The sequence below is a fragment of the Spirillospora sp. CA-128828 genome, assembly GCF_050945415.1.
Classification (GTDB): Bacteria; Actinomycetota; Actinomycetes; order Streptosporangiales; family Streptosporangiaceae; genus Spirillospora.
Genome location: NZ_CP191986.1, coordinates 3232874 through 3290544, shown reverse-complemented (window position 1 = coordinate 3290544; position 57671 = coordinate 3232874). Strand labels below are relative to the sequence as shown.

53 protein-coding genes and 1 riboswitch (2 of these 54 running past the window's edge) are annotated in these 57671 nt (G+C 72.5%); of the genes, 18 read left to right on the top strand and 35 right to left on the bottom strand.

The window, feature by feature from the left end; genetic code table 11:
• The 5 genes from ACQPXG_RS16275 to ACQPXG_RS16255 form a co-directional block, all read right to left on the bottom strand.
• Positions 1-684, bottom strand: the beginning of a protein-coding gene (locus tag ACQPXG_RS16275) for an RsmB/NOP family class I SAM-dependent RNA methyltransferase (protein WP_433468522.1). Its footprint begins 723 nt before the window's first position; 684 of the gene's 1407 nt are visible here — the first part of the coding sequence; its start codon is at positions 682-684; the stop codon falls past the left edge of the window.
• Positions 684-1610 carry a methionyl-tRNA formyltransferase gene (fmt, locus tag ACQPXG_RS16270; RefSeq protein ID WP_433469978.1) on the bottom strand — a complete coding sequence of 309 codons (927 nt, stop codon included), beginning with the start codon at positions 1608-1610 and terminating at the stop codon, positions 684-686. The genes ACQPXG_RS16275 and fmt overlap by 1 nt, the downstream gene beginning before the upstream one ends.
• A gap of 59 nt (positions 1611-1669) precedes the next feature.
• Positions 1670-2215: a peptide deformylase gene (gene def, locus ACQPXG_RS16265; protein WP_433468521.1), complete on the bottom strand. Its 546-nt coding sequence runs from the start codon at positions 2213-2215 to the stop codon at positions 1670-1672.
• Positions 2216-2303: 88 nt separating this feature from the next.
• Complete coding sequence (locus ACQPXG_RS16260) at positions 2304-4112, bottom strand: hypothetical protein (protein ID WP_433468520.1); 1809 nt, start codon at positions 4110-4112, stop codon at positions 2304-2306.
• A gap of 16 nt (positions 4113-4128) precedes the next feature.
• The gene (locus tag ACQPXG_RS16255) at positions 4129-6198 is read right to left on the bottom strand and encodes a primosomal protein N' (protein ID WP_433468519.1); all 2070 of its coding nucleotides are present in this window, start codon (positions 6196-6198) and stop codon (positions 4129-4131) included.
• A gap of 138 nt (positions 6199-6336) precedes the next feature.
• On the opposite strand from ACQPXG_RS16255, the gene ACQPXG_RS16250 reads away from it, so the two are divergent.
• Positions 6337-8004, top strand: a complete 1668-nt coding sequence (locus ACQPXG_RS16250; RefSeq protein WP_433468518.1) for an MFS transporter — start codon at positions 6337-6339, stop codon at positions 8002-8004.
• A 77-nt stretch (positions 8005-8081) separates the two neighbouring features.
• Here ACQPXG_RS16250 and metK read toward each other — a convergent pair whose 3' ends face one another.
• The 13 genes from metK to pyrR all read right to left on the bottom strand — a co-directional run bounded on the left by metK (position 8082) and on the right by pyrR (position 22753).
• Positions 8082-9275: a methionine adenosyltransferase gene (gene metK / locus ACQPXG_RS16245; RefSeq protein WP_433468517.1), complete on the bottom strand. Its 1194-nt coding sequence runs from the start codon at positions 9273-9275 to the stop codon at positions 8082-8084.
• A 147-nt stretch (positions 9276-9422) separates the two neighbouring features.
• The gene (gene coaBC / locus ACQPXG_RS16240) at positions 9423-10640 is read right to left on the bottom strand and encodes a bifunctional phosphopantothenoylcysteine decarboxylase/phosphopantothenate--cysteine ligase CoaBC (protein ID WP_433468516.1); all 1218 of its coding nucleotides are present in this window, start codon (positions 10638-10640) and stop codon (positions 9423-9425) included.
• Positions 10641-10767: 127 nt separating this feature from the next.
• Complete coding sequence (rpoZ, locus tag ACQPXG_RS16235) at positions 10768-11022, bottom strand: DNA-directed RNA polymerase subunit omega (RefSeq protein WP_021597645.1); 255 nt, start codon at positions 11020-11022, stop codon at positions 10768-10770.
• A 26-nt stretch (positions 11023-11048) separates the two neighbouring features.
• Positions 11049-11636, bottom strand: a complete 588-nt coding sequence (gmk, locus tag ACQPXG_RS16230; RefSeq protein WP_433469977.1) for a guanylate kinase — start codon at positions 11634-11636, stop codon at positions 11049-11051.
• A gap of 94 nt (positions 11637-11730) precedes the next feature.
• A complete protein-coding gene (mihF, locus tag ACQPXG_RS16225; protein ID WP_026405770.1) occupies positions 11731-12057 on the bottom strand; it encodes an integration host factor, actinobacterial type in 327 nt (108 codons plus the stop codon).
• Positions 12058-12818: 761 nt separating this feature from the next.
• Positions 12819-13523, bottom strand: a complete 705-nt coding sequence (pyrF, locus tag ACQPXG_RS16220; RefSeq protein WP_433468515.1) for an orotidine-5'-phosphate decarboxylase — start codon at positions 13521-13523, stop codon at positions 12819-12821.
• A complete protein-coding gene (locus ACQPXG_RS16215) occupies positions 13520-14500 on the bottom strand; it encodes a dihydroorotate dehydrogenase (RefSeq protein ID WP_433468514.1) in 981 nt (326 codons plus the stop codon). The genes pyrF and ACQPXG_RS16215 overlap by 4 nt, the downstream gene beginning before the upstream one ends.
• On the bottom strand, positions 14497-15384 hold the full coding sequence (locus ACQPXG_RS16210; RefSeq protein WP_433468513.1) for a dihydroorotate dehydrogenase electron transfer subunit: 888 nt from the start codon (positions 15382-15384) through the stop codon (positions 14497-14499). Before ACQPXG_RS16210 ends, ACQPXG_RS16215 begins: the two co-directional genes overlap by 4 nt.
• Before the next feature lie 74 nt (positions 15385-15458).
• A complete protein-coding gene (gene carB / locus ACQPXG_RS16205) occupies positions 15459-18824 on the bottom strand; it encodes a carbamoyl-phosphate synthase large subunit (protein WP_433468512.1) in 3366 nt (1121 codons plus the stop codon).
• Entirely contained in the window at positions 18824-19942 is a 1119-nt protein-coding gene (gene carA / locus ACQPXG_RS16200) for a glutamine-hydrolyzing carbamoyl-phosphate synthase small subunit (protein ID WP_433468511.1), read from the bottom strand. Before carA ends, carB begins: the two co-directional genes overlap by 1 nt.
• The gene (locus tag ACQPXG_RS16195) at positions 19939-21225 is read right to left on the bottom strand and encodes a dihydroorotase (RefSeq protein WP_433468510.1); all 1287 of its coding nucleotides are present in this window, start codon (positions 21223-21225) and stop codon (positions 19939-19941) included. Before ACQPXG_RS16195 ends, carA begins: the two co-directional genes overlap by 4 nt.
• Entirely contained in the window at positions 21222-22163 is a 942-nt protein-coding gene (locus tag ACQPXG_RS16190; RefSeq protein WP_433468509.1) for an aspartate carbamoyltransferase catalytic subunit, read from the bottom strand. Before ACQPXG_RS16190 ends, ACQPXG_RS16195 begins: the two co-directional genes overlap by 4 nt.
• Entirely contained in the window at positions 22160-22753 is a 594-nt protein-coding gene (pyrR, locus tag ACQPXG_RS16185; protein WP_433468508.1) for a bifunctional pyr operon transcriptional regulator/uracil phosphoribosyltransferase PyrR, read from the bottom strand. Before pyrR ends, ACQPXG_RS16190 begins: the two co-directional genes overlap by 4 nt.
• 403 nt (positions 22754-23156) lie before the next feature.
• Between pyrR and bldD the strand changes: the two genes are divergently transcribed.
• Complete coding sequence (bldD, locus tag ACQPXG_RS16180; protein ID WP_021597992.1) at positions 23157-23651, top strand: transcriptional regulator BldD; 495 nt, start codon at positions 23157-23159, stop codon at positions 23649-23651.
• A gap of 165 nt (positions 23652-23816) precedes the next feature.
• Here the strand turns inward: bldD and ACQPXG_RS16175 are convergent, their stop codons facing one another.
• The 4 genes from ACQPXG_RS16175 to ACQPXG_RS16160 all read right to left on the bottom strand — a co-directional run bounded on the left by ACQPXG_RS16175 (position 23817) and on the right by ACQPXG_RS16160 (position 28447).
• On the bottom strand, positions 23817-25229 hold the full coding sequence (locus ACQPXG_RS16175; protein WP_433468507.1) for an MFS transporter: 1413 nt from the start codon (positions 25227-25229) through the stop codon (positions 23817-23819).
• A 111-nt stretch (positions 25230-25340) separates the two neighbouring features.
• On the bottom strand, positions 25341-26528 hold the full coding sequence (locus ACQPXG_RS16170; RefSeq protein ID WP_433468506.1) for a CoA transferase: 1188 nt from the start codon (positions 26526-26528) through the stop codon (positions 25341-25343).
• Between the two features lie 363 nt (positions 26529-26891).
• Positions 26892-27395 (bottom strand): SAV_6107 family HEPN domain-containing protein, encoded by a 504-nt coding sequence (locus ACQPXG_RS16165; RefSeq protein WP_433468505.1) that lies wholly within the window; start codon positions 27393-27395, stop codon positions 26892-26894.
• Between the two features lie 269 nt (positions 27396-27664).
• The gene (locus tag ACQPXG_RS16160; protein ID WP_433468504.1) at positions 27665-28447 is read right to left on the bottom strand and encodes a L,D-transpeptidase family protein; all 783 of its coding nucleotides are present in this window, start codon (positions 28445-28447) and stop codon (positions 27665-27667) included.
• A 23-nt stretch (positions 28448-28470) separates the two neighbouring features.
• Between ACQPXG_RS16160 and ACQPXG_RS16155 the strand changes: the two genes are divergently transcribed.
• The 3 genes from ACQPXG_RS16155 (at position 28471) to ACQPXG_RS16145 (ending at position 29964) form a co-directional block, all read left to right on the top strand.
• The gene (locus ACQPXG_RS16155; protein ID WP_433468503.1) at positions 28471-28935 is read left to right on the top strand and encodes a YbaK/EbsC family protein; all 465 of its coding nucleotides are present in this window, start codon (positions 28471-28473) and stop codon (positions 28933-28935) included.
• The gene (locus tag ACQPXG_RS16150) at positions 28935-29285 is read left to right on the top strand and encodes an arsenate reductase family protein (RefSeq protein WP_433468502.1); all 351 of its coding nucleotides are present in this window, start codon (positions 28935-28937) and stop codon (positions 29283-29285) included. Before ACQPXG_RS16155 ends, ACQPXG_RS16150 begins: the two co-directional genes overlap by 1 nt.
• Positions 29286-29361: 76 nt before the next feature.
• A complete protein-coding gene (locus ACQPXG_RS16145; RefSeq protein WP_433468501.1) occupies positions 29362-29964 on the top strand; it encodes a GNAT family N-acetyltransferase in 603 nt (200 codons plus the stop codon).
• Here ACQPXG_RS16145 and metF read toward each other — a convergent pair.
• Positions 29901-30836, bottom strand: a complete 936-nt coding sequence (gene metF, locus ACQPXG_RS16140) for a methylenetetrahydrofolate reductase [NAD(P)H] (RefSeq protein WP_433468500.1) — start codon at positions 30834-30836, stop codon at positions 29901-29903. The two genes, ACQPXG_RS16145 and metF, sit on opposite strands and share 64 nt — an antisense overlap.
• Before the next feature lie 148 nt (positions 30837-30984).
• Between metF and ACQPXG_RS16135 the strand changes: the two genes are divergently transcribed.
• The 4 genes from ACQPXG_RS16135 (at position 30985) to ACQPXG_RS16120 (ending at position 36079) form a co-directional block, all read left to right on the top strand.
• On the top strand, positions 30985-32037 hold the full coding sequence (locus tag ACQPXG_RS16135) for a polyprenyl synthetase family protein (protein WP_433468499.1): 1053 nt from the start codon (positions 30985-30987) through the stop codon (positions 32035-32037).
• Between the two features lie 77 nt (positions 32038-32114).
• Positions 32115-32657, top strand: a complete 543-nt coding sequence (locus ACQPXG_RS16130; RefSeq protein ID WP_433468498.1) for a carboxymuconolactone decarboxylase family protein — start codon at positions 32115-32117, stop codon at positions 32655-32657.
• A complete protein-coding gene (locus ACQPXG_RS16125) occupies positions 32657-34798 on the top strand; it encodes a beta-glucosidase family protein (protein WP_433468497.1) in 2142 nt (713 codons plus the stop codon). The genes ACQPXG_RS16130 and ACQPXG_RS16125 overlap by 1 nt, the downstream gene beginning before the upstream one ends.
• Positions 34799-34891: 93 nt before the next feature.
• A complete protein-coding gene (locus ACQPXG_RS16120; RefSeq protein WP_433468496.1) occupies positions 34892-36079 on the top strand; it encodes a serine/threonine-protein kinase in 1188 nt (395 codons plus the stop codon).
• Positions 36080-36086: 7 nt separating this feature from the next.
• Here the strand turns inward: ACQPXG_RS16120 and ACQPXG_RS16115 are convergent, their stop codons facing one another.
• The 4 genes from ACQPXG_RS16115 to ACQPXG_RS16100 all read right to left on the bottom strand — a co-directional run bounded on the left by ACQPXG_RS16115 (position 36087) and on the right by ACQPXG_RS16100 (position 38782).
• Complete coding sequence (locus tag ACQPXG_RS16115) at positions 36087-36245, bottom strand: hypothetical protein (RefSeq protein WP_433468495.1); 159 nt, start codon at positions 36243-36245, stop codon at positions 36087-36089.
• A 64-nt stretch (positions 36246-36309) separates the two neighbouring features.
• The gene (gene thiE / locus ACQPXG_RS16110) at positions 36310-36993 is read right to left on the bottom strand and encodes a thiamine phosphate synthase (protein WP_433468494.1); all 684 of its coding nucleotides are present in this window, start codon (positions 36991-36993) and stop codon (positions 36310-36312) included.
• Positions 36994-37113: 120 nt separating this feature from the next.
• Positions 37114-37488, bottom strand: a complete 375-nt coding sequence (locus ACQPXG_RS16105) for an Rv2175c family DNA-binding protein (protein ID WP_433468493.1) — start codon at positions 37486-37488, stop codon at positions 37114-37116.
• A 76-nt stretch (positions 37489-37564) separates the two neighbouring features.
• Entirely contained in the window at positions 37565-38782 is a 1218-nt protein-coding gene (locus ACQPXG_RS16100; protein WP_433468492.1) for an NAD(P)/FAD-dependent oxidoreductase, read from the bottom strand.
• A 95-nt stretch (positions 38783-38877) separates the two neighbouring features.
• Positions 38878-38991: riboswitch (TPP riboswitch) on the top strand.
• Here ACQPXG_RS16100 and thiO point away from each other — a divergent pair.
• The 6 genes from thiO to ACQPXG_RS16070 all read left to right on the top strand — a co-directional run bounded on the left by thiO (position 38981) and on the right by ACQPXG_RS16070 (position 45020).
• A complete protein-coding gene (gene thiO, locus ACQPXG_RS16095) occupies positions 38981-40108 on the top strand; it encodes a glycine oxidase ThiO (protein WP_433468491.1) in 1128 nt (375 codons plus the stop codon). Its footprint overlaps the riboswitch before it by 11 nt.
• A complete protein-coding gene (thiS, locus tag ACQPXG_RS16090; protein ID WP_433468490.1) occupies positions 40105-40305 on the top strand; it encodes a sulfur carrier protein ThiS in 201 nt (66 codons plus the stop codon). Before thiO ends, thiS begins: the two co-directional genes overlap by 4 nt.
• A 1-nt stretch (position 40306) precedes the next feature.
• Positions 40307-41077 (top strand): thiazole synthase, encoded by a 771-nt coding sequence (locus ACQPXG_RS16085; protein ID WP_433468489.1) that lies wholly within the window; start codon positions 40307-40309, stop codon positions 41075-41077.
• Between the two features lie 146 nt (positions 41078-41223).
• A complete protein-coding gene (locus ACQPXG_RS16080) occupies positions 41224-42192 on the top strand; it encodes a DMT family transporter (RefSeq protein ID WP_433468488.1) in 969 nt (322 codons plus the stop codon).
• 36 nt (positions 42193-42228) lie between these two features.
• Complete coding sequence (pknB, locus tag ACQPXG_RS16075) at positions 42229-44151, top strand: Stk1 family PASTA domain-containing Ser/Thr kinase (RefSeq protein WP_433468487.1); 1923 nt, start codon at positions 42229-42231, stop codon at positions 44149-44151.
• Between the two features lie 20 nt (positions 44152-44171).
• Positions 44172-45020, top strand: coding sequence for a deoxyribonuclease IV (locus ACQPXG_RS16070; protein WP_433468486.1), 849 nt, complete (start codon positions 44172-44174; stop codon positions 45018-45020).
• Positions 45021-46109: 1089 nt separating this feature from the next.
• Here ACQPXG_RS16070 and ACQPXG_RS16065 read toward each other — a convergent pair.
• From ACQPXG_RS16065 to ACQPXG_RS16045, 5 genes are all read right to left on the bottom strand, one after another.
• On the bottom strand, positions 46110-47816 hold the full coding sequence (locus tag ACQPXG_RS16065; protein ID WP_433468485.1) for a sodium:solute symporter family transporter: 1707 nt from the start codon (positions 47814-47816) through the stop codon (positions 46110-46112).
• Positions 47813-48256, bottom strand: coding sequence for a hypothetical protein (locus tag ACQPXG_RS16060; RefSeq protein ID WP_433468484.1), 444 nt, complete (start codon positions 48254-48256; stop codon positions 47813-47815). The genes ACQPXG_RS16065 and ACQPXG_RS16060 overlap by 4 nt, the downstream gene beginning before the upstream one ends.
• Complete coding sequence (locus tag ACQPXG_RS16055) at positions 48246-49043, bottom strand: LytR/AlgR family response regulator transcription factor (RefSeq protein WP_433468483.1); 798 nt, start codon at positions 49041-49043, stop codon at positions 48246-48248. The genes ACQPXG_RS16060 and ACQPXG_RS16055 overlap by 11 nt, the downstream gene beginning before the upstream one ends.
• A gap of 76 nt (positions 49044-49119) precedes the next feature.
• Entirely contained in the window at positions 49120-50442 is a 1323-nt protein-coding gene (locus tag ACQPXG_RS16050) for a sensor histidine kinase (protein WP_433468482.1), read from the bottom strand.
• 111 nt (positions 50443-50553) lie between these two features.
• Positions 50554-51177 (bottom strand): sulfite oxidase-like oxidoreductase, encoded by a 624-nt coding sequence (locus ACQPXG_RS16045; protein WP_433468481.1) that lies wholly within the window; start codon positions 51175-51177, stop codon positions 50554-50556.
• Positions 51178-51434: 257 nt separating this feature from the next.
• On the opposite strand from ACQPXG_RS16045, the gene aroF reads away from it, so the two are divergent.
• The 3 genes from aroF to ACQPXG_RS16030 all read left to right on the top strand — a co-directional run bounded on the left by aroF (position 51435) and on the right by ACQPXG_RS16030 (position 54606).
• Positions 51435-52481: a 3-deoxy-7-phosphoheptulonate synthase gene (gene aroF, locus ACQPXG_RS16040; protein ID WP_433468480.1), complete on the top strand. Its 1047-nt coding sequence runs from the start codon at positions 51435-51437 to the stop codon at positions 52479-52481.
• A gap of 219 nt (positions 52482-52700) precedes the next feature.
• A complete protein-coding gene (locus ACQPXG_RS16035) occupies positions 52701-53663 on the top strand; it encodes a DMT family transporter (protein ID WP_433468479.1) in 963 nt (320 codons plus the stop codon).
• 40 nt (positions 53664-53703) lie between these two features.
• Positions 53704-54606 carry a DUF5954 family protein gene (locus ACQPXG_RS16030; RefSeq protein ID WP_433468478.1) on the top strand — a complete coding sequence of 301 codons (903 nt, stop codon included), beginning with the start codon at positions 53704-53706 and terminating at the stop codon, positions 54604-54606.
• A gap of 133 nt (positions 54607-54739) precedes the next feature.
• Here the strand turns inward: ACQPXG_RS16030 and thiI are convergent, their stop codons facing one another.
• The 3 genes from thiI to ACQPXG_RS16015 all read right to left on the bottom strand — a co-directional run.
• Positions 54740-55972, bottom strand: a complete 1233-nt coding sequence (thiI, locus tag ACQPXG_RS16025) for a tRNA uracil 4-sulfurtransferase ThiI (protein ID WP_433468477.1) — start codon at positions 55970-55972, stop codon at positions 54740-54742.
• A 104-nt stretch (positions 55973-56076) separates the two neighbouring features.
• A complete protein-coding gene (locus tag ACQPXG_RS16020) occupies positions 56077-57102 on the bottom strand; it encodes a 6-phosphofructokinase (RefSeq protein ID WP_433468476.1) in 1026 nt (341 codons plus the stop codon).
• A gap of 169 nt (positions 57103-57271) precedes the next feature.
• Positions 57272-57671, bottom strand: partial view of a hypothetical protein gene (locus tag ACQPXG_RS16015; protein ID WP_433468475.1) — the 3' portion only. The gene runs 50 nt beyond the window's last position; only the last 400 of its 450 coding nucleotides appear in the window; its start codon lies off the right edge, out of view; its stop codon occupies positions 57272-57274.

The window sequence follows — 57671 nt, the reverse complement described above, 5'->3', positions numbered from 1 at the left end:
GGGCTCCGCGCCCGCGTCGTAAAGCTCTTGGAGCGTGGCCCGGCCAGGACGGGCGACCAAGGTCACGCGTGGACGCGCGTTGTCGGCCGCGAGGAGTTCGCCGATCTCGTCCGGCCCGACGGCGTCCCGCAGGGCGGACACGATCCACTTCGGATGGCTGTGGGCCACCGACAGACGCGTCGTCGTGTCGGCGTCGGCTGGTGCCACGATCTCCAGCCAGGCGTCCATGTCGCGCGTCGCGACCTTGCGGAGCACCGCGTTGGCGAACTTGGCCTGGCCGGGGCCGGAGACCGAACGGGCCAGCTCCACGGTCGTCCCCACGGCGGCGTGGGGCGGGATGCGGGTGGAGAGGATCTGGTGAGCGCCGAGGCGCAGCACGTCCAGGAGCGGCGCGTCGATGCGGCGCAGTTCGCGGTCGCTGCACAGCGCGAGCACCGCGTCGTAGGTCCCCCTGCCGCGCAGGGTCCCGTAGGTGAGCTCGGTGGCGAGGGCGGCGTCGCGTCCGGTCAGGCCCCGGTCGCGCAGACGCGCGGGCAGGAGAAGGTTCGCGTAGGCGTCGCGCGTCTCCACCGCCCGGATCACGTCGAACGCCGTGCGGCGGACGAGGTCCTGAGGACGGCCCGTGTTCCGGGGGCCGCCCGGCCTGCGGTTCTGGGTACGTCGGCGGTTACGGGCAGGCGGCATCAGTGCAGCGCGTCCTTACCGATGAGGTTGACGCCGCGGATCCAGTCGGCGGCGGCCATGCGGCGCTTGCCCTGCGGCTGTACCCCGCCCAGCGCGACGGGGTGCGTGGCGGTACCCACCAGCACCTCGTTCTTTCCTGTGCGGATCTCGCCGGGCGACAGCTTGTCCGCGTCGGGCACCGGGCGCACGGGGCCCAGCTTGACCCGCGTCTCGCGGAAGTTCGTCCACGCGCCGGGTGCCGGTGTGCAAGCACGGATGAGGCGGTCGATGTGCAGAGCGGGACTCCCCCAGTCGACGTGGCCGTCCTCGGGCGCCAGCTTCGCCGCGTGGGACACGCCCTCGGTCGGCTGCGGGCGGGGGTCCAGGACACCCGCCTCGATGCCGTTCATGGTGTCCAGCAGGAGGCTCGCTCCGGCGACGGCCAGCCGGCCCAGCAGGTCGCCTGAGGTGTCGTCCGGCCGGATGGGCTCGGTGAGAACGCCGTAGACGGGGCCGGTGTCCAGGCCCTCCTCGATCTGGAACGTGGCCGCGCCGGTCACGTCGTCGCCGTGCAGGATCGCGCGCTGCACGGGCGCGGCGCCGCGCCAGGCGGGCAGCAAAGAGAAGTGCAGGTTCACCCAGCCGTGCCCGGGGATGTCCAAGGCCTCGCGGGGCAGCAGCGCGCCGTAGGCGACGACGGGGCAGCAGTCGGGGGCGATCTCCCGGAGCCGGTCCAGGAACTCGGGGTCGCGGGCCTTGGCGGGCTTCAGCACCTCGACGCCCGCCTCGGCGGCGAGCGCGCCGACCGGGCTGGGGCTCAGATGCCGTCCACGGCCCGAGCGCCCGTCGGGGCGGGTCACGACCGCCGCGACCTCGTGCGAGGACCCCAGGAGCGCCGTCAGGGCCGGGAGCGCGGTCTCCGGAGTACCGGCGAAGACTAGACGCACCTGCATCGCCCCCCGCCGCCCGCGTTCCCAGGTCGTGCCGCCGGACCGACGAGCCGCATCTAGATCGCCTTCCCGAGGGTGCGGTGCGGCGACTCCTTGACGACGGGGGCCGGGTCGCCGAACCACTCGGCCTCCCGGATCGCCTTCATCGCGGCCTTGCGCTGCTCCGGGTCCATCCGGTCGATGAAGATGATCCCGTCGAGGTGGTCGGTCTCGTGCTGGACGCACCGGGCCAGCAGGTGGGTGCCCTCCAGCGTGATCGGCTCACCGTGCATGTTGAAGCCCTTCGCCACCACCCCGATGGAGCGCGGTGTGGGGAACGCCATGCCGGGCAGGGACAGGCAGCCCTCGTCGTCGGTCTCCTGCTCGTCCGACAGGTCGAGGGTCGGGTTCACCACGTGGCCGAGGCGGTCGTCCACGTAGTAGGTGAACACGCGCAGGCCCACGCCGAGCTGCGGCGCGGCGAGACCCGCGCCAGGGGCGTCGATCATCGTGTCGGTGAGATCCTTGACGAGCTGGCGCAGCTCCTTGTCGAAGTCCTTCACCGGCTCTGCCGGCGTGCGCAGCACGGGGTCGCCGAAGAGGCGGATGGGCTTGACGGCCAACGAGGACTCCGTTTCCTGCGAGATTCGCTGAGAAGTGGGACGCACCGTCCAGTCTACGGAGGCGGTTCCCTGAACAATCACGCCGTGTTCACACTTCCCGGTGCGCTCCTTCGTGCGCCGAGCGTGCCTTGTAAGCGGCGGTCCGGGCGGCCTTCGCGGTCGCCCGGTCGGGATGGTGGGCGCCCAGAGCCTCCAGGACGTCGGCCACACCCGGGTGGTGGGTGCGCCACAACTCCTCGACCATGGCCTTCATCTCCGCCTCCGGCGGCGCGTCGACGAGGGCGGCCTCGACCGCCTCCTCGGGCTCGGCCGTCTCCAGCATCCCGGCGACCGTGTCGACGAACACCCAGAGGTACTCCTCGCGGCCCAGCTCCCGCCCGGACGGGTCACCGGCGGCGTTCAGCCACATCGCGGCATAGGGCGACACGAGCGGATGCTCCCGGGCGGCCCGGACCACACCGGCCGCCTCCGGGCCGATGCGGTGCAGGACGGCGGCGGCGAGATTGCGGGCGCCCGGGCCGGCGGTCCGCATGACGTCCAGCAGGTCGGCGGCCGCGTCCTTGGGGTCGTGGGAGGCCAGCCAGCCGTCGATCTCCTCGTCGGCGGCGCCGGGCCGGTACCAGGTGAGCCCCGCGATCAGCGCGGACGCGCGCGCGCCGGCCAGCTCGCCGATGACCGGGGCGGTGAACCCGTCCGCGAGGAGCAGTTCCCTGACCGCCCACACGCCGAGCGGTGTCAGCGCACGTCCCGTACCGGACGACTCGACGATGCCCCAGCCTTCCAGGGTCGCCAACTCCAGGGACAACGCGTCCGGTACAAGGGCGGACATGGTGTCGGCGTCGGTGAGCTCGTACGCCTCCTCGACATGACCGAGGAGCGCCTCCGCCAAAGCCTCCGGCTCGGTCGGGTCCTCCTGCTCGTACAGGTGGATGAGGACGCCGGTCATCTCGTTCTGGACGAGTTCCACCGCGTCCAAGCCGTCCGCATAGTCGTGCCCGGGCACCACCATCGCCTCGAACAACGGAAGCCAGGCGGCGAGCAGCGCGGCGTCGTCATCGGACTTGAGTCCTGGCAGAGCAGGACCTGAGGACGCTTTGCCGTGCTCGGCCGTGATGACGTTCGCCTCTACGGCGCCCCACCACAGCCGCTCCAGCTCACCCTCGTCCTCCATCTGCCCATGGCGCCGCGGAGCCTCCAGGCCGAGCGCGGCACGGGCGGCCTCGGCGTCGTCATCGGTCAGCGTGTCGTGCTCGGCGAGTGGCCGCTCGCCCGTCCAGCCGGCCAGGGCCAGCACCGCGGCGGTCAGCCGGGAGCCGCGCGCCGCCTCCGCCAGTTCGGCGGCCGGAGCCAGCCGGACGGGCGGGACGACCAGCTCCGCGGCCTGGCGCAGGTACTCCTCGGTGCGCGCGTAGCGCTCCTCCTCGGGCCGCGCCTCGAAGTCGCGCACCCAGGCGTCGACGGCGTCCTGGTCGTCAAGGGAGACCCCGTCGGCCCGCATCAGCCCGGCGATGACCTCGGCGGCCGCCTGCCGCTCCTCGCCGTCGAGTGCGGCGACGACCTCGGCGAACTCGGGCGCCGTCCGGTCGATCTCCGCCTCCAGGGCCCCGGCGTCCGCCTCGCCGGCGGCGCCCGTGTCACGCAGGTAGGCGACGATCCGGCGGAAGGCCTCCAGGATGGTGGGGACGTCGTCGCGCCCGGCGACCACGGACTCGGGGAAGACCTCCAGCAGCAGCTCGCGGACACCCTGCGGCGTCAGCGCCTCCGGGCCTGTGAGCTCCATCTCCTCACGCGCGAGGTCGAGCAGGATCCGGACACCCTGCTCGTCCAGTGCCTCGCCGCGTTCGTCCGCCCACCGCCGCAGGTCGCCCGCGGTGGTCTCCACCCAGTTGTCGGCCACCCGAGAACCCTATTGGTCAGATCAGCTCCAGGGGGTCGATCTGGACTCGTACGGTCTCGGTGGCCTTGCGCGCACTTCGCACCCCCTGGGCCTCCTTCAGGGCGCGCGCCAGGGCGTGTCCCGCCGCCCTGGGCACTCGTATCAGCGCGCGTTCCTTCTCCTGGGTCTCGGTGCCGGTCTGCGGGACGGGAACGGGCCCGAGAATCTCCGCTCCGTCGGGCAGCCGGGCGTCGGCCAGAAGCTCCCGTATCGCGGCGGGAGACGCGGTCAGCGACGCCATCCGCACGGCGGGCGGGAAACCCACCTCCTTGCGCTCGGCCAGCTCCCGCTCCGCGTAGGTGACCGGATCCCAGCGGACGAGCGCCTGGACGGCCGGCAGCGTACCCTCGGCCGCCACGATCACCAGCCCCTGCGGGCGGACGAGCGACGCCGCGTTCATCCAGCGCCGCAGCGTCTCCTCCCCGGCGCGCAGGTCCGGCCGTCCGAGCAGCACCCACCCGTCGAGGAGCAGCGCGGCCCTGTACCCCTCTTCCGCAGTCGGCTCCGCCCCCGGTGTGGACACCACGAGCGCCCGTTCCGGGGCGGTCCGTTCGAGAACGGCGTCCCGCCCGGAGGTCCGCACCGGCACACCGGGGAAGGCCCTGCCCAGCTCCTCCGCCGTGCGCTTGGCCCCCACGACGACCGCGCGCACCTGGAAGAAGCCGCATTCGGGGCAATGCCAGTCACCCGCGATGTGCCCGCACCAGCGGCAGTACGGGGCGGCGTGGGACGAGGCCAGCGCAAGCGGCCCCTGGCACGCCCGGCAGCGCGCCGGTGTACGGCATCGCCCGCACGCGATGCCCGGCACGTATCCGCGCCTGGGGACCTGCACGAGCACCGGGCCGTCCTCCAGCGCCTGCCTGGCCGCCTCGAACGCGACGTTCGGCAGGCGTGCCGTGCGGGCGGCGGCGTCGCGGGCGAGTTGCGCGTCCTCCCCCACGTACCGGACACGCGGCATCGCCGCCCGGACGTGGTCCCTGTCGGCGGCGAGCGTGTGGGCCCAGCCGGCCTCGACCAGCTGTGTGGCGTCGGTGGTCCGGGTGAACCCGCCGATCAGCGCCCCCGCTCCCGCCCTGTGCGCACGCAGGGCGAGCACGTCACGGGGATGCGGGTACGGCGCGTGAGGCTCGGCATGGACGTCGTCACCGTCGTCCCAGAGCACGACCAGCCCGAGGTCGGTGACGGGCGCGAACATGGCCGCCCGTGTGCCGACGACCGCCCGCGCCGTCCCGCGCAGCACGGCCAGCCATCTGCGGTAGCGCTCGGCAGGGCCCAGCTCCGCCGTCAGGGCGACATGCAGCCCCTCCCCCAGCTCCGCCTTGAGCGCCGCGTCGACCCGGGCCACGTCATGTCCATCGGCCACCACGACGAGCGACCCGCGCCCGTTCTTCAACGTGACGGCGACGGCCCGCGCTATGGCCGCCGCCCAGCCGGGGCCTGGCAGAGACGTCCAGACCGCCCGCGGCGCCCTCCCTCCGGCCAGCGCGCTCAGGAACGACTCGCCCGCCGGATAGTCACGCCACGCGCCCGCATCGGCCGCCTCGATCTCGGCGGGTGTGGTCTCCGCCGCAGGCTCGGCCTCCACGCGCGCGTGCCGGGGCGGGACGGCCAGCCGCAGCACGTCCGCGAACGTGCCCGCGTACCGGTCGGCCACCTCCCGCACCAGCGCGGCGATCTCCGGAGTGAGAACGGGCTCGGACGAGGTGACCCGCTCCAGGAACAGCAGCTTGCCGTCGTGGCCGCTCTCGGCGACGCGCTCCAGCAGGAAGCCGTCGACGAGCTGGCCGGCGAAGCGCACCCGCACCCGGCAGCCGGGGACGGCCTTGGCGTCCATCTCCGCGGGCACCAGGTAGTCGAACGGACGATCCAGGTGCGGAAGCGACATGTCGACCGCGATCCGCGCGACCGGCCGCTCCCCGGCCGGACGACGCGCCCCCTTTTTCCCGGACTTGGCGGGCTTTCCGGTCTTCTTCGGCTTGTCCGCGGACGCCCGCGGGAGGTCGTCCAGCCCCGGAATCAGGTCCGTTCCCCCGCCGTCCTTCGTCACGTCCCCGTCCTACCAGATCAATCCGACAGCCGGCCTCGCACGCTAGGGTTGGTCCGATCGAACGGGGGTGCGCATCCGCTCTTCCCTCGCGCGATGCCCTTCCGCGCCCCCGCCGTCCGACGAGCCCATGCAGGCGATGTGACCACAGCGCATACCCAAGAGCGGACGGACGCCCAGACCCGGTACGGGGCGTCTCGCCGTTCCACGAGCCCTTCGTCCGCCTCCAAGTGGAGGAAGTGGGCACGCCACCCGGTGGTGGCCGCAACGCTCGCCGCGGGCGTCCTCCATCTGGCGTGGGCGCTCCTGCTCGCGACCGAGGGAGGCGACCTCGCGGCCCAGGCCGCGTGGACCGACTTCGCCTGGAAGCACCCGGACGCGGCGTACAGCTTCGCCTGGTACGGCGGGATGCACCCCGCGTCCTACAGCGTCATGTCCCCGTACCTGATGGCGCTGTTCGGCATCCGCACGGTCGCGGTGGTGACCGGCACGTTCTCGGCCACGCTGACCGCGTACCTGCTCAAGAGGTTCAGGGCCCCCGTCGCGTTGCCCGCGTCCCTCTGGGCCGCGTTCGCGCTGTCGTGCAACTCCGCCTCGGGCCGCGTCACGTTCGGCCTGGGGCTGATGTTCGCGCTCCTGGCGACGATCGTCGCGTTCACGCCGCGCGGCACCCCCGCCCTGCGCGCGGCGGGAATGGCCGGCCTCAGCGTGCTGGCCTCGCTCGCGAGCCCGGTCGCGGGCCTGTTCCTCCTGGTGCTCGCCGCCGCGCTGTTCCTGACCGGCCGCCGCCGCGCCGGCGTCTGCGTCGCCGTCGGCATGCCGCTCGTCGTGGGGACGACGAGCCTGCTGTTCCCGTTCAGCGGCGTCCAGCCGATCTCGCTCACCGCGATCGTGCTGCCCGCCGTCACGAGCGTCGCCGCGATCCTGGTGTGCGCGCCGAAGTCCTGGACGTTCGTCCGCGTCGGCGCCGGCGTCTACCTGGCCGGGATCGTGCTGACGTGGCTGATCCCCTCCCCCGTCGGCAGCAACGTCGAACGCCTCGCCCTGCTGTTCGGCGGGATGTTCCTGCTGTCTGCCGTCGCGCGCGCCCACGGCCGCCTCCGGATCGCCGTGCTCTCGCTGGCGTTCATCGTCACGGCGTCCTGGCAGGTGGTGAAGCCGGTCGACGACCTGATCCACACCGAGCCCGCCGGGGCCGCCGCCGATCACGCCCGCGGCCTCGTCTCCGAGCTCGACGCCCTGGGCGCTCGCGATTCGCGCATCGAGGTCGTGCCGCTGCGCTCGCACTGGGAGGCGGCCGGTCTCAGCCGGAAGTTCGTCCTGGCGCGCGGCTGGAACCGCCAGGTCGACGCGGAACGCCACGAGCTGTTCTACGAGAAGGGCGCGCTGACGCCCGGCTCCTACCGGGACTGGCTGCACGAGTGGGCCGTCCAGTACGTCGTCCTGCCCGCGCAGGAGGTCGACTGGTCGGCGCAGGACGAGGCCGCCATCGTGAAGGGCGGCCAGCCCTACCTCACGGAGATCTGGCGGGACGAGCATTGGCGCCTGTACCGCGTGGCGCAGCCCACGCCGCTGGTCGCCCCGCCCGCCCTCGCCCACAAGCTCAACGCCGGCGAGCTCCTCGTCGACGTGCCGTCCAAGGGGTCGGTGCTCGTACGGGTCTCGTGGTCGCCCTGGCTCAGCGCGACGGGCGGGAACGCCTGCCTGGCACGGGCGGGCGACTTCGTCCGGCTGGAGGCCCGAACCCCCGGCCGCTACACCATCGCCGCCCGCTACGGGCTGCACCGCGGCAACCACTGCGGTTCCTGACGGGCCGCACGACACGGGCCGCACGACGAGAAGGGCCCCGGGGAACGTTCCCCGGGGCCCTTCTCAGCGAGGACGGGTCACAGACCGGCGGCGGAGGCCAGGTCCTTGGCGCGGTCCGTCGACTCCCACGAGAAGTCGGGCTCCTCGCGGCCGAAGTGCCCGTACGCGGCGGTCTTCTGGTAGATCGGGCGAAGCAGGTCCAGGTCGCGGACGATCGCGGCCGGACGCAGGTCGAAGACGTCGTCGATCGCCTTCTCGATCTTCTCGGGGGCGACCTTCTCGGTGCCGAACGTCTCCACGAACACGCCGACCGGGTGCGCCTTGCCGATCGCGTAGGCCACCTGGACCTCGGCGCGGTCGGCGAGCTGCGCGGCGACGATGTTCTTGGCGACCCAGCGCATCGCGTAGGCGGCGGACCGGTCGACCTTGGACGGGTCCTTGCCGGAGAACGCACCGCCGCCGTGCCGGGCCATGCCGCCGTAGGTGTCGACGATGATCTTGCGGCCGGTGAGGCCGGCGTCGCCCATCGGGCCGCCGATCTCGAAGCGGCCGGTGGGGTTGACCAGCAGCCGGTAGCCGTCGATGTCGAGGTCGAACTGGGCGAGCACGGGGTCGACCACGTGCTCCTTCACGTCCGGGGCCAGCAGCTCCTTGAGGTCGATGTCGGGAGCGTGCTGGCTGGACACGACGACGGTGTCGAGGCGGACGCCGCGGACGCCGTCGTACTCGATGGTGACCTGGGTCTTGCCGTCCGGCCGCAGGTAGGGGACGTCGCCGCTCTTGCGGACGGCCGACAGCCGCTGCGCGAGCCGGTGCGCCAGCGTGATCGGCAGCGGCATCAGCTCGGGCGTCTCGTTGGTGGCGTAGCCGAACATCAGGCCCTGGTCGCCGGCGCCCTGCCGGTCCAGGTCGTCGACGCCCTCGCCCTCGCGGGTCTCGTAGGCGTCGTCGACGCCCTGCGCGATGTCGGGCGACTGCGCGCCGATGGACACCGACACGCCGCAGGAGTGGCCGTCGAAGCCCTTCTTGGACGAGTCGTAGCCGATCTCCAGGATCTTCTCCCGGATCACGCCCGGGATGTCCACATAGGTCTCGGTGGTGACCTCACCGGCCACATGCACCTGACCCGTCGTGATCATCGTCTCGACGGCGACCCGGCTCTTCGGGTCGTCCTTGAGCATCGAGTCGAGGATCGCGTCGCTGATCTGGTCCGCGATCTTGTCCGGGTGTCCTTCGGTCACGGACTCGGAGGTGAACAGGCGGCGAGACACGTACGTGAACTCCTTGCAGCGGCTGCTGACTGACGTCGCAGGACGGATTCTTGGTCGAGTTCGGCAAGGGACGCCGCCCCTCGCCTGGGTTCCCCACGGATGTTAGGGCCAGAAGTCTAGCGGGATCATTTCCGGACGACGCCATGGTCAGTCCGGGGAAGGGGGCCGCAGGCGCGCCGCGACGAGATCCCACACGATCTCGGCGAGCGCCTCCTTGGCGCCGCGCGGCACCTCGGTGTGCGAGCCGTCCGCGCCGAGGATCACCGCGGCGTTGTCGGGGCGGCCGAAGACGAGGTCCTCGCCGACCTGGTTGACGACGAGGAGGTCGCTGCCCTTGCGGGCGAGCTTGGCCCGGCCGTTGGCGAGCACGTCGTCGGTCTCGGCCGCGAAACCGACGATCACCTGCCCGGCCGGGCGGTTCCCGCCCAGTTCGGCCAGGATGTCGGGGTTCTTGACGAGCCGGATCGGCTCCGGCTCCGCCCCCTCCGTTTTCTTGATCTTCGAGTCGCGGTAGCCGGCCGGCCGGAAGTCGGCGACGGCCGCGGCCATGACGACCGCGTCGGCGGAGGCGGCCGCCGACACGACGGCCTTGTGCATCTCCTCGGCCGACCCGACGGCGACGATCTCCGCCCCGGCCGGGTCGGGCAGCGCGACGTTCGCGGAGACGAGCGTCACACGGGCGCCGCGGGTCACGGCCGTCCGGGCGAGGGCGTAGCCCTGCAGGCCGGACGAGCGGTTCCCGATGAACCGGACGGGGTCGATGGCCTCCCGGGTGCCGCCGGCGGAGACGACCACGTGCCGTCCGGCGAGGTCGCGGGCGCCGCCGCGGGCGAGGACGTGCCGGGCCACCTCGAACAGCTCGGCCGGGTCGGGCAGCCGCCCGGGCCCGGTGTCCTTGCCGGTGAGGCGCCCGGACGCGGGCTCGACGACGATCGCGCCGCGGTCCCGCAGCATCGCCACGTTCGCCTGCGTCGCCGGGTGCTGCCACATCTCGGTGTGCATCGCGGGCGCGAACACGACCGGGCACCGCGCGGTGAGCAGGGTGTTGGTGAGCAGGTCGTCGGCGAGGCCGTGCGCCGCCTTGGCGAGCAGGTCGGCCGTGGCGGGCGCGACGAACACGAGGTCGGCGTTCTGCCCGAGCCGGACGTGCGGAACGTCGGCTACGCCGTCCCACACCTGCGCCGAGACCGGTTTTCCCGACAGGGCGGCCCAGGTCGGCTCGCCGACGAAGCGCAGCGCGTCCGCGGTCGGGACGACGGTGACGTCGTGCCCCGACTCGGTGAGCCGCCGCAGCAGCTCGCACGCCTTGTACGCGGCGATCCCGGCGCTCACGCCGAGAACGACGCGCGGCTTAGGCGATGTCATGAGGCCACGATCCCATCACGCGCCGGACGGGCGCGCCCCGGGGGTTTGGGGGTGCCCCCCAGAAAACACATTGCGGGCATAGGCGAAGGCGGCCGCAGGCCGACGGAGTGCATCGGCCGGCCGGTTCTCAGCCCTCGATGGGCTCGGCGTTCAGGAGGCCCTCGCGCGTCTCGCGGAGCGCGATCGACAGGGGCTTCTCCTGCACCTGCGTCTCGACGAGCGGGCCGACGTACTCCAGCAGGCCCTCGCCCAGCTGGGCGTAGTAGGCGTTGATCTGCCGGGCGCGCTTGGCCGCGATGCTCACGAGGCCGTACTTGGTGTCGACGACCTCGAGGAGCTCGTCGATCGACGGGTTGGTGATGCCCTCATTGCTGGCTGCCACTCGGTGGCCTTCCACTGGTAGGTCGCTTATTGAACAGCCATCAAGGTTAGCAGCTCATCGCAGACGTCCTGGACGGACGTGTTGACGAGTGTGACGTCGAACTCCTTCTCGGCGGCGAGTTCGACGCGGGCCGCGTCGAGCCGGCGCTCGATGACCTCGGGGGGCTCGGTGCCGCGGCCGGTGAGGCGGCGGACGAGCTCCTCCCAGGTCGGGGGAGCGAGGAAGACGAGCTGCGCCTCGGCCATGGACCGCCGGACCTGCCGGGCGCCCTGGAGGTCGATCTCCAGCAGCACCGGCTCGCCCCTGGCGAGGCGTTCCTCGACGGGCCGGCGCGGGGTGCCGTAGCGGTTGCCCGCGAACTCGGCCCATTCGAGGAGTTCCCCTTCGGCGACGAGCCGGTCGAAACCGGCGTCGTCGACGAAGAAGTACTGCACGCCATCGGTCTCACCCGGGCGGGGGGCCCGGGTGGTCACCGAGACCGACAGCCACACCCGGGGGTGTGAGCGCCGGATCTCGGCGACGACCGTGCTCTTGCCGACGCCCGACGGCCCGGACAGGACCGTCAGCCGCCGCGCGAGCGGGTCAGGCGTTCTGGAGCCCTCCGGCGCAGCGATGGGTGCGCCGGAGCCGGACGAGATGGTGCCGGGCCCGGGTCGCCCCGGGCCGGCCGCGGCGGCCTGGCCGCCGCGCCCGCCCGAGAGTCGCGCGTCAGCGGTTCGCACTTCCGCCGAACTCACGCTCCAGGGATGCGCGCTGGTTCGCGCCGAGGCCCCGCACACGGCGGGACTCGGCGATGCCCAGGCGCTCCATGATCTGCTTTGCGCGGACCTTGCCCACACCGGGCAGGGATTCCAGGAGGGCCGACACCTTCATCTTTCCGATGACGTCGTCGGACTGACCCTCTTTGAGAACCTCGGCGAGCGAGGTTCCCCCGTGCTTGAGCCGGTTCTTAACCTCGGCCCGCTCCTTGCGAGCCTTGGCAGCCTTCTCCAGGGCTGCGGCGCGCTGTTCGGGGGTTAGGGGCGGAAGAGCCACGCCGGGTCACCTCAGGTTTCCACTCGACGGAGTCGGACGGGTTGGGAAACTAGCGAGTTCACCGCCCATAAGGCAACGTGAAGTGCCGTTTAGCCCGCCATAAATTCACGATTATCACTCCTCGGAGTGTCCTGAATACAGAGTGTACACAAAGTCGGGCCCGCCGACGGCGCATCCCCCTGCCTTGCTGGGACTTTCGCATGATCGTGAAAATCCCCCCTTTCCGACCCCATATGCGGCACTCCATGCCGGTTCGCCGCGGCGGTTCGCACCCCCGCGCGGCGGTCCCGCCGCGACGCCGGAACCGCTCCGGCGCCCTCCGCCGGAGACCCCGTGTGAGGTCTCCCACAAATGATCCCGACCGAGTGACTCTCGTCACGCCGCGCCGTTCAGCACGTCGCCCCGGCACCGTTACTGCCATCCTCGACAACACACCGCCAAGATCACCCGCATCGCCCGGAGGACTCCCCCACCGCACCAGCTCCCCGACCGCCCGCCGCCAGGGCACCGTCATGGACGCGGAACCGCCGGCCGTGCCGCCGGAGACCGACGCCGGCCCGGAATCGCCACTCCGCGTGAACGAGTTCATCGTCCGGCACGTATCGAATGCGAAGGACCGGGGTCCCCGCATTCGCATGCGACTAAAACCACAAAGCACGATCCCGCGCGCCCGAGAACACCCACGGCTCGAAAAGTTTCGCAGAAAGCAGATCTGTGCGGGCGCGTCCCAATGGCCGTCCGGCGGACGGCCCGGCGAGCGGTCAGCCGGTGCCCGCGGAAGTGCGGCGGAGGGCGGCTGCGATGGCCGCCGCGGCGGCGCCCGGGTCGGGGGCGCCGGTGATGGGGCGGCCGATGACCAGCAGGTCGGCGCCTGCCGCCAGGGCGTCCTCGGGGGTGGCGACGCGGGCCTGGTCCTGGTTGCCGGAGCCCGCGGGGCGGACCCCGGGGGTGATGAGCGTGATGTCCGGTCCGACCTCGGCGCGGACGGCGGCGGCCTCCTGCGGGGAGCACACCAGCGCCTGAGCGCCCGCGTCGACGGCGAGGACGGCCAGCCGGCGGACGGCGTCCAGGGCGGGCCCCGCGAGGCCGAGAGCGGTGAGATCGGCCTCGCCGAGCGACGTCAGGACCGTCACAGCGGCGATCTTGGTGGCCGGGACGGCCTCGACCGCCGCGCGGATCATCGCGGGGCCGCCGGCGGCGTGCACGGTCAGGTAGGACGGCTTGAGGCGCGCCACCGCCCGGGCGGCGCCGCGCACCGTGGCGGGGATGTCGTGCAGCTTGAGGTCCAGGAAGACCTGGACGCGGCTGGCGCCCCGGACGCTGGCGACGACGTCAGGTCCGTACCGCAGGTACAGCTCCAGGCCCACTTTGACGGTGGAGACGTGCGGCGTGACCAGGGTGGCCCAGCGCGCGGCCGTCTCCAGGTCGGGCGCGTCCAGCGCGACGGCGATGGGGGCGGCGGTCACAGCTTCTCCTTCTCGGGCTCTTGCGGGCGCACCTGGGGCGGGACGTACCCGGCGGGCTTGTGCGCGAGGCCCACGGCGTCGGCGAGCCGGCCGATGCGGCGGGCCGCGAGGGCCTCCTCCAGCTCGCGCAGGACGCGTGGCCCGGCCGTGGGGTCGTGGAAGACGGCGGTGCCGACGGCGACGGCGGACGCCCCGGCGAGGATGAACTCCAGGGCGTCCAGGCCGGTGGCGATGCCGCCGACGCCGATGATGGGCGTGGTGGGCAGCGCGGCGTGCACCTGGTAGACGCAGCGCACCGCGATCGGCCGGATGGCGGGTCCGGACAGGCCGCCGGACACCCCGGTGAGGGCGGGACGCAGCGTCCCGGGGTCGATCGCCATGGCCTCCATGGTGTTGATCAGGGTGAGGCCGTCGGCGCCCGCGTCGACGCAGGCGAGCGCGATCGTGGCGATGTCGGTCACGTCGGGCGCGAGCTTGGCGAAGACGGGAACGCCGGGCCGCGCGTGGTCGCGGACCGCGCGGACGACGGACGCGGCGGCCGCCGGATGCCAGGCGAACATGCGGCCGCGGTCCTCGACGTTCGGGCAGGCGATGTTGACCTCGATGCCGGCGATGCCGGGGACGTGCCGGAGACGCCGCGCCAGTTCGCCGTACTCCTCGACGCTGTTGCCGGCGACGGAGACGATCGTGCGGACGTCCTGCTCGATGAGCCAGGGCAGGTCCCGTTCGAGAAAGGTCTCCACGCCGGGCCCGGGGAGGCCCATGGCGGTGAGGAGGCCGCTGGGGGTCTCGGTCACGCGTGGTGTGGGCCGTCCCGCGCGCGCTTGGGCCATGACGGACGTGGTGACGAACGCGCCGAGGCGGGTGAGGTCGAAGAACTGGGCGAGCTCTCGTCCCGTCCCGCCGCACCCAGAGGCCGTGAGGACGGGATTGGGCAGTTCCAGGGGACCGAGTGCGGTCCTGACCCGGTCGCTCACTGCGAGCCCCCTTCGGAGACGCTCAGGACGCGTGGCGCGCCGAGGGCGTCGAACGGGATGGTTCCGAGGTCGCCCCAGCGGACCCGGTCGCCGCGCAGGACGGGGCCGTCCGCGCAGGCGCGGATCATGCGGGTCACGCCGTCCTCGCCATGGACGGGCAGCATGCACGTCATGCACACGCCGATGCCGCATGCGCCGGTCCGCTGCAGGAACTCCTCGACCGACACCTGGGAGGGCAGGCCGAAGTCGCCGGCGATCTGGGTGACCGAGCGGAGCAGGCTCGTGGGGCCGCAGCCGTAGACGACGTCGGCGCCCGTCTCCTCGATGACGCGGGGCAGGACGTCGCGGACGGTGCCCTTCTCCCCCATCGACCCGTCCTCGGTGACGACGGCCGAGCTGTCGCCGATGCGCTGGGCCATGCGGGAGCCGAACACCTGCCGGGCGGACGTCCCGGCGAGCACGAAGTGCACCTGGCAGCCGCGGCGCAGCAGCGAGTCGGCGAGCGCGAACACGGCGGCGCCGCCCGGGCCGCCGCCGGCGAGCACGCACGTCACCGGGTCGCGGGGCAGCCGGAACGGGCGGCCGAGCGGGCCGACGAGGTCGATCTGGTCGCGGGAGCGACGGCCGGCGAGCCAGCCCGTGCCCGGCTCGGTGTCGGCGAACACCAGCTCGACGGTGCCGCCGTAGTCGGACTTGACCTCGTGCACCCCGAAGCAGCGGCGGACCAGGCGGGACGTGTGCTCGCCGCCGACGGCGAGCGCCACGAACTGGCCGGGCCTGAACCGCTCGGCGATGGCCGGGGCCACCAGCGTCATCGCGTGGTAGTCCTGCACCTGGCGGACCGTCAGAACCGTCGCCGACGTCTGCACCGGTGTGTCGGACACCCGTCTCCCTCTCCTCGTCGCGTGCGCCGGGCGGGCCGGGCGGCGCGGAGTCCGCCCGGCCCGCCCGGCCTCTGTCACCCGGGCGTCACGGCGCCGCCGTCCGCCGCCGGGCCGCTCGCGCGCCCGTGGGCGCCGCTGAGCCGCTCGGCGTGCTCCTGGAGGGAGCGGACGCCGACCTGGCCGCCGGTGACGGCCTCGATGCCCTGCACGGCCGCCGCGAGGCCCTGCACGGTCGTCACGCACGGTACGCCCCGCAGCACGGCCGCGGTACGGATCTCGTAACCGTCGAGCCGCGGCCCGGACTGGCCGGGGCTGCCGAAGGGAGTGTTGACGATGAGGTCGACCTCGCCGTCCAGGACGCGCCGCACGATCGTGGGCTCGCCGGACGGGCCCGGACCCGCGCTGTGCTTGCGCACGATCTTGGCACGCACGCCGTTGCGGCGCAGGACCTCCGCGGTCCCTTCCGTGGCAAGAATCTCAAAGCCCAGGTCAGCGAGGCGTTTCACCGGGAACACCATGTGTCGTTTGTCCCGGTTGGCGACGGACACGAACGCGCGTCCCTTGGTCGGCAGCGAGCCGTAGGCGGCCTGCTGCGACTTGGCGAACGCGGTGCCGAACACCTCGTCGATCCCCATGACCTCGCCGGTCGAGCGCATCTCCGGGCCGAGAATGGTGTCGACGCCCTGGCCGAGCTCGTTGCGGAACCGGTCGAAGGGCAGGACGGCCTCCTTCACGGCGATCGGCGCGTCCAGGGGCAGGCTTCCGCCGTCGCCCGTCTCCGGCAGCAGGCCCTCGGCGCGCAGCCCGGCGATGGTGGCGCCCATCATCACGCGCGCCGCCGCCTTGGCGAGCGGCACGGCGGTCGCCTTGGAGACGAACGGCACCGTCCGGGACGCGCGCGGGTTGGCCTCCAGCACGTACAGGACGCCCGCGGACAACGCGTACTGGACGTTCATCAGCCCGCGCACCCCGACGCCCTTGGCGAGCGCCTCCGTCGACTCCCGGATGCGGCGGATGTCGTCGTGCCCGAGGGTGATGGGCGGCAGGGCGCACGCCGAGTCACCGGAGTGGATCCCGGCCTCCTCGATGTGCTCCATCACGCCGCCGAGGTACAACTCCTCGCCGTCGTAGAGGGCATCGACGTCGATCTCGATGGCCTCGTCCAAGAAGCGGTCGACAAGAACGGGGTGTTCTGGACTCGCCTCGGTGGCACGGGCCATGTACGACTCCAGCGTTGCGTCGTCGTACACGATCTCCATGCCGCGCCCGCCGAGAACGTAGGAGGGACGGACGAGAACCGGGTAACCGATCTCGTCGGCGATCTCGCGGGCCTCCTGGTAGGACGTGGCGGTGCCGTGCTTGGGCGCGAGAAGACCCGCCCTGTGCAGGACCCGCCCGAACGCGCCGCGCTCCTCGGCGAGGTGGATGCTCTCCGGGGACGTGCCCACGATCGGCACCCCGGCGTCCTTGAGCTTCTGGGCGAGCCCCAGGGGCGTCTGGCCGCCCAGCTGGACGATGACCCCCGCGACCTCGCCGGACTGCTGTTCCGCGTAGACGACCTCCAGGACGTCCTCCAGCGTCAGCGGCTCGAAGTACAGCCGGTCGGAGGTGTCGTAGTCGGTGGAGACCGTCTCGGGGTTGCAGTTGACCATCACGGTCTCGTAGCCCGCCTCGGCCAGCGTGAACGACGCGTGGACGCACGAGTAGTCGAACTCGACGCCCTGGCCGATGCGGTTGGGACCGCTGCCGAGGATCAGCACCTTGGGCTTGGCGCCCGGCGGTACCTCGGTCTCCTCGTCGTAGGCCGAGTAGAGGTACGGGGTCTGCGCCTCGAACTCGGCGGCGCAGGTGTCCACGGTCAGGTAGACGGGACGGATCCCGAGCGCGTGCCGCAGCTCCCTGACGACCTCCTCCGAGAGGCCTCGCAGCTCGCCGATCTGCGCGTCGGAGAACCCGTGCCGCTTGGCGCGCAGCAGTTTGTCCTTGGTGAGCGCGTCGTCGGCGGTGCGGATCTCCTCGGCGACCTCGTTGATGGCGGAGATCTGGTCGAGGAACCAGGGATCGATGCCGGTCGCCTTGTAGAGCTCCTCGATGCCGGCCCCGGCCCAGAGCGCGCGCTGGACGTCCCTGAGCCGTCCGTCATGCGGGCGCTTGGCCGACTCGACCAGTTCGGCGGCGTCGGCTTCGCCGGCCCAGCTGAACGACGAGCCCTTCTGTTCGAGCGACCGCAGCGCCTTCTGCAGGGCCTCGGTGAAGCAGCGCCCGATGGCCATGGCCTCGCCCACGGACTTCATGTGCGTGGTGAGCGTGCCGTCCGCGCCGGGGAACTTCTCGAACGCGAAGCGCGGCACCTTCACCACGACGTAGTCGAGCGTGGGCTCGAACGAGGCGGGCGTCACGCGCGTGATGTCGTTGGGGATCTCGTCGAGGGCGTACCCGATCGCCAGCTTCGCCGCGATCTTGGCGATCGGGAAGCCGGTGGCCTTGGACGCGAGCGCCGACGACCGCGACACCCGCGGGTTCATCTCGATCACGATCATCCGGCCGGTGCCGGGGTGCACGGCGAACTGGATGTTGCAGCCGCCGGTGTCGACCCCGACCTCGCGGATCACCGCGATCGCCACGTCCCGCATGTTCTGGTACTCGCGGTCGGTCAGCGTCAGCGCGGGCGCGACCGTGATCGAGTCCCCGGTGTGCACGCCCATCGGGTCGAGGTTCTCGATCGAGCACACGATCACGACGTTGTCGTGCCGGTCGCGCATGACCTCCAGCTCGTACTCCTTCCAGCCGAGGATCGACTCCTCCAGGAGCACCTCGCTGGTCGGGGACGCGTCGAGGCCCGCGCCCGCGATGCGGCGCAGGTCGTCCTCGTCGTGGGCGAAGCCGGAGCCGGCGCCGCCCATCGTGAAGGACGGCCGGACGACGACGGGGTAGCCCAGCTCGCCGGCCGCGGCCAGGCACTCGTCCATCGTGTGGCAGATGAGCGACCGGGCGGACTCGGCGTTCAGGCCCTGCTCGCGCGCGACCTTGGCGACGACGTCCTTGAACCGCTCCCGGTTCTCCCCGGCCTGGATCGCGTCCACGTCGGCGCCGATGAGCTCGACCCCGTACTTGGCGAGGACCCCGCCCTCGTAGAGCGCGATGGCGGTGTTCAGGGCCGTCTGGCCGCCCAGGGTGGGCAGCAGCGCGTCCGGCCGCTCCTTGGCGATGATCTTCTCGACGACCTCGGGAGTGATCGGCTCGACGTAGGTCGCGTCGGCGAACTCGGGGTCGGTCATGATCGTGGCCGGGTTGCTGTTGACCAGCGTCACCCGCAGGCCCTCGGCCTTCAGCACCCGGCACGCCTGGGTGCCGGAGTAGTCGAACTCGCACGCCTGGCCGATGACGATCGGCCCGGAGCCGATGACCAGGACGGAGTTCAGGTCTTCGCGGCGCGGCATTACCTCGACGCCTCCATCAGTTCGCAGAAACGGTCGAAGAGCCCGGACGCGTCGTGCGGGCCCGCGGCGGCCTCCGGGTGGTACTGGACGCTGAACGCCGGGCGGCCGAGGAGCCGCAGCCCTTCGACGCACCCGTCGTTCAGGTTGACGTGGCTGACCTCGGCGCGGCCGTAGGGCGTGTCGAAGGGGCCGTCCGTGGGGGCGTCCACCGCGAAACCGTGGTTGTGGGCGGACACGTCGACCTTGCCGGTCGTCCGGTCCTGGACGGGCTGGTTGATGCCCCGGTGGCCGAAGCGGAGCTTGTACGTCCCGAGGCCGAGCGCACGGCCGAAGATCTGGTTCCCGAAGCAGATGCCGAAGAACGGCGTGCCCGTGTCGAGAACGCCCTTCAACACGTCCACCGCGTAGCCGGCGGCCGCCGGGTCCCCAGGGCCGTTGGAGAAGAACACGCCGTCGGGTGCGAGAGCGAGGATCTCTTCGGTCGTGCTGGTCGCGGGCAGGACGTGCACTTCGCAGCCCCGCTCGGACATCCGGTACGGCGTCATCGCCTTGATGCCGAGGTCCACGGCCGCGACGGTGAAGCGCTTCTCACCCTTCGCCTGGACGACGTAGCGCTCCTTGGTCGAGACGTCCCGTGCGAGGTCCGCGCCTTCCATCGAGGGGCTCTGCCGCACGCGCTCGATCAGCGCGTCCTCACCGAGCGCCAGGGCGTCCGTGCCGCTGAAGATGGCGGCGCGCATCGCGCCCTTGTCGCGCAGATGCCGCGTCAGCGCACGCGTGCCGGAGATGGCGATGCCCACGACACCCTGGTCGCGCAGCGCGGACCCCAGAGAAGCGGTCGCGCGCCAGTTGGACGCGACGCGGGCGGGCTCACGCACCACGTAGCCGGCCACCTGGATGCGGTGTGACTCAGGGTCCTCGCCGTTGACACCGGTGTTGCCGATGTGAGGGGACGTCATCGCCACGATCTGGCGCGCGTAGGAGGGATCGGTCAGGGTCTCCTGGTAGCCGGTCATCCCGGTGTTGAAGACCATCTCGCCGAAGGTCTCCCCCTCGGCCCCGTACGCGGCCCCGTGGAACACCCTGCCGTCTTCCAGAACGAGCAGAGCAGGGTTCATTGGAGCTTCCCTTCCAGGACGGTCGGCTTGCCGCGCAGGAACGTCGCGACGACGCGGCCGGGCAGCTCCAGCCCCGCGAACGGGGTGTTGCGGCTCTTGGACGTCATCGCGGACGGGTCCACCGAACGGCGAGGCGACGGGTCGTACAGCGTGATGTTGGCGGGCGAACCTGCCTCCAGCGGACGACCCTGTCCGGAAAGGCGGCCGATGCGGGCGGGACGGGACGCCATGCGGTCGGCGACCCCGGTCCAGTCGAGCAGGCCGGTCTCGACCATCGCCTCCTGGACGACCGGCAGCGCGGTCTCCAGGCCGATCATGCCCATCGCGGCGACCGCCCACTCGGTCTCCTTGGCCTCGACCGGGTGCGGGGCGTGGTCGGTGGCGACGCAGTCGATCGTCCCGTCGGCGAGGGCGTGCCGCAGCGCGGTGACGTCGTCGGCGGTGCGCAGCGGCGGGTTGACCTTGAAGATCGGGTCGTACGTCCCGGCCTTGGCGTCGTTCAGCAGCAGGTGGTGGGGGGTGACCTCGGCGGTCACCGGGCAGCCCTTGCTCTTCGCCCAGCGGATGATCTCCACCGACCCGGCGGTGGACACGTGGCACACGTGCAGCCGGGAGCCGACGTGCTGGGCGAGCAGCACGTCCCGGGCGATGATCGCCTCCTCGGCGACGGCGGGCCAGCCGGCCAGGCCGAGCGCGGCGGACATCTCGCCCTCGTTCATCTGCGCGCCCTCGGTGAGGCGCGGCTCCTGCGCGTGCTGGGCGACGACGCCGTCGAACGCCTTCACGTACTCCAGCGCCCGGCGCATGATGACCGCGTCCGACACGCAGTGGCCGTCGTCGGAGAAGACTCGCACCTCGGCGGCGGAGTCGGCCATCGCGCCCAGCTCCGCGAGCTGCTCGCCGGCGATGCCGCGCGTGACGGCCCCGACCGGCTGGACGTCGCAGTACCCGGCCTCGCGTCCGAGGCGCCACACCTGCTCGACCACGCCGGCCGTGTCGGCGACGGGGTCGGTGTTGGCCATCGCGTGGACGGCGGTGTACCCGCCCATCGCCGCGGCCTTGGTCCCGGACTCGACGGTCTCGGCGTCCTCCCGGCCCGGCTCGCGCAGGTGGGTGTGCAGGTCGACCAGGCCGGGGAGGGCCACGAGGCCGGCGGCGTCGACGGTCTGCGCTCCGGCCTCGGCCAGGCCGGAGCCCACCTCGGCGATGGCGCCGTCCCGGACGAGGATGTCGGCGGCCTCGCCGCCCAGGATCCGGGCGCCCTTGATGATGTACGTCGTCACTGCGAGACCTCCTGGCCGATGGCGGGCTCGGAACCCCCGAGCAGCAGGTAGAGGACCGCCATGCGGGCGCTGACGCCGTTGGCGACCTGCTCGACGATCGTGGAACGGACGGAGTCGGCGACCTCGGCGGCGATCTCCACGCCGCGGTTCATCGGGCCGGGGTGCATGACGATGGCGTGCTCGGGCAGCTCGGCCATGCGCTCGGCGTCCAGCCCGTACCGGCGGCTGTACTCGCGCACGGTCGGGAAGTAGGCGGCGTTCATCCGCTCCTGCTGGACGCGCAGCATCATGATGACGTCGCTCTTGGGGATGACGCCGTCCAGGTCGTAGGACACCGAGCACGGCCAGGTGTCGATCGCGACGGGCAGGAGCGTCGGCGGCGCGACGACGGTGACGTCCGCGCCGAGCGTGTCCAGCAGCAGGACGTTGGATCGTGCCACACGGCTGTGCAGCACGTCCCCGACGATCGTGACCCTGCGGCCCTCCAGGTCGCCCAGCCGCTTGCGCATCGTGAACGCGTCCAGGAGCGCCTGCGTGGGGTGCTCGTGGGTGCCGTCGCCGGCGTTGACGACGCTTCCCTGCACCCAGCCGGCCAGCCGGTGCGGCGCGCCGGACGCGCCGTGCCGGATGACGACGCCGTCCGCGCCCATCGCCTCCAGCGTGAGCGCCGTGTCCTTCAGGCTCTCGCCCTTGGACACGCTGGAGCCCTTGGCGGAGAAGTTGATGACGTCCGCGGACAGCCGCTTCGCGGCCGCCTCGAACGAGATCCGGGTGCGGGTCGAGTCCTCGAAGAACAGGTTCACGACCGTCCGGCCGCGCAGCGTCGGCAGCTTCTTGATGGACCGGCCCGCGATCTGCGCGAGCTCCTCGGCCGTGTCGAGGACGAGCAGCGCGTCGTCGCGGCTCAGGTCGGCGGCGGAGATCAGATGGCGGTTCACCGGGCACCTCCCGCAGGGCCGAGCAGTACCGCGTCGCGCCCGTCGTTCTCGTCCAGCAGGACCTTCACGGTCTCGCGCATCGACGTGGGCAGGTTCTTGCCCACGTAGTCGGCGCGGATCGGCAGCTGCCGGTGCCCGCGGTCGACCAGGACGGCGAGCTGGACGGCGCGGGGGCGGCCGAGATCGTTCAGCGAGTCCAGCGCCGCGCGCACCGTGCGCCCGGAGAACAGCACGTCGTCGACGAGGACGACGACCCTGTCGTCGACGCCCTCGGCGGGCAGTTCGGTGCGGCCGAGCGCGCGGGCGGGCCGCAGCCGCAGGTCGTCCCGGTACATGGTCACGTCGAGCGAGCCCCAGGGCACCGGCCGGCCCTCGACCTCGCGCAGCGCCCCGGCGAGCCGCTCGGCCAGCGTCACGCCGCGGGTCTGGATGCCGAGCAGCAGGACGTCGTGGCCGCCCTTGGTCCGCTCGAGGATCTCGTGTGCGATGCGGGTCAGCGCGCGCCTGATGTCGGGACCCTCCAGAACGGCCTTGGGCCGAGGATCACCGTCAGCGACGCGACGTTCCTGTCCGGGGGCAGCATTCACCACCGAAACCTCCTTTCCCGCCTCACGGGACGGGCCTTAAAGGACGTCTTGTCGCACACACGTTAGCAGCCGGGCCCGACCGCCTTACACCCGGACCGCTCCACGTCTTCGCAGGTGAGAGCGGTCACATTCGGCGGCCCCCAGGGCGGCGGCCCGACACCGTGACGACCCCGCCGCGCCCCGCCCGCGGGGGGCCGCGGAGGATCCGGACGGCCCGGATCGAGTCCTGCGGATTCGACCGCTTTTTTCCAATCAGCTTGACCTGGGGCCGTACCCGTTTTACCGTCACTGTCCGTAACCATCCCTGGAGACAGACTCTTGAGGCCCTCCGGCTTCGTGAATCTGTCTCGCCCCGGTGACAAGCCGGGGTTTCAACGACGACGAAAGTGAGCCTGGGGGCCGCATAATGCCGTCTGAATACGCAAAGGCTCTCGGCGCGCGCCTGCGCGCCATCCGCACCCAGCAGGGCCTGTCCCTGCACGGGGTGGAAGAGAAGTCCCGCGGCCGCTGGAAGGCCGTCGTCGTGGGTTCGTACGAGCGGGGCGACCGCGCCGTCACCGTTCAGAAGCTGGCCGAGCTCGCCGATTTCTATGGCGTGCCGGTTTCCGAGTTGCTGCCCGGCGGAGCCGCGCCGAGCCCGCTCGGGCCTACACCCAAGCTCGTGATCGATCTAGAGCGGTTGCAGCAGCTTCCGAAAGACAAGGCCGGTCCTCTCGCCCGTTACGCCGCGACGATCCAGAGCCAGCGGGGCGACTACAACGGAAAGGTCCTGTCCATCCGTCAGGAAGACCTGCGTTCACTCGCGGTCATCTATGACAAGTCCCCGACCGAGCTGACCGAGGAGCTGATCGGCTGGGGCGTCCTCGACCCGGAGGCGCGCCGCGCCGTCGAGTCGTTCTGACACACCGCACCACCTGCTTCACCCTGATACACCGCATCACCGGGCCGGGGCCCGCCGCACCACGCGGCGGGCCCCGGTCTCTTTCCAGACCCCCGTCCTTGCCGGGAGCGTCCTGCCCGCGAACTCACCCCGAAGACCCGGTCTTGACCCGGCGAGGACGGGGGTTCACGAGACGGCCGCGGTACGGCACTTCCCCTCGGCACGTGAGAAGTCCCCGGCCGGACGCCGTCTTCCTCTCGGGACGAGGAGGGCCAGCGGGAGGACCGCGGCCATGACCGCCGAGCTCACGGCGAAGCCGGTGGTGAAGCCCCCCTCGCCGGGCACGGCGACGATGACGACGGCGCTGACCTGCGTTCCGAGGGACGCGCCGACCGTGCGGATGAGCGTGTTGATGCCGGTGGCCACGCCCGTCTCCTCCGCGGGGACGGCGGCGACGACCAGGTTCGCCACGGCGGCGTAGGCGAAGCCCAGACCGATGCCCCGCGCCAGGCCCCCCACGTAGAGCTGCCACATGGCCTCGTGCTGGGCGGCCACGAACGCATAGCCGAGGGCGGTCATCAGCGCGCCGCCGAACAGGACCATGCGAGAGCCGATGCGCCGGTCGAGAAGGCCCGCCGTCATGCCCGCGACGGTCATGCCGACGCTGGCGGGAAGTTGCAGCAGCGCCGCCTGGGTGGCCGTCCCGCCGAAGCCGTAGCCGGTGTCGCCCGGGAGCTGGATGAGCAGGGGGAACAGCAGGCCGCCCGCCATGAGCGCGTAGCCGGACATGAGCGAGGCGGCGTTGGCCGTCCAGACGCCGCGCACCCGCATGAGGCGCAGATCGATCAGGGGTTCGCGCACGCGGTTCTCCACCCACGCCCACGCGCCGGCCATGACGGCCGACAGCGCCAGGAGGCCGAGGACGCCGGGGGACGTCCAGCCCCAGTCCATGCCTTCGGTGAGGGCGGTGAGCGCGGCCACGAGCCAGGCCGCGAACAGGACGGCGCCCCACCAGTCGACCCGGGCCGCCGGTCGGGGCGCCGACCTCGGGACGATCCACCAGGCGAGGGCGACCCCCGGCACCAGGCCGATGACGGGGACCCACAGGAGCCACCGCCAGCCGAGGAAGTCGATGATCGGCCCGGCCAGGCACCACGACACGGCGCCGCCCAGCCCCAGCATGGACGACATGAGGCCGACGGCCGCGGCCGTCCGGGCGGGCGGGATCACGTCCCGGATGATCGTGTAGGCCAGCGGGAAGACACCGCCGCCGACACCGCCGAGGACGCGTCCGGCCAGCATGACCGGCACGGTCCCGGCCAGGGCCGCGACCACCGTTCCCGCGGTCGCGACGACCAGGACGGCGAGGAGCACGCGGCGCGGCCCGTAGAGGTCGCCCAGCCGCCCCGCCACGGGAGTGGCGACCGCCGCGGACAGCGTCATCGCAGTGAGCGCCCAGGCCGCCCCCGCCGGTGTGGTGTTCAGGCCCTCCTGGATCTGCGGCAGCGCGGGGGTGACCACGGCCATGGACAGGGAGTAGGCCATCACCCCGAGGAAGGCCAGCAGCGGCACCAGCCCGCGCCCGCCCTGCCCCGCCACCGGACCCTCCTCTAGTTCGCCGCCCTAACAATCTCATAGCCGGACGAACCAACACAGAGGGGACCCCACCACTCCCTCGACAGGCGCCTCGGAATGACCCGCGGGCCCGCGTCACGACGCCCCGATCGCCCCGCCCTCCCGCAGCGCCTCGATCCGCTCAGGGGACAGGGACAGGACCTCGCGCAGCACCTCGTCCGTGTGTTCGCCCAGCGTGGGGGCGGGCGCGGGCGGCGATGAGGCGTCGCCGATCCGCACTGGGGAGCCGGGCGCCAGATGCGGGCCGATGCCCGGCTGGTCCAGGACGGACATGAGGGGTTCGTCAGACAGGCCGGCGGCCACCTCCGCGAAGTCCCGGTACCGGGACCACAGCACGGACGTCCCCGTCAGCCCGTCCGCGACCTGCGCGCACGTTCGGGGCGCGAACCAGGACGCGAGCACGCCGCCGAGAGCCTCACGGTGGCGATAACGGTCGCCGGCGCGGCGGAAGTCGGCATCGAGGGCGCGTTCGAGGGCACCGGTCACCTCACCGAGACCTGTGGCCTCCACCAGGTCACGCCAGTGCCGGGCCGTGAGGACGGCGACCATGACGCGCCCGTCCGCGGTGACGAAATCGCGTCCGAAGTCACCGAACAGGTGATTTCCCAGACGGGCCCGGGGCTCGCCCAGTTGCGCCTCCGCGAGGAAGCCGAGATTGCCCGCGGTGGCCAAGGCGACATCCTGCAGCGCGACGCGAAGACTCTGTCCCTCCCCCGTGCGCAGACGATGCCGCTCGGCCGCAAGCAGCCCGACGGTCATGTAGAGCCCGCAGGCCACATCCCATGCGGGCAGAGCGTGGTTGACCGGGGTCTCATGGCCGGACGGACCCGTGATCGACGGGAAGCCCATGGCGGCGTTCACCGTGTAGTCGACGGCGTTACCGCCTTCACGCGTCCCCTGGAGCTGGACATGGATCAGGTCGGCTCGCTGCGCCTTCAGCTCCTCGTAGCCGAGTCCTGGGCGCTGCGGCGCGTTGGTCAGGACGGTCCCGCTCTGCGCGACGAGACCGGCGACCACCTCACGGCCCTCTGGGGAACGCAGGTCGACGGTCACCGACCGCTTGCCTTTGTTGAGCCCTGCCCAGTACAGGCTCCGGCCCGACGGCGCGAGCGGCCACCGGTCTATGTCGGGCCCGCCACCCACCTGGTCGACCCGGATGACGTCCGCGCCGAGCTGCGCCAGCGTCATCCCACCCAGCGGCGTCGCGACGAAGCTGGACAGCTCCACCACGCGCATCCCGTCCAGCGGCAGCGTTCCCGTCATGAAGCGATGTCTATCAGGAACCGCCATCCGCTCCTGGAACGGGGCCATGGCATGGGCACGGCATCAGAACTCGCCCGGCCCCCCGGGAACGGATGGTCGCACCGGCCGCGATGCTGCTCGTCACGGTGGCCGTCCGGCGGCTCGGCGGCCCCGCCGACCGGTACGGGCCCGAGACTCGCCGGGCCGGATGGCGGCATGGCGGGGGATCGCGCCGGCGGGGCCGGCTCGGGGGGTTGCGGCCGCCGCCGGCGCGATCGCTGAGCACGCCGGAGGGGGGCGCCGTCCCGTGGTGAGGACGGCGGGACGGCGCCCCGGCCTCCGGCGGGGCCGGTCCCGGGAGGGGGACGGGCCTCGGGGGGGTGCTCAGCCGGCTTCGGGAACGGGCAGGGTCGGCTGCCCGGCGACGCCGAGGGTGTCCTCGACGAGGGTGACGAAGACCTCGGCGTCGTGCAGGAGCTCCTCCGCCTCGCGCGGGGTGACGGCGCGCGGCAGGCCCGCCTCGGCTGCGGCGCGCTTGTCGGCGCCCGCCGCGAAGAAGGCGGCCCACTCGCGCAGCGCGGGCTCGGCCTCGGGCAGCAGCACCCAGACGCTGCGGGGGCGGCCGCGGCGATGGGTCTCCAGGGGTTCCTTGGACGCCAGCACCGCGGCGGCGGCGCGCAGCGCCGCCAGGTGGGCGCACACATAGCGGACGGCGGCCGAGGTGGCCTCGGCCGCCTCGGCGAGGCCCATGCGGGCGGCGTGCAGCTGGCCTTCGGCCGTGTGCGCCGGACGCGGCGCGGGCAGCGGGCGGTGGCGTGGGCGTGGGCTCGGCGATGGGACGGACTGGGCGGCGGAGTGGATCCCGCGTGCGGTCATCGTTCCGGACATGTCTGCCTCCTTCCGGGCTCGGGCCGGCCGGGCGGAGAGCTTCCCCTCACTCCGCCCGGCCGTCCGTCCCGCCGAAACACCGCGAACGGCGGGGACGTCGCCCTGGCGCGGGCCGCGAGTCCCGCACCACATCGAACATAAGTTCGACGCACTCACAGTAAAGCGCCCTGACGGCGATTCGTCAACGTGTTCGAACGCGTGTCGCGCCCCGCAGGTCAGCGGGCATGACCGCAGTACGACAGCGGGGTACGACAGCAGGCCGTGGGACGCTAGTGAGGCCGCCTGACGTGCACGGGGACGTTCGTCCCGAGGAGGTCCGGGAAGTACTCGGCGATGTGCATCGGCATCCGGACGCAGCCGTGCGAGGCGGGGTACTTGGGCACGTCCAGAGCGCCGTGGAAGGCGATGCCGCCGTTGAAGTAGATCGGGTTGTAGAGCTGCCCCAAGGGCGAGGTCTCCCAGCCGGAGGCGCGGCGTCCCGTCCGGAAGTCGCCCGTACCGGTCGTGGCGTAGCGGCAGCGCGCGACGGTGGCGCCTCGGTCCTTGGCGCAGTAGTACTCACCGGAGCCGGAAGAGACGTGTGAGATGAGCCGCGGCTCGCCGTTCTCGTAAAGAACGAGGTACTGGCGCTTCAGGTCCACGTCGACGCGGTCCTTCTCGCGCTTCTTGGCCACCGGCCGCGGCTCCTTGGGCGCGTCCAGGGCCCTCCAGAAAGACGCGCCGAGGGTGCTCTTCTGCTTGAGGCGGTTGACCGCCTGGAACGCCCAGACGGCCATCTGGGTGGACGTCCCGTACTTCCCGTCCACCTTGCCCGGGTCGTAGTGCAGCTCCTTGAGCCGGCGCTGGAGGGCTTTGACGTCAGCGCCCTTGGCTCCCGGTTTCAGCTTGCGGTGCGTGGGCGTGGGGCTCGGTGTGGGCGTCGTCTTCGTCGCCGACGGCGAGCCCTTCCCCGCGCCCGGCGCCGCGGCCTCCGTGTCGTTGCAGCCCGTCACGAGGACGGCCGCCATCAGCAGAACCGCGCTCTTCCGCACGTCGATCGGTCTCCCTCGCATGCGCTGACCTTAAAGTGCTACCCATGCATCCGAATGCCGAAATCGTCGCGAAGGTCCTGCTCGATCAGGGCGCGACCGGAGTCATCGTAGAGCTTCCCGACTCCGCGCGGACGGCGCAGGCCGCGGCCGACCAGCTGGGCTGCGAGGTCGGCGCGATCGCCAACAGCCTGCTGTTCGACGCCGACGGGGCGCCGCTGCTCGTGCTGACCAGCGGCGCGCACCGCGTCGACACGGCGAAGGTCGCGGCTCTGGTGGGTGCGGCGAAGGTGCGGCGGGCGACGCCGGAGTTCGTCCGTGAGGCGACCGGCCAGCCGATCGGAGGCGTCGCCCCGCTCGGCCACCCGGCGCCGATCCGCACCCTCGTGGACGTCTGGCTGGACCGGTACGACCAGGTGTGGGCGGCGGGCGGGCACCCGCACACCGTCTTCCCCTCGTCGTACACCGAACTGCTGAGGATCACCGGGGGAACCCCCGCGGAGGTGGAGTGATGGAGATCTGGCACAACCCGCGTTGTTCGAAGAGCCGTGCCGCTAAGGCCGCGTTGGACGAGGCGGGCGTCGAGTACACCGAGCGCCGCTACCTGGACGAGCCGCCCACGGCGGACGAGCTGGACGCGGTTCTCACCCGGATCGGCGCCGAGCCGTGGGAGGTGGCGAGGCTGAACGAGCCGGTCGCCAGGGAACTCGGGCTCAAGGACCTCGACCACGACCGGGCCAGGTGGATCGAGATCATGGTGGCCAACCCGGTGCTGATCCAGCGCCCGATCGTCCTGACCGGCGACGCCGCCGTCGTGGCCCGTGACGACGCATCGGTGCGCAAGGCCCTCGGCGACCGGTGAGATCGGCGGCCGGTGACGTCGGTCTCTCGCTCTTCCGTCACCCGGCGGACCGTCCCGCGGGTCTAGTCTCTGTCGGGTGAGGGACCCGAAGCTGCGCGAGATCGACGAACGCGCCTTCCTACGCAGGCTCGGCCCCATGCTGGACGTGTACGCGGCCGCGATGGAGCCGCCGAACGAGCAGCTCCCGGGCCGGCACACCATCATGGAACGGCACGCCTCGTATCCGGGGTTCCGCGCGTTCGTCGTCGAGCGGCGCGGCGCGCTGCCCGTCATGCCCGGCCCCGTCCAGGGTTTCGCGTACGGGTTCCATGGGACGCGCGGCCAGTGGTGGCACGACGTCGTCCACCAGGCGCTGTCCGATCTGGAGGGACCCGAGCACGCCGAGGCGTGGCTGGAGGACGCGTTCGAGGTCGCCGAACTGCACGTCCATCCGCAGGCACAGGGCAAGGGCCTCGGCCGGGGGCTGCTCAACGCGCTCTGCGAGGGGCGGCCGGAGCGGACGGTCGTGCTGTCGACGCTCGACAGGAGACCGGACACTCCGGCGCGCACCCTCTACCGCTCGGTCGGCATGATCGACCTGCTGACCGATTTCGAGTTCCCCGGCGGCGGGCCCCGCTACGCGGTCATGGGCGGGACGCTGCCCCTGGCGCCGTATCCGGCGCCGTCCAGCAGCGAGTAGACCTCGCGCGTCGCCGTGGACTTGTTGAACGTGATGAAGTGGATTCCCGGCGCGTCCTGCTCGAGCAGCTCGGCGCACAGCTCGGCGGCGTGCTCGATGCCGAGCCTGCGGACCGCCTCGGGGTCGTCCGCGACGGCGTCGAACCGGGCCTTGACCTCGGGCGGGAACGGCGCGCCCGACAGCTGCTCGGACCGCTCGATCGTGCTGATCTGGGTCACCGGCATGATGCCCGGCAGGATCGGCACGTCGCAGCCGGTGGCGGCGACGCGGTCGCGCAGCCGGAAGTAGTCCTCGGCCCGGAAGAACATCTGAGTGATCGCGTAGTCGGCGCCGGCCCGGCACTTCTCGACGAAGTAGCGGGTGTCGCTCTCGACGTCGGGCGAGCGGGGATGCTTGTAGGGGAACGCGGCGACGCCGACGCTGAAGTCGCCGTAGGAGCGGATCAGCCGGACGAGCTCGGCGGCGTACTCCACGCCGTCGGGGTGCTTGACCCACTCCCCCATCGGGTCGCCGGGCGGGTCGCCGCGCAGCGCGAGGACGTTGCGGACGCCGGCCGCGGCGAACCGGCCGATGAGGTTGCGCAGTTCGGCCTGGGAGTGGTTCACCGCGGTGAAGTGCGCGACGGGGGTGAGGGTGGTGTCGGTGGCGATCCGCTCGACGATGTCGACGGTCGTGTCGCGGGTGCCGCCGCCCGCGCCGTAGGTCACCGACACGAACGTCGGGTGCAGCGACTCCAGTTCGCGGATCGTGCGCCAGAGGTTCCGCGCGCCCTTGTCGGTCTTGGGCGGAAAGAACTCGAACGAGAACGAGCGCGCGCCCGAGGCGAGCAGCTCTCGGACGGCGGGGGGCCGGGCGGGGCGCAGGCGTCGCATTCCCCAAGCCTACAGAAGGGCGCGCGGCCGCCGATCCGCGTGATGCTCACCACATCGTACGGCCGTTATGTCCCTATTTCTGAAGCTTCACTGACTTCTCACGTTTTTGGGGTGAGGTGGAAACAGCCCAGGTGGATACGATCGCGGCATGTCGACCAGCCGCATCCGTAAGGAGGTCGACGAGGCCCTCCTTGGCTTCGTCGACCGGCAGCGCCCGGCCCTGCTGAACATCAGCGCCGACCTCGCGCCCCTGCTGTCCGCCCTGGACGCCCTGCTGGGCGGCGGGAAGCGGCTGCGTCCCGCGTTCTGCTACTGGGGGTGGCGCGCCGCCGGCGGCGAGGACGGCCCCGGCATCGTGACCGCCGCCGCGTCCCTGGAGCTGCTCCAGGCCAGCGCGCTGATCCACGACGACGTCATGGACTCCAGCGACACCCGCCGCGGCCAGCCGTCCGCGCACCGCCGGTTCGAGGCGCTGCACCGCGCGCAGGGCTGGCCGGGCGGCGCGGAGGCGTTCGGCGGCGGCGCCGCGATCCTGCTCGGCGACCTGTGCCTGGCCTGGTCCAGCGAGATGTTCGAGGCGTGCGGGCTCGGCGGGGACGGCGGGCGGCGCGGCCGCGAGGTCTACGACCTGATGCGCACCGAGGTCATGTGCGGCCAGTACCTCGACATGCTGGAGGGCACCCGCCGCGAGGCCAACGTCGCGACGGCCCTGCGGGTGGTGGAGTACAAGAGCGCCAAGTACACGATCGAGCGCCCGCTGCACCTCGGCGCGGCGCTGGCCGGCGCCCGCCCGGACGTGACGGCCGCGCTCACCGGGTACGGCCTGCCGCTCGGCATCGCCTTCCAGCTCCGCGACGACGTGCTCGGCGTGTTCGGCGACCCCGCCGAGACCGGCAAGCCCGCGGGCGACGACCTGCGCGAGGGCAAGCGGACGGTCCTGGTCGCGCTCACGCTGGAGCGCGCGTCCGCGGCGCAGGCGGCGGCGCTGGAGCGGCGCCTCGGCGACCCGGACCTCGACCGGCCGGGCGTGGACGAGCTGCGCGGGATCATCGAGGAGACCGGCGGCCTCACCGCCTGCGAGGCCATGATCGAGCGGTACCGGCGCGAGGCCGAGAAGGCCTTGGAGGCGGCGCCGATCACCGCCGAGGCCCGCCGGGCCCTCGGCGAGCTCGCGGTGGCGGCCATCACCCGCAGCACCTGAGTCCCCCATGACACGATCCGGCCAACTTTCCGTGGCGGGCTAGAACTTTCCCACTGATCGGTGGCAGAAATGTCGCCATGTGCGCCGACACCCCAGGGAACCGCGTCCCCCGTTTCGACCCTCTCCCCCAGGAGGAGTGGGACGACGTGCTCAAGGCCGTCACCGAGACGATCGGCCCGCTGAACGTCGTCACCACGCTCGCCCGCCACCCGGAGCTGTTCCACTCCTGGATCGGGTTCGGCTCGATGCTGCTGATGAAGGGCACGCTGAGCGCCCGGGACCGCGAGCTGGCCATCCTGCGGACGGCATACCACCGGTCCTGCGCGTACGAGTGGGACCACCACCGCGTGGTCGCGCTGGGCGTGGGGCTCACCGAAGCGGAGATCGCCGCGATCCGCCTCGATCCGGACGGGCACGGCTGGAGCGAGGACGACCGCATGGTGCTGACCGCCGCCGACGAGTTGCACGTGAACGGCACGATCAGCGACGCGACCTGGACGGCGCTGTCCACCCGGTTCGGGGAGCGCGAGCTGATCGAGCTGGTCATGCTGGTCGGCCACTATCACATGATCGCTTTCGCGCTGAACGCCCTCCGGGTCCAGAACGAGGAGAGCGGCTGATGCGCGTGGGCCGGTGGCTGCCGGCGGCGGGCGCGCTCGCGTCCGTCCTGGCGCTCACGGCGGTGCCGGCGCCCGCGGAGGCCCGCGCGCCGCTCGGACGCTGCGGCGACCCGGCACGGCGACCATGGTGCGACAAGGGGCTGACCCCGGATCGGCGGACGGCGCTGCTGCTGCCGAAGATGACCGCCGACGAGAAGATCGCGATGCTGGCGTCGGACGACCCTTTCGGCGGCCCGTTGGGCGGGTTCTCCGAGGACGCCCACGCCGACACGAACAACGGGATCGAGCGCCTCGGCATCCCGCCGCTCTACATGGCCGACGGCCCGGCGGGCGTCCGGCAGGGGAAGGCGACCGCCCTGCCCGCGCCGATCGCGCTGGCGGCGGGTTTCGACCCGAACGCCGCGCGGCTGTACGGCGGGACCGTCGCGTGGGAGGCGCGGCACCGCGGCAACGACCTCGTCTTCGGGCCCACCGCCGACGTTCTGCGGACGCCCCGCAACGGCCGGACGTTCGAGGGCTTCGGCGAGGACCCCTACCTGTCGGCGACGCTCGGAGTGCCCTGGATCAAGGGCGCGCAGGCGCAGGGCGTGATGACGTCGGTCAAGCACATGGCCGTGTACACGCAGGAGACCGACCGGCTGTCGCTCAGCATGAACGTCGACCCGCGGACGCTTCGGGAGATCTACCTGCCGCCGTTCGAGGCCGCGGTGAAGGACGCCGGAGCGGCGACCGTGATGTGCGGGTTCGGACGGCTGAACGGACGGTGGGCCTGCCAGGACGACGCGGCCCTCAGCAAGATCCTTCGGTCGGAGTGGGGGTTCACGGGGTTCGTCCCGTCCGACCACACCGCCGCGCAGGACACCGCCGGCGCCGCCAACGGCGGCCTCGACATGGAACTGCCGATCGGCATGAAGTACAACGCGTTCCTGCTGAAGCTCGCAGTCGCCCAGAAGAAGGTCACGCAGGCCACCATCGACGCGCACGTCCGCAACATCCTGCGGACGATGTTCAGGTTCGGGGTGTTCGACCGGCAGGCGTACCCCAACGACCTCACCCGCATCGACCGTGCGGCGAGCCAGAGCGCCGCCCGGCAGGTCGAGGAGGGCGGGATCACGCTGCTGAAGAACGACGGCGTCCTTCCGCTGAAGGCCCCGGCGTCGATCGCACTGATCGGGCGGGCCGCTCAGCAGAGCCCGAGTGGTTTCGGCTCGGCGAAGGTCGTTCCCTTCACGACCGTGAGCGCACAGGACGGCATCACCCGCCGCGCGGGGTCCGGGACCAAGGTGACCTACGACAACGGTGACGACCACGGGGACGCCGCCGACGCCGCGCGTGGGGCGGATGTCGCCATCGTGTTCGCCACCGACAGCCAGGGCGAGTTCTTCGACAAGTCGTGCCTGACGCTGGAATGCGGCGAGCCGCTCAGAGGCGACCAGGACGGACTGATCTCCGAGGTCGCCAAGGCCAACCCGAACACGATCGTCGTACTGAACACGGGCGGGCCGGTGCTGACGCCTTGGGCCGGGCAGGTGAAGGGCATCGTCGAAGCCTGGTACCCCGGTCAGGAGGCCGGGACCGCCCTGGCGCGCGTCCTGTACGGGGACGTGGACCCAGGCGGACGGCTCCCCGTGACGTTCCCCGTCAACGAGAACGACGCGCCGACGTCCGGGAACCCGGCCCAGTACCCCGGCCTCAACAAGAACACCACGTTCTCCGAGGGCGTCATGGTCGGCTACCGGCACTACGACGCGAACGGCATCGCGCCAAGGTTCCCGTTCGGGCACGGCCTGTCGTACACGACGTTCGCCTATAGCGGTCTCGTGGCGACCTCCAAGGCCGTGCAGGTGACGGTCACCAACACCGGCCAGAGGACCGGCATCGCCGTCCCGCAGCTCTACATCGGCATGCCGTCGCCCGGCGCGGAAGTGCCGCAACCACCGAAGCAGCTCAAGGGCTATGCCAAGGTCACGCTCGGGCCAGGCCAGAGCGCGATGGTGACGTTCCCATTGACTCCGCGCTCGTTCTCCTACTGGAACCAGGCGGCGAAGGCGTGGAAGGTCGCCGACGGCTGCTACAAGGTCATGGTGGGCGCATCGTCCCGTCAGATCTCCCGGTCGGCGGCACTCGGGGCATGCCGCTGACAGTGAAAGATCGCGGTTCCCCTGCCTTACTCGCCGGTTACGCGGTACAAATGAGGAAATCTTCGTCCGTCCCCGCCGAGTCGGAGTCCCCCTGTGCCGCACGACACCTCCCGCGGGAGGACGAACCCCAGTCCCGCGCGTACCGCCGCCCGCCCCGGGCGGTCCGGCCAGGCCCATGCGGGCCGGCCCGGTAAGCCGCGCCACGGCCAGGCACATGCCGGGCAGGCCCGTTCCGGCGCCGACCGGCAGGGCGGCCCGGACGGGCGCGGCGGCCAGGAACGCCAGGGCGGCGCGAAGCGCCCGGGCGGCCCGGAAAGGCAGGGCGCCATGTCCCGGCACGGCCACGGCCGGGACCGGCGGCACGAGACGCCGCTCGGCCCCGACGACCCGCGCGGCCTCGGCGGCTACACACTGCTCGGACGGCTCGGCGAGGGCGGGCAGGGCGTGGTGTACCTCGGCCGGGACGGCGACGGCGGGCTCGTCACCGTCAAGCTGCTCCGCGGCGGCGTGGCGGCCGGACAGCGGGCGCGCAGCCGCTTCGTCAAAGAGGCGGACGCGGCGCTGCGGGTGTCCGGACGGCACACCGCGCGCGTCCTGGACGCGGACATGACCGGCGACCGCCCCTACATCGTCAGCGAGTTCGTCGAGGGGCCCTCGCTCCAGCACGTCGTCGAGGACCGCGGCCCGCTGCCCGCGCCGCGGCTGCGCAAGCTCGCGGCGCGCACGGCGGCTGCGCTGGCCGCGATCCACCGCGCCGGGATCGTGCACCGCGACTTCAAGCCCGGCAACGTGCTGCTCGGCCCGGACGGCGCCAAGGTCATCGACTTCGGCATCGCCCGCACCGCCGACGCCCTGGGGCTGGACACGCCGCTGACCACCGGCCCGGTCGGCACCCCCGCCTACATGGCGCCCGAGCAGATCGAGGAGGAGCCGGTCGGGCCGGCCGCCGACGTGTTCGCCTGGGGCGCCACGATGGTGTTCGCCGCGACCGGGCACCCGCCGTTCGGCAGCGGGCCGAGCGCGGCGGTCATGCGGCGGGTGACGTCCCGCAGGCCGGACCTCGGCGACATGGAGGGGCCGCTGCGCGACCTCGCGGCCCGCTGCCTGGACAAGAACCCCGCCGCGCGGCCGACCGCGGCGCAGCTCGTCCGGGCGCTGCGCGCGGGACAGGGTCCGGCGCCGAAGCCGCGCCCGACCCGGATCCCCCGTTACCGGTGGCGGATGATGGTCGCGCTCGGCGCCGTCGTCGTCGCCGGGTTCGCGCTCGGCATGCTGTTCTGACCGTCGGTCACCAGTGCGGCGGACGGTCCTCCAGCAGCCGGGAGTCGTCGTCGCCGGCGCGCCACTCGCCCCACCCGGTATCGGTGTCGTCGGACGTCTGGTCCGGCAGGATCTCCAGGTCGTCGTCGAGGTCGACCGAGCGGTCGTCGTCGGGTCCCACGTTCATGATCCCTATTGTCGGTGATCGATCCGGGACCCGCACCGTGATACAGGTCAAACCATGACAAGGTTCAGGAGGCCGGTGTCCGGGAGGCCAGCCGGCGCGCGAACTCGGCCGCGGCGGCACCCGGATCGTCCGCCTCGGTGATCGCCCGGACCACCACGACGCGGGTCGCCCCCGCGGCCAGGACCTCGTCCAGGTTGCCGAGGTCGATGCCGCCGATCGCGAACCACGGCCGCGCGACCCGCTGCGCCGCGACGTACTCCAGCAGCTTCGGCCCCGGAGCCGGGCGCCCCGGCTTCGTCGGCGTCGGCCAGACCGGGCCGGCGCAGAAGTAGTCGGTGCCCGGCTCGGCCGCCGCCACTGACGCCTGCTCGCCGGAGTGCGTCGACCGTCCGATCAGCATGTCGCCGCCGATGATCTCGCGGGCGGCGGGCACCGGCAGATCGTCCTGGCCGAGGTGCAGCACGTCCGCGCGGACGGCGTGCGCCACGTCGGCGCGGTCGTTCACCGCCAGCAGCGCCCCGTGCCGCTCGCAGGCCGCCCGGAAGATCTCCAGGTAGGCCATCTCCTGCCGCGCCTCCAGGCCCTTCTGGCGGAGCTGGACGAGGTCGACGCCGCCCCCGAGGACCGCGTCCAGGAAGTCGGGCAGGTCCCCCTGCCGCTCACGCGCGTCCGTGCAGAGGTAGAGGCGGGCTCGGCTGAGCCGGGCGCGCAGGGCGACCGCGCGCTCGCCGGGGAGGTGCCTGGACACGGCGGAGGAACGTCCTTTCCCAAGAGCGGTCACGAGGTCACGCGGCGGCCCGGTGCCGTCACGCGTGACCTCGCGATCGTGTCACATGCGTCGTATGCCCTGGAAAGCGCGGGGGGCGCCCTAGAAAGCCAGTGCCTGGGCGCGCCGGCGGACCTCGGTCCCCCGGTTCTCGGTGAGCGCGTCCACGGGCGTTCCCGGCAGCGTGTCGTCGGCCGTGAACAGCCAGCGGATCGTCTCGACGTCGTCGAATCCGGCGTCCGACAGGAGCGTCAGCGTGCCGGGCAGCCCCTTGATGACCTGGCCGTCCTTGATGAAGGCCGCGGGCACCATGGGTTCGCCGTCCCGGCGCACCGCGAGGATCCGGTGCTCGTGGATGAGCTGCTTGATCCGGTGGGGCTTGATCCCGAGCCGCTCGGCGGTCTCCCTGAGGGTGAGCCATTCGCCGGCGAGGGCGTCGGTGCGGGGGTCCAGTGCGCTGTCAACGGTTGCGTGCATCTGCGTCACGCCCCCTTGCTACCACGCCATCGGAACCCTCAAACCCCCTGGACAACCGTTACCCCACCCGCGATCGCTATCCGCGAACGGCCTGCCGGACGGGCACGTCCGGGTCGGCGATCGCCTCCGGATCCACCGGCGTCCCGGCGGCGATCACCCGCCTCGCCTGCACCAGGTCGCGGGGCCTGTCGACGGTGAGGATCGCGTCCAGGCGGTCGCCGGTCAGCCACGCCACGGCCCACTTGCGGCCGGACGGGTCGCCCCGGTGGACGAGCCGCTCGGACGCGGCGTGACTGCCCGCGTACTGGACCATGCGCCCGAACTGCTCGGACCAGAAGTAGGGGGCGGCGTCGTACTCGGCGTCCCGGCCGAGGAGGGCCGCGGCGGCGACCTCGGGGGCGTTGAGGGCGGTGTCCCAGTGCTCGACGAGGAGCCGCCGCCCGTAGCGCCGCGACCACCAGGCGGCGCAGTCCCCGACCGCCACGACGTCCGGGCGGAGCGAACCGGGATCCTCCTCGCCCATGTAGGCGCGGAAGGAGCCGTCGGTGACCACGCCGCGCTCCAGCAGCAGGCCGGAGCCCTCCAGCCAGGACAGGACGGGCCGGACGCCGACGCCGACGACCACCTCGTCCGCGTCGATCGTCGCCCCGCCGGCGAGGACGAGGCCGCCGTCGCGCACCTCCGCCACCTTGACGCCGGTCCGCAGCTCGACCCCGGCCTCGGCGTACCAGGGCGCGGTGAGCGCCCCCACCTCGGGTCCGATCGCGTTGGCGAGCGGGGTGTCGGCCGCCTCCACGACGGTGACGCGGCAGCCCTTCCCGGCCGCGGTCGTGGCGACCTCGGCGCCGATCCAGCCCGCCCCGACGATCACGATCCGGGCGCCCTCGACGAGCCGGGCCCGCAGGTCGCGGGACTCGTCGATGGTGCGCAGGACGTGCTGGCGACCGTCCCCCGGCAGCGTGATCGGGGCCGCGCCGGTCGCGATCACCAGACCGTCGAACGGAAGGTCGCCCGCCGTGGACGCGACCGTGCCGCCGCGCCCCGGCCCGTCCAGCCGCAGGCCGGTGGCGCGCTCGCCGAGCAGCAGCTCGCAGCGCAGCGCGTCCCAGTCCGCGTCGACGGTCGTGTCGTCGGACTCGCCCGCGAGGACGGCCTTCGACAGCGGCGGACGGTCGTAGGGCCGGTGCCGCTCCGCCGACACGAGGGTCAGCGCGCCCTCGTACCCCTTGCTCCGCAGGGCCTCGGCGGCGCGCACGCCGGCCAGCCCGCCGCCAACGACGATGACCCTCTCCATGAAGGCAACCCTAACCGGCGGCGATTCTCTGATGGACACCTGTCCAGGCAATGGCGCGCGTTGCCAAGGTCGTAAGGTGGGAACCGGGTAAAAACGGCACAGAGCGCGGGAGTCCGGTGCGACCGGGCTGAGAGGGCGGCTGAACGGGCCGCCGACCGCCACGACCTGATCCGGATCATGCCGGCGAAGGGAGCGCGCATGCAGATCGTGATCATCGGCGCCGGGGTCATCGGCCTGGCCACCGCCTGGCGGGCCGCGGCGGGCGGCGCCGCCGTCACCCTCGTCGATCCGGCGCCCGCGTCCGGCGCCTCGTCCGTGGCGGCGGGCATGCTCACCCCGGTCAGCGAGCTGACGTACGGCGAGGAGCCGCTGCTGCGGCTCGGCCTCGCCTCCCGCGACCGGTACGGCGCGTTCGTCGCCGAACTGGAGGAGTTGACCGGCCTGGAGACCGGTTACCGCACCGACGGGATCATCGAGGTCGCGTCCGACTCCGACGACCTCCGGTACCTGGACGACCTGCGCCGCTTCCAGGAGAGCCTCGGCATTCCCGTCGAGGCCCTGACCGGCCGGGAGTGCCGGCGGCTGGAGCCGATGCTCGCGCCCGGCGTGCGCGGCGGCCTGCTCGCCCCCGAGGACGGCTCGGTCGACCCGCGCCGGCTCACCCCGGCGCTGCTGGCGGCGTGCGAGCGGCTCGGCGTCCGGCTCGTCCGGCGGCGCGCCGCGCGCGTCGTCGCCGAGAGCGGCGCGGCGGCCGGGGTGGGGCTGGACGACGGCACGGTCGTCCACGCGGACCGGGTGCTGCTGGCCGCCGGGCCGTGGTCGGGCGACCTGGAGGGCCTGCCGCCGGGGACCGTGCCCCCCGTCCGCCCGGTGAAGGGGCAGGTGCTCCGGCTCCGCACCCGGACACCGTTCATCCGGCGGTCGACCCGCGGGCTCGTGAAGGGGTCGTCGGTCTACCTGGTGCCGCGCGCGGACGGCGAGGTCGTCGTCGGCGCCACGCAGGAGGAGCTGGGCTTCGACACGCGCGTCACCGCCGGCGGGCTGTGGGAGCTGCTGCGGGACGCCCGCGAGTTGCTGCCCGGCATCACCGAACTGGAGTTCGCCGAGGTCACGGCCGGGCTGCGTCCGGGCTCCCCGGACAACGCGCCCGTGATGGGCCCCACCGCGATGCCCGGCCTGTACGTCGGCACCGGGCACTTCCGCAACGGCATCCTGCTGACCCCGGTGAGCGCGGACATCCTGTCCGCGATGCTGCTGGACGGGCCCGTCCCCGAGATCGCCGGGCCGTTCACGCCCGGCCGCTTCTCCGCCGGGGTGAACGCATGAAGGTGATCGTCAACGGTGAGCCGCGCGAGCTGCCGGAGGGCGTGAGCGTCGCCGAGGCCGTCGCGTCCGTCACCGCCGCGGGGACCGGCGTGGCCGCCGCGCTCAACGACGAGGTCGTCCGGCGCTCGGCCTGGGACACGACGACCCTGCGCGACGCCGACCGGCTCGAAGTCTTGACCGCCGTACAGGGAGGATGACGTGGAGGACAAGCTGGTCATCGCCGGCGAGGAGCTGGGCTCGCGGCTGATCATGGGGACCGGGGGCGCGCCCAGCATGACGGTGCTGCGGGAGGCGCTCACCGCGTCCGGGACGGAGCTGACCACGGTCGCGATGCGGCGGGTGGACCCGTCCGCACGCGGCTCGGTGCTGGACGTGCTGGCCGAGTGCGGCATCCGGATCCTGCCGAACACGGCGGGCTGCTTCACCGCGGGCGAGGCCGTCCTCACGGCCAAGCTCGCCCGCGAGGCGCTCGGCACGGCCTGGGTCAAGCTGGAGGTGATCGCGGACGAGCGGACGCTGCTGCCCGACCCGATCGAGCTCGTGGAGGCCGCCGAGCAGCTCGTCGACGACGGTTTCACCGTCCTGCCGTACACCAACGACGACCCCGTCCTCGCGCACCGCCTGGAGCAGCTCGGCTGCGCGGCCGTGATGCCGCTCGGCTCCCCGATCGGGTCGGGCCTCGGCATCCGCAACCCGCACAACATCGAGCTGATCGTCGAGCGCGCGAACGTCCCGGTGATCCTGGACGCGGGGCTCGGCACCGCGTCCGACGCCGCCCTGGCCATGGAGCTCGGCTGCGACGCCGTGCTCCTCGCGACCGCCGTGACCCGCGCGCAGTCCCCCGCCCGGATGGCCGCCGCGATGCGGCACGCGGTCGAGGGCGGGCGGCTCGCCAGGCTGGCCGGGCGGATCCCGAAGCGCCGGTACGCGCAGGCGTCCTCCCCCTTCGAGGGCCTCGCCACCTCGTAGCATCGCTAAAGGTTCGGTTGTAGAAGTTTTCGCTGGACCTGAAATGTCCGCGCCTCCAGACTTGGGGCCGTCCACCGGACGCCGTGCCGCAACCCGGCAGATCGTTTCGGTGTTCATGGAAACGACCCATACCTAAGGTGCGTGACATGCAGCAGGACAGCGGCGCGCGCGTCGGCAAACTCGCGGTGGCGGCCGCCACGGTGACGGTGGTCCTCTGGGCGTCGGCCTTCGTCGCGATCCGCAGCGCGGGCGCCGAGTACAGCCCCGGAGCCCTCGCCCTCGGCCGCCTCCTTTCCGGAACGGTCGTGCTGGGCGCGCTCTGGCTCGTCCGGCGGGAGGGCCTGCCGCCCAAGGCGGCCTGGCCCGGCATCGTCACGGCGGGCCTGCTGTGGTTCGGCGCCTACATGGTCGCGCTGAACTGGGGCGAGCAACTGGTGGACGCGGGCACCGCCGCCCTTGTCGTCAACATCGGGCCGATCCTCATCGCGCTCCTCGGCGGCTGGCTGCTGAAGGAGGGCCTGTCGTCCCGGCTGATGATCGGCATGGCCGTGTCGTTCACCGGCGCCGCCGTCGTCGGGCTGTCGATGTCCGGTGAGGGCCGCTCGTCCGTCGGCGGGGTGCTGCTCTGCCTGTTCGCCGCCGTCACCTACGCGGCCGGCGTGGTGAGCCAGAAGCCCGCGCTGCGGCACGCCTCGGCGCTGCAGTTCACGACATTCGCCTGCGCGATCGGCGCGCTCGCGACCCTGCCGTTCTCCGGGCAACTGGTGTCCGAGGCCGCGCACGCCCCGGTGGGCGCCACCCTCAACATGATCTACCTGGGCGTCTTCCCGACCGCGATCGCCTTCACCACCTGGGGTTACGCGCTGGCCCGCACGTCCGCCGGGAAGATGGGAGCCACCACCTACGCCGCGCCCGCCCTCGTGGTCGCGATGTCGTGGCTGTTCCTCGGCGAGGTCCCCGGGCTGATCACGCTGGCCGGCGGCCTGCTCTGCCTCACCGGCGTGGCCGTGTCCCGCAGCACCCGGCCGCTCCGCCGCCGCGTCCCGCCGGTCACTCCGGAACCCGCCGCCCCGGAATCACACTCCGGGCTCATCGATGCTCATACTCGCGACTGATGAGATCCACGCCGATTCGCCCGTAAACTCGCACCGATGGACACGACGGTTGCTGATCCACTCGTCGGGCGGGTGCTCGACGGGCGCTACCGCATTGAGTCCCGTATCGCGCGCGGCGGCATGGCGACGGTCTACGTCGCGCGCGACATCAGGCTCGACCGCATCATCGCGATCAAGGTGATGCACGCCGGACTCGCCTCCGACGAGGACTTCGTCGTCCGCTTCATCGGGGAGGCCAAGGCCGCGGCCGCGCTCTCCCACCCGAACGTCGTCGCGGTCTACGACCAGCGCACCGACGGCGAGCACACCTTCCTGGTCATGGAGTACGTCCCGGGCCGCACGCTCCGCGACGCGCTGAACTCGCTCGGCCGGCTCGGGCCGCGCGCCGCGCTGGACATCATGCTGCCGGTGCTGGCCGCCCTCGGCGCCGCGCACCGGGCCGGTCTCGTGCACCGCGACGTCAAGCCGGAGAACGTGCTGATCACCGAGGACGGCCAGGTCAAGGTCGCCGACTTCGGCCTCGCCCGGGCCGAGACCGCGAGCAAGATGACCAAGACCGGCATGATCATCGGAACGGTCGGCTACCTCGCGCCGGAGCAGGTGCTGTCCGGCAACGCCGACGTCCGCGCGGACGTGTACGCCGCCGGGATCATGCTGTTCGAGCTGATCACCGGGCACCTCCCGCACCAGGGCGACACCCCGCTCGCCGTGGCCTACAAGCACGTCAACGAGAGCGTCCCGCCGCCGTCCAGCGTCGTCCCCGGCCTGCCCCCCGAGGTGGACGCCCTGGTCACCGACGCGACGAGCCACGACCCGGCGCGGCGCCCGCTGGACGCGAACCAGTACCACGCCGAGGTCGCCGAGGTGTTCGGCGGCCTGCCCCGCGACTTCGACCGGCGCGTCGAGGAGTCGACCCGCAACGCCACCAGCGTGCTGGAGGCACCGCCCGCCCACGGGCGCACCGCCGTCCTGGACGCGGAGACGATGCCGCCCGAGTACGCTCCCCGGCCCACCAGGACCGACCGTGCGATCGGCGTGCTGACCGGCCGGTACGTCCTCGTCGCCATCGGCGCGATCGCGGCGGTCATCCTCGGATGGGCCGTCTACTACCAGACGTACGGGCAGTACGAGCACGTCCCGTCGTCGATCATCGGGATGAAGGTCGCCGACGCCCGCGACCAGCTGGAGTCCGACGGGCTGGAGGTGCGCACCGCCAAGGCGGTCTACGACGGCCGCGTCCACAAGGGCGGCGTCGCCAAGTCCGACCCGGCCGCCGGCGCCCGTATCGCCAAGGGCGAGACGGTCACGCTGACGCCGTCCAAAGGCATCACGCCCCGCGAGGTGCCCGACGTCGAGGGCAAGAGCCTGGCGGACGCCAAGAAGACGCTGGAGGACAAGGGCTTCACCGTCGGCCGGACGAGCACCAGCCCCTCCCAGACCGTCGCCAAGAACAAGGTCGTCAGCACCGATCCGCGCGGCGGCGAGAAGCAGTCCCCCGACGACCCCGTCAACATGGTCGTCTCCAGCGGCATGTCCATGCCCGGCCTCATCGGCCAGGACGGCGACGCCGCCGCCAACCAGCTGCGCTCCATGGGCCTGGACGTCACCGTCCAGAAGAAGCAGGTGGACGGCAAGGACCCGAACACCGTGATCGACCAGGACCCGTCCGAGGGCACCGGCGTCTCCCGCGGCGACGACGTCACCATCGTCGTCAACAAGCGCGACTGCATCGTCGACGCGGGCCCCTTCCAGTTCGGCTGCGACGACGGCGACGGCCAGCAGAACGTCCCCGTCCCCGACCTGACCGGCCGCCGCGTGAACGACGCCAGGGAGGCCCTGGAGGACTCCGGTTTCAGGGTCAACGTGACGGGCTTCGGCGGCAACACCGTCCGCTTCCAGTCCCCGAACAGCGGGGAGGCCCCGCGCGGCTCCACCATCACCATCGTCCGGGGTCCGTGACCGGCTAGTCTGAACGCGTCATGACCTCACCGATCAACCCCGTCGGGGCGCATGTCCCCGTGGCCGGGGGCCTCGCCACCGGCGGCCTCAAGTACGCCGCCGAGATCGGCGCCGAGACGATCCAGGTGTTCGTCGCCAATCCGCGCGGCTGGGCCCTCCCCGAAGGCAGGCCCGCCGAGGACGCGAAGCTCCGCGACCACGGCATCCCCGTCTACGTGCACGCCCCGTACCTGGTCAACTTCGGTTCCCCCACCCCCGAGACGCTCGCGAAATCGATCGCGACCGTCCGCCACTCCCTGACCCGAGGCAGGGCCATCGGCGCCCGGGGCGTCGTCGTCCACACCGGCTCGGCCGTGAGCCAGACCTACGACGAGGCCATGGCCCAGATCCACGAGCATGTCCTCCCCCTCCTCGAAGAGATCCCCGACGACGGCCCGGACCTCCTCCTCGAACCCATGGCGGGCCAGAACAACATGCTCTGCGCCAAGGTCCAGGACCTGGGCCCGTTCTTCGAGAAGCTCGAACACCACCCGAAGCTCGGCGTCTGCTTCGACACCTGCCACGCCTTCGCCGCCGGCCACGACCTGGCCGCCCCCGGAGGCGTCAAGGACACCATCGACGCCCTGGTCGCCACCGTGGGCGAGGGCCGCCTGAAACTGATCCACGCCAACGACTCCAAGGACGCCTGCGCCTCCGCCAAGGACCGCCACGAGAACATCGGCGCCGGCCAGATAGGCGAACAACCGTTCGCCGACCTCTTCCACCACCCCGCGGCGACGGGCATCCCCTTCATCATCGAAACCCCAGGCCGAGCCCCCGAACCCCACGCCAAAGACATAAAAACGCTAAAACGCCTACGCACGCCCTAAAGGCGCCCGCCCGAGTACAAGCGAAGCGAGAACCTGCCTGAACGCAACAAGCCGCCAGGCGAACCACACGCGCCAAGAGCAACCGCCTCGCGCCGACCGCAGCCCAGCGACAACCCGGGCCACCGCGATCACATCCGAGGGATGCGTTCAAGCGAAGCGAGAACCGCCCCAGCACAGCAAGCCGCCAGGCGAGCCGCACGCCAGCACGAGCAACCGTCTAGCGCCGACCGCAAACCACCACCGCAACGACGCAACACCCTGAACCGTCGCGACCGCGTCCGAAGGATACGTTCAAGCGAAGCGAGAACCGCCCTAACGCAGCGAGCCGCAAGGCGAGCCCAACGCGAGCACGAGAAACCGTCTACTGCGCCGACCCCAGCCACCGCCGCAACACCCTGAATCGTCGCGATCGCGTCCGAAGAATGCGTTCAAGCGAAGCGAGAACGGCCCTGGCGCAGCGAGCCGCCAGGCGAGCCACGCGGAGCACGGGCAACCGTCTACTCCGCCGACCGCAACCACCGCCGCAACCCCGCAACAACCTCAATCACCGCGATCGCGTCCGAAGGCAGTTTCGAGCGAAGCAAGAAACTGATCGCGCAGCGAGCCGCTAGGCGAGTCGGATGCGATGCCAGCGATCGCCCGCTTTTATCGACGATGGAGGGCCGCCAGGCCCGAAGGAGGAGAAAAAAGCAATCAAATACAGCTCGGGCGCCGCTGGACAACCCCCCGACTGTTCAGCGACGCCCGAGCCACAGGCCACCGGATCCCACCCCCCCGGTACGGGATCCGGCGACTCACGATCCGGCGTTCGACTGGCGTGTGCCGGATCTCCGGATTTGCTGTTGTGGGAGGTTTCGCGGCCGGGTGGCCGCCCGCCCCTCCGGTGGCGGTGTGGCGTGTGGTGCCACTGAGAACACTAGAGGTCCGGGGCCGCCGATCGGCACAAGGGAAATGCAACCCTCGGTAAACGGTGCGTAGTCATAGTTGTGCGTAGAGTAGTCGCGCGGCGAGCGGCCGGTTCTGCGGGACGAGCGGTCGCGGCGGACGCCCGCACGGGTGCACGGGGGACCGTTCGTGGATGCGGGACCGTCATCGTGCGGGCATGTCCTCGGGCAGGTGCAGTCTCGCCAGGACGCGGTCGGTGTGGCGCGGGACGCGGCGGCGGGTCAGCAGCGACACCGCGACCATGGCGGTGAGGGCGGCCGGAGCGACGATCATGGCGGGCTCGGCGAGGACGGTCGCGCCCCAGCCCGTCCCGGTGCCCTGGAAGAGCCGGAGGACGCCGGCCGTGACGGCGAGGCCGCCGCCGAGCAGGAGGCCGGCGCCGGCGCCGGCGGCGGTCAGGCCGCGCCACCAGATGCCGAGGACGAGCAGCGGGGACAGGGAGCACGCCGACACGCAGAGTGCCATCGTGACCAGGCCCGCCGCGCTCTGCGGCCCGATTCTCGGCAGGAGGACGAGGGGCACGCCCACGGCGAGGCCGGCGCCGGCGCGGAACGCGGTGACGCCGCGGCGGCGGGCGCACTGCGAGATCGTCCCGGCGATGGCCATGACGAGGCCGCAGGAAGTGGAGATGAACGCCGCGAAGGCGCCGGCCGTGATGAGCCCGGTGAGCAGCGCTCCGGCGGTGCCCGGGAGCATCCGCTGCGGCAGCAGCAGGATGGTCGCGTCGGTGTCGCCGGTCATGAGCAGTTCGGGCGCGTACAGGCGTCCGAGGGTCCCGTACAGGGCGGGAAAGACGTAGAACAGGCTGAGCAGCATCGGCACCAGGGCGGCCGTGCGGCGTGCGGCGCTTCCGCATGTGCTGGTGTAGAAGCGCATCAGGATGTGGGGCAGCCCCATCGTGCCCAGCAGGACGCCCAGCAGCGCCGAATAGGTGCGGAAGACGCCGTGCTCCTCGCCGCGGCCGAACGGCGTCGTCCAGGATTCGCCGTCTTGGACCGGCAGGCGTTCGGTGTGGGGCACCGCGGCGCCCTCTGGGAAGACCATCTCGGTTTCCCTGCCGATGGTGTGCCGCCCGGCGGGGAGCGTCATCGCGTCACCGTCGTGGTGGACGCCGTCCACGTGTCCTTGCACGGTGACGGTGGCGGCCGCGGGGACGGTGACGGCGATGTCGGTGCGTACGTGCACGCGCGTGGTGTGCTCGAACCGCGGCGGGCCGTCGCCCAGCGGGTCGGGCCTGCCGTCCATGTGCCACATTCCCAGCAGCGCCACGGCGGGCACGGCCACGGCGGCCACCTTCACCCAGAACTGGACGGCCTGGACGGCGGTGATGCTGCGCATGCCGCCGGAGACGACGAGGAACAGGGTGATCGCGACCACGACGGCCCAGCCCGCCCAGACCGGGGCGCCGGTGAGCACCCGCAGCGTCACCCCGGCGCCCTGGAACTGCGGCAGCAGATAGAACCAGCCGATGAAGCAGACGCAGCCGGTGACGATCCACCGCACGGTCGGGGACCCGAGCCGCCACTCGGTGAAGTCGGGGACGGTGTAGGCGCCGGACCGGCGCAGCGGGGCCGTTACGAACGCCACGAGCAGGACGTATCCGGCGGTCGCCGCGATCGGGAGCCACAGCATGTCCGCGCCGTAGGCGAGCACCAGCCCGGCGGCGCCGAGGAACGCGGCGGCGGAGATGTACTCGCCGCCGATCGCCGAGGCGTTCCACCACGGGGCGACGCCGCGCGAGGCGACCAGGAGGTCGGACGTGGTGCGGGAGGAGCGCCGGCCGTAGAGGCCGAGGACGGCGGTCATCAGCAGGAGTGCGGTGAGCGCCGCCGCCACGGCCGTCGCGGTCACCGGCGGCCCGCCCGCCCCGCGAAGTCGCGCTCGGCCCGCTCGGCCCGCCTCAGCTGGCGCAGCGACGCCGCGATCCAGACCGGCTGGACGCCGAACGCCAGGACGAGCCAGGCCAGCGGGACCCCGTGCGCCCGCGCCCGCGCGATCTCCGGGACGAGGACCAGCAGTGCCGGCAGCCCCGCCATCACGGTCAGCACGAGCGCGCCGGTACCGAGGGCGATGCGCAGCTGGACGCGGATCAGGGCACGCGTCTCGGCGGGGCCGGGCCGCGGAACGGGATCGAACACGGCGGAACGCGACCGGCCGGTATGGAGCGGATCGGAATCGGCCGGGTCGGTTCCGGACGGCTCCGGGCCGGCGGCCCGCGTCCCGGCCGTCGCGCCGCCCTCGGGCGGCGCCTCCGCGTGGACGGCCGACCCGCCCCGGCGTTCACCGGCCATCCCGGGCCTCCCCGACGTCGCCGCACGCCGCGTCCGGATGGTGGAACCTGCGGACCAGGAGGTCGCGCACCTCGCGGGTGTGACGGCGGCTGACCTGCAGCAGCTCGTCCCCGATCTGGACGGCGGCGCGGCCGCCGTCGAAGCGCAGCTCGGTGATGTGCGCGGACGCGACGAGGGTGCTGCGGTGGATCCGGATGAAGCCCGCCCCCTCCCACCGCTTCGTCAGTGCCGACAGCGGCATGCGGACCAGATAGCCGCCGTCGGCGGTGTGCAGCCGGACGTAGTCGCCCTGCGCCTCCACGTGCGTGACCGTCCGGCGGGAGACGAGCCGCGTCCGCCCGCCGAGCTCGACGGGGATCATCTCGTCGTCGGGATCGCGGGAGGCCTCCGCCTCGTGCGGAGGCGGACGGTGCACGGCGGCCGCCACCCGCCGGACCGACTCGGCGAGCCGCTCCGGCCGGACGGGCTTCAGCAGGTAGTCCAGCGCGCCGAGCTCGTAGGCGGTGACGGCGCAGTCGTCGTGGGCGGTCACGAACACCACGTGCGGGGGCGCGGCGAACCCGGTGAGCAGCCGGGTGAAGTCGAGCCCGTCGAGGCCCGGCATCCGGATGTCCAGGAACACGGCGTCGAGGCGCTCGCCCTCGACCAGCATCCGGCTCAGGTCGCGCAGCGCGGACGACGCGTCCCCCGCGCCGGTGACCCGCCCGATCCGCGGATCCTCGCGGAGCAGGTAGATCAGCTCCTCCAGGGCGGGGCGCTCATCGTCGACGGCGAGGACGTGAAGCATGAGGGCGACTTTGCCGCGATTACCGTCTGTCCGCAATCGGTTCCGAAAAGTGAGTACCGTGTCGCCGGGTCGCGGGTCAGTCCGGGAACACGCCCGGCCGGTACTTCGGGACGCGCAGATTGACCTTGGTTCCGGCGCCGAGCGCCGTCTCGACGGTGAGCCCGTAGTCGTCCCCGTAGACCTGGCGCATGCGCTCGTCGACGTTCGCGAGCCCGATGCCGGGGCCGCCGCCGTCCTGCCGGGACCGGGTCGCCACGCTCCCCCAGCCGGTGGGCCCGGGACGTCCGAGCGGGGCGGAAAGGATCTCCTGGAGCCGCTCGGGATCCATGCCGACCCCGTCGTCCTCCACGCTGATGGCGGCCTCCGCACCCGAGTCGCGGGCCACGATCGAGATGTGGAACGGCTCGCGTCCCCCCGCCATGCCGTGCCGGATCGCGTTCTCCACGAGCGGCTGGAGGGCGAGGAACGGGACGGCGACCGGCAGCACCTCGGGCGCGATCTCGACCCTGCACCGCAGCCGCTCGCCGAACCTGGCCCGTTCCAGCAGCAGGTAGCGGTCGATCGAGCGCAGCTCGTCGGCGAGGGTGGTGAAGTCGCGCGGGTTGCGGAACGAGTAGCGGGCGAAGTCGGCGAAGTCCAGCAGCAGCCCCCGGGCCCGCTCGGGGTCGGTGCGGACGAACGAGGCGATCGTGGTCAGCGAGTTGTAGACGAAGTGCGGGGAGATCTGCGCCCGCAGGGCCCGGGTCTCCGCCTCCGCGAGCCGGACCCGGGCGGTGTCGAGCCCGGCGAGCTCCAGCCGGCCGGCGACGAGCCGGGCCGCCTCGCCGGCCGCCCGGATCCTGGCGGCCGACGGGCTCCGCCAGTACACGGCCAGCGCGCCCTCGGTGCGCCCCTCGACGGTGAGCGGGGCGACGACCGCGACCTGGACGGGGCAGCGCGGGCGCCCGCAGGCGAGCAGATCCGGCGCGACGACCCTGGGCCGCCCGGACGCCAGCACGGGCAGCGCGTGCCCGACGGCGTCGTCCGCGTGGGCGCCGCGGCCCCTGCCGTCCCAGGCCATCAGCCGCGGCGCGTCCCGCGCCGCACCTTTGCCGAGATCACCGGAATCGCCGGGGCCGTCCGGATCGTCCGGGGGCCGCGCCGCGACCAGCGCGACCGCCTCGGCGCCGAGCAGCGACCGCAGCGGCCGGGCCGCCTTGCGCGCCGAGCCCTCGGTCAGCCCGGCGCGCAGCGGCGGCGACGCGGACGCGATCAGATGCAGGGCGGTGAACGCCGCCGCCTCGGCGGCGCCGGGCGGTACGCGGCGGTGTGGCAGGGGGATCCGCCGGCGCAACGCCCAGACCCCGGCGGCGGCACCGGCGGCGCATGCCACGGCATCCGCGACGGACGGTAGGACCATGGAAACGTACGGTAACGGCTGTCCTCCGCGCAGGTCCGGTCGTTGCCCATTTACGAAGGTCTCGGATGGGCTACGGCCGGCCGCGGAAGACGGCCCGCCGCACAGGACCAATCACAGCGGGGGCGACTCGCCCTCGTCCTCCTGGTAGGAGTAGCGCTGCTCCCGCCACGGGTCGGCGACGTTGTGGTAGCCGCGCTCCTCCCAGAAGCCGCGGCGGTCCCTCACCAGGTACTCGACGCCCCGGACCCACTTCACGCTCTTCCACGCGTACAGGTGCGGGACGACGATGCGGACGGGGAAGCCGTGGTCGGGGGTGAGGCGCTCGCCGTCACGGTGGGTGGCGAACATCGTCCCGTCGGCGAGGAAGTCGCTCATCCGGATGTTGGAGCTGTACCCGTACTCGGCCCAGACCATCACATGCGTGACGTCCGGCGCGGGCGGAGCCAGCTCCACGATCGCCGTGCCGGGGACGCCCTCCCACTCGTTGTCGGGGATCGTGAACTTGGTGACGCAGTGGAAGTCGGCGACCGACCTGGCCCTCGGCAGCGCGTCGAACTCGTCCCAGGTCCAGCGGTGCCGCTCCCCCGACTCGGTGGCGCCGAAGACCCGGAAGTCCCAGTCCTCGGGACGGAACTTCGGCACCGGGCCGTAGTGGAGGACCGGCCACCCCCTGGGGACGTACTGGCCGGGCGGCAGATCGCTCGGCTGCGGTGCGGACTGTTCGGGGTGGGTCATGACGCGGCCATCCTGCCATCCGGCGTGAGCTGAGCCATATCCGGGGGTGGGTGCGGGCCGCGCCCCCGGACATCGGCTACGCTGGACCCGTGCGCAACCTCGTGTATTTCTTTTGGTTCGACCAGCCCGGGCGGCTGGTCTGCCAGACGTTGCGCTGACAGACCACAAGGCGAAAGCCCCGGGCCGGCCGGCCCGGGGCTTTCGTGGTTCCAGGGACGGGGCCGGGATCCCGGGCCTGAAGGAGAGGCAGTACACCAATGGTCGTCGTCATGGCCCCGGAGGCCAACGAAGCGGATGTCCAGGCCGTCGTCTCACTGGTCGAGACGGCGGGGGGCGACGCGTTCGTCAGCCGCGGCGTGGAGCGGACCATCGTCGGGCTCGTCGGCGACGTCCAGCAGTTCGGCTCGCTGAACCTGCGCGGGATGCGCGGCGTCAGCGACGTCATCCGCATCTCGGCGCCCTACAAGCTGGTGAGCCGCGAGAACCACGCCGAGCGCTCGGTGGTGCGGGTCGGCGGGGTGCCGATCGGGCCCGGGACGATGACGCTGATCGCCGGCCCCTGCGCGGTGGAGACCCCCGAGCAGACCCTCGGCGCCGCGCAGATGGCGCAGGCCGCGGGCGCGACGCTGCTGCGCGGCGGCGCGTTCAAGCCGCGGACGTCCCCGTACGCGTTCCAGGGCCTCGGCGAGGCCGGGCTGCGCATCCTCGCGGACGTCCGGGAGGAGACCGGAATGCCGATCGTCACCGAGGTCGTGGACGCCGGCGACGTCGACCTCGTCGCCTCCTACGCGGACATGCTGCAGATCGGCACCCGCAACGCGCAGAACTTCGCCCTGCTCCAGGCCGCGGGCGAGTCCGGCAAGCCGGTCATGCTGAAGCGCGGCATGAACGGGACGATCGAGGAGTGGCTGATGGCCGCCGAGTACGTCGCGCAGCGCGGCAACCTCGACATCGTGCTGTGCGAGCGCGGGATCCGCACGTTCGAGAAGGCGACCCGCAACACCCTGGACATCTCCGCGGTGCCGGTGGCGCAGCGCCTCTCCCACCTGCCGGTCATCGTGGACCCGTCGCACTCGGGCGGCAGCCGCGACCTCGTCCTGCCGCTGACCCGCGCCGCGATCGCCGTCGGCGCCGACGGCGTGATCATCGACGTGCACCCGCACCCGGAGACCGCGCTGTGCGACGGGCCCCAGGCCCTGGTGGACGGCGACCTGCGCGAGCTGGCCAAGGTCGTCCGCGACCTGCCGCCGCTGGTCGGCCGCTCCCTCACCCAGGCCCAGGACCCCGACGCGGTGCCCGCCTGACCGAGGGCGCCCGTCCGCACGGTCACGCCGACCGGGTATCGTCCTGAGCCATGGCTTACTGGGCACCGGATTGCGGGCCGCCGCGCTCCTGACGGGGCGCGGCGACCGCATTCCTGCTGAGATCTGACACGGCCCGGCGCGAACGCGCGCCCGGCCGCGTTCTCCTGCGCCCCGAATCCGGATCCTCTCCTTCCGATTCGAGCTCAGGAGCTTCTCCCCGTGTCTCAGAAAACGTTCATCCGGCGTGCGCCCGAGAAGGACTCGCGCGCCGGCGCCCGGCGCGGCGGCACCGACATCCTGCTGGCCGCGGCCCTCTGGGGGACGACCGGGACCGTCCGCACCTTCGCGGACGGCGCGTCCCCCTACTCGATCGCGGCCGTCCGCATCGTCATCGGCGGGCTGCTGCTGCTCGCGCTCGCCGCGTTCACCCGCGGCGGCGCCGGGCTGCGCCACCTGCTGAAGGACCGCCGCAACCTGCCGCTCATCGGCCTCGGCGCGGTCGCGATCACCGTGTACCAGACGGCGTTCTTCGTCGCCGCGGGGCGCACCGGGGTGGCCGTCGGCACCGTCGTCACGATCGGCGGCGCACCCGTGTTCACCGGCCTGATCGGGCTGATGACGCGGCGGTCCGTGCTCACCGGGCGGTGGGCGGTCGCGACCGCCGGCGCCGTGGCGGGCTGCGCCCTGCTCGTGGGCGGCGGCGGGGACGCGGGCGCCGAACCGCTCGGCGTCGCGCTGGCCCTGTTGTCAGGGCTGTCGTACGCGGTGTACGCGACGACGGCGTCCGTCCTCATCACCCGCGGCGAGGAGGACCGGGCCGTCGCCGGGGCGCTGTTCGGGGCGGCGGCCGTGCCCCTCGTCGCGGTGCTGCTCACCCAGCCGGCCGGCTGGCTGCTCACCGGCCCGGGCGCCGTGATCGCGCTCTACCTCGGCGTGGTCACCACTGGCGGCGGCTACCTGCTGTTCGCGCGCGGGCTGCGCACGACCCCCGCCACGACGGCGACGACGCTGACGCTGGCCGAACCGGCCGTCGCCGCGGTGCTCGGCACGGTCCTGCTGGACGAGCGGCTGAGCGGGGCGGCGCTGGGCGGTCTCGCGCTGCTCGCGGCGAGCCTGGTGGTCGTCGTCGCGCCCCTCCGGCGGCGGAGCCACGGGGAACGCGCGAATAACGAATTGGTCTGAACCATTGGCCGCGCGGGGCGCGGCGAGGATGATTGCCGGCATGACAACGGGCGATGGTGACGCCGGGGGGCGGCTGTTCCCGGAGGATCTGGACGGCGTCGACCCGGTCGCCGCGGTGATGCTGGCGGACGCGTGCCGCGCGATCGCCGCGTACCCGGAGCTGGTGGCCGTGGGCGCGCTGTTCACGGCCGCCGAGCACGTGCCGGGCGGCTGGCAGATCGTGTGCCCGTGCGACCCGCTGCCGCAGGGCGCGCGCGAACTCCTCGCCGCGCACCTGGAGGACCGGGCCGCGCTGCTGGACGGCGCGGAGGCGCTCGATCTGCTTTCCGCGGCCCGGACACTGCGGTGCGAACCCGCCGACGAGGTGACCGCGGACGGGCGGCGGTTCCGGATCGTGCGGATCGAGCAGCTGGTCCGCACCGGCATGGACGGGCCCGAACCGCCCCGCCCGACGGACCTGGATCCGCTGCCCGCCGCGCGCCGCGTCCCGCCCGGTCGTCCGCACGAGCTGCTGCCGGAGGAGGGCCCGGCGTCCGACCTCGCGACCGCCGAGCTGCTCTGCCAGGTGCTGGACGCGGCGGCCGCGACGGGGAAGGAGCCGACCGGCGCGTTCCTCACCCCGGTCGCGCTGGCGCCCGCGTTCACCGTCGCCGAGCGCGGCGAGCGGCGCTGGCGTCCCGTGGGACGGCTGTACGACGCGCCGCAGCAGGCCCGCGACTCGCTCGTCACCTACTTCAGGCACGTGGTGCCCGCGGTGGAGAGCCCCGCCGCGTCGGACGTCGAGCAGTTCGCCGAGGCGGCGGAGCTGATGGAGGACGAGACGCGCCGCAACGGCATCGCCGTCGCGGGCCGCCGCTTTCGCATCGTCCGCATCGAGCGCATCACCCTGATGGGCCCGGACGGTCCCGAGCCGCCACGCCCCACCGACTTCGACGCCCGCTGAGCGCCGGGCGGAGCGGAGCGTCGGCGGAGTGGAGCCCGGCGCTCAGCGGGCCGCGCCCTTCACGGGGGGTTGTGGGGGGTCGCCCCCCACAGTGAAACTGCGCCGGGGCCCCGTCGGGGGCCGCCGGTGTCCGTCAGGTGGTGGCGTCGGCGTAGGCCGGGCGGTGCTCCTGGACGGATTCGGCGAGCTGGTCGGCGAGTTCGCCGACGTCGAGGCGCTTCTCGATCTGCCGCAGGTCGCCGATCTTGGCCCGGGTCTCGGCGCGGCGCGGCGCGAGCATTGTGCAGCAGTCCTCGTCGGGCAACTCGGAGATCGACAGGGTGCGGATGCGGCGCGCCTGGTCCATGATCTCGATCTTGTCCATGCCGACGAGGGGCCGCAGGATCGGCAGCTCGACGGCGTCGTCCAGCGCGGTGATGTTGGCGAGGGTCTGGCTGGAGACCTGGCCGAGCGCGTCGCCGGTGATGAGCGCGCTCCCCCGCAGCCGGCGGGCGAGGACCTCGCCGGTCCGCAGCATCAGCCGGCGCTGCGCGATCACCGCGAGCCGGTCGGCGCCGGACGACTTGATCTGCTGCTGCGCCTTGCCGAACGGGACGACGAACAGCCGGGACCCGCCCTGGAACTTGTCCAGCTCGCGGACCAGCGCGTACGCCTTGTAGATCGACTCGGGGCCGGTGAACGGCATGCCGGAGAAGTGCAGGTAGTCGACGCGCAGGCCGCGGCGCATCATCCGGTACGCGGCGACGGGCGAGTCGATGCCGCCCGACATCAGCACGAGGCCGCGGCCGCTCATCCCGACGGGGAGGCCGCCCTGGCCGGGCAGGCCACCGGAGTAGACGAACACCTCGTCGCGGTCGACCTCGATCGACAGCGTGTGCTCGGGGTCCTTGAGCTTGACGGGCTGGCCGTAGCGGCCGCCGACGAGGGCGCCGACGTGCCGGTCGAGCTCGGTGGAGGTCATCGGGAACCGCTTGTCCCGGCGCCGGGAGCGGACCGCGAACGTGCCGGTCCGCCCGTCCATCAGTTCGAGGGCGGCCCGTTCGACGCTGGCGAGGTCCTTGCCGACCCGCCAGGCGCGGTGCGCCCACACGATGCCCATGACGTCGGTGATCCGCTGCGCGACGCGCTCCATCGTGGCGAGATCGGCGTCGTGCTTGCGGACGATGAACACGCCGTGCCGCCGGATGACGTCCACCCGGGCGATCGGCCGGACCGCGTTGCGCACGTTGTCGGCGAGGCGGCGTTCGAACTGCTCGCGGTTCTTTCCCTTGAGGACGACCTCGCCGAGCTTGAGCAGCACGCACGGCTCGCCGTCGACCGGCGACTGCTCCCGGACGTCCGCCGGCGCGGTGTCGAGCGTGGTCATGCGTGATCCTCCTGGCGGGAACAGGTCAAGGGGTTGAGACTCCAGTGTGGCCCAGAGACGCCAACGCCGCGACCCCGTAACCGTGTTCCCACCGGGAGAACCGGTCAGCCGAAGAAGACCTCTGACTCGGAGTAGCGCTCCAGCGGGACGGTCTTCAGCTCCTTGGTCGCCTCGTCGAGCCCCACGCGGACGATGTCGGTGCCCTTGAGCCCGACCATCTTGCCGTAGTCGCCGTCCTTGACGGCGTCGATCGCCTGGAGGCCGAAGCGGGTGGCGAGGACGCGGTCGAACGCGGTGGGGGTGCCGCCGCGCTGGATGTGCCCGAGCACGGTGGCGCGGGCCTCCTTGCCGGTGCGCTTCTCGATCTCGTCGGCGAGGGCCTGCCCGATGCCGCCGAGCCGGACGTGCCCGAAGGAGTCCAGCTCGCCGGTCTGCAGCTGCATCTGCCCGTCGATCGGGTGGGCGCCCTCGGACACCACGATGATCGGGGCGTACCGGGTCTTGAAGCGGCTCTCGACGTACTCGCAGACCTTGGCGATGTCGAACGGCCGCTCGGGGATGAGGATGACGTTGGCGCCGGCGGCCATGCCGACGTGCAGCGCGATCCAGCCCGCGTGCCGGCCCATGACCTCGCAGATCAGCGCGCGGTGGTGGCTCTCGGCGGTGGTGTGCAGCCGGTCGACGGCCTCCATGCCGATGTTCACCGCGGTGTCGAACCCGAAGGTGTAGTCGGTCGCGTTCAGGTCGTTGTCGATCGTCTTCGGCACGCCGACGACGTTGACGCCGTTGGCGTACAGCTCGCGCGCGACGCCGAGGGTGTCCTCGCCGCCGATGGCGATCAGCGCGTCCACGCCGAGCCCGGCGAGGTTGTCCTTGATCCGCTCGACGCCGCCCTCGACCTTCACCGGGTTCGTCCGGGACGAGCCGAGGATCGTGCCGCCGCGCGGGAGGATCCCGCGCACGGCCTGGACGTCGAGGGCCACGGTGTCGCCTTCGAGGGGGCCGCGCCAGCCGGCCCGGAAGCCGACGAACTCGTACCCGTAGACCTGCACGCCCTTACGGACGACCGCGCGGATCACCGCGTTCAGTCCGGGGCAGTCACCGCCACCGGTCAGCACTCCGACGCGCATGCCGTCACCTTCTCCCGCCACCAGGCTCCTCCCTCGATCGACATGCTCAGACTAGTCGCCGGCATGCGGCGGCTCGGGGTTTCGCCGGGAGTCCCGGCGCGCCGCCAATGGTCTAGACCATAGCCCGTCCGGGGGACGGGTGGCACACCCCTTCGGCCGGCCGGCCGGATCAGCCGGACGGGCCCGCGCCGAAAGTCCGGACACGCCCCCGGAACTGCACCGCCAGTCCCCCGGGGACCCGCCGCGCCGCAGCCCGCCGGGGGCGGGGCGGAGTTTCGCCGTCATAGGTCCAGCGAACCTCGGCCAGTGAGAGTTCCCGCGCCGCGTCCCCGGCGAGATCGCCACGGTGCTCCCGCGCGAAGTCCCAGCCGTCCCGGAAGGAACCGCGCGTGGGACGTCCCGCCGCCCAGCGCGTGAAGACCGCCTTCCAGGACGTTCCGTACGAGTCTGCCAGCGCGGGCCAGGCGCCGGCCACCTCGCCGGCCCGCTTGAGCAGGATCCCGTGCGCGGCGGCGCGCACCGCCTCGGCGTCGAACCCGCCGGGCATCGGCCCGTCGGCCGTCATGGCC

Coding starts and splice junctions, on each gene's coding strand:
- ACQPXG_RS16055 (WP_433468483.1), bottom strand. CDS start 49,043: ATGCTTCACGTCCTCGCCGTCGACGATGAGCGCCCCGCCCTGGAGGAG.
- ACQPXG_RS16050 (WP_433468482.1), bottom strand. CDS start 50,442: ATGGTCCTACCGTCCGTCGCGGATGCCGTGGCATGCGCCGCCGGTGCC.
- ACQPXG_RS16115 (WP_433468495.1), bottom strand. CDS start 36,245: ATGAACGTGGGACCCGACGACGACCGCTCGGTCGACCTCGACGACGAC.
- bldD (WP_021597992.1), top strand. CDS start 23,157: ATGCCGTCTGAATACGCAAAGGCTCTCGGCGCGCGCCTGCGCGCCATC.
- thiI (WP_433468477.1), bottom strand. CDS start 55,972: ATGACCACGCTCGACACCGCGCCGGCGGACGTCCGGGAGCAGTCGCCG.
- ACQPXG_RS16130 (WP_433468498.1), top strand. CDS start 32,115: ATGTGCGCCGACACCCCAGGGAACCGCGTCCCCCGTTTCGACCCTCTC.
- ACQPXG_RS16160 (WP_433468504.1), bottom strand. CDS start 28,447: ATGCGAGGGAGACCGATCGACGTGCGGAAGAGCGCGGTTCTGCTGATG.
- thiO (WP_433468491.1), top strand. CDS start 38,981: ATGCAGATCGTGATCATCGGCGCCGGGGTCATCGGCCTGGCCACCGCC.
- ACQPXG_RS16165 (WP_433468505.1), bottom strand. CDS start 27,395: ATGTCCGGAACGATGACCGCACGCGGGATCCACTCCGCCGCCCAGTCC.
- ACQPXG_RS16150 (WP_433468502.1), top strand. CDS start 28,935: ATGGAGATCTGGCACAACCCGCGTTGTTCGAAGAGCCGTGCCGCTAAG.
- ACQPXG_RS16080 (WP_433468488.1), top strand. CDS start 41,224: ATGCAGCAGGACAGCGGCGCGCGCGTCGGCAAACTCGCGGTGGCGGCC.
- ACQPXG_RS16170 (WP_433468506.1), bottom strand. CDS start 26,528: ATGACGGGAACGCTGCCGCTGGACGGGATGCGCGTGGTGGAGCTGTCC.
- ACQPXG_RS16105 (WP_433468493.1), bottom strand. CDS start 37,488: ATGCACGCAACCGTTGACAGCGCACTGGACCCCCGCACCGACGCCCTC.
- ACQPXG_RS16155 (WP_433468503.1), top strand. CDS start 28,471: ATGCATCCGAATGCCGAAATCGTCGCGAAGGTCCTGCTCGATCAGGGC.
- ACQPXG_RS16030 (WP_433468478.1), top strand. CDS start 53,704: ATGACAACGGGCGATGGTGACGCCGGGGGGCGGCTGTTCCCGGAGGAT.
- pknB (WP_433468487.1), top strand. CDS start 42,229: ATGGACACGACGGTTGCTGATCCACTCGTCGGGCGGGTGCTCGACGGG.
- ACQPXG_RS16020 (WP_433468476.1), bottom strand. CDS start 57,102: ATGCGCGTCGGAGTGCTGACCGGTGGCGGTGACTGCCCCGGACTGAAC.
- coaBC (WP_433468516.1), bottom strand. CDS start 10,640: ATGACATCGCCTAAGCCGCGCGTCGTTCTCGGCGTGAGCGCCGGGATC.
- carA (WP_433468511.1), bottom strand. CDS start 19,942: ATGAACCCTGCTCTGCTCGTTCTGGAAGACGGCAGGGTGTTCCACGGG.
- ACQPXG_RS16045 (WP_433468481.1), bottom strand. CDS start 51,177: ATGACCCACCCCGAACAGTCCGCACCGCAGCCGAGCGATCTGCCGCCC.
- aroF (WP_433468480.1), top strand. CDS start 51,435: ATGGTCGTCGTCATGGCCCCGGAGGCCAACGAAGCGGATGTCCAGGCC.
- carB (WP_433468512.1), bottom strand. CDS start 18,824: ATGCCGCGCCGCGAAGACCTGAACTCCGTCCTGGTCATCGGCTCCGGG.
- ACQPXG_RS16060 (WP_433468484.1), bottom strand. CDS start 48,256: ATGGCCGGTGAACGCCGGGGCGGGTCGGCCGTCCACGCGGAGGCGCCG.
- ACQPXG_RS16070 (WP_433468486.1), top strand. CDS start 44,172: ATGACCTCACCGATCAACCCCGTCGGGGCGCATGTCCCCGTGGCCGGG.
- metF (WP_433468500.1), bottom strand. CDS start 30,836: ATGCGACGCCTGCGCCCCGCCCGGCCCCCCGCCGTCCGAGAGCTGCTC.
- thiS (WP_433468490.1), top strand. CDS start 40,105: ATGAAGGTGATCGTCAACGGTGAGCCGCGCGAGCTGCCGGAGGGCGTG.
- ACQPXG_RS16125 (WP_433468497.1), top strand. CDS start 32,657: ATGCGCGTGGGCCGGTGGCTGCCGGCGGCGGGCGCGCTCGCGTCCGTC.
- ACQPXG_RS16135 (WP_433468499.1), top strand. CDS start 30,985: ATGTCGACCAGCCGCATCCGTAAGGAGGTCGACGAGGCCCTCCTTGGC.
- ACQPXG_RS16100 (WP_433468492.1), bottom strand. CDS start 38,782: ATGGAGAGGGTCATCGTCGTTGGCGGCGGGCTGGCCGGCGTGCGCGCC.